This is a genomic window from Amycolatopsis sp. NPDC049688 (assembly GCF_040674975.1).
In the GTDB taxonomy this organism is placed as follows: Bacteria; Actinomycetota; Actinomycetes; order Mycobacteriales; family Pseudonocardiaceae; genus Amycolatopsis.
This window is the reverse complement of the sequence record NZ_JBFANY010000009.1, coordinates 113,954-170,860: the sequence shown is the minus strand read 5'-3', so window position 1 is coordinate 170,860 and position 56,907 is coordinate 113,954. Positions and strand designations below refer to the sequence as shown.

Below are 56,907 nucleotides of genomic sequence, written 5' to 3'. Positions count from 1 at the left end.
GGGAGTCCTACCGTGTCCTCGACCGGACCGGGGCCGTGCTGCTCGACCGGCCCGACGACGGCACCGGCGAACGGCCGGAGGTCCCGCGCGGCGCCCTGCGGCAGCTGCTGCTGGACTCGCTGCCGGCCGGCACCGTCCGGTGGGGCCACAAGGTCACCGGGGTGCGGCCCCTCGGGGACGGCGGCCACGAGGTGAGCTTCGCCGACGGCACCGCCGTCGTCGCGCACCTGCTCGTCGGCGCGGACGGCGCGTGGTCGCGGGTACGCCCGGTGCTCTCCGCCGCGGAACCCGAGTACATCGGCGTCTCGGTCGTCGAGACGTTCCTGTTCGACGGCGACACCCGGCACCCGGCCACCGCGAAGGCGGTCGGCGGTGGCTCGCTGTTCGCGCTCGCCCCGGGCAAGGGGATCGGGGCGCACCGGGAGGGCGGCGGGGTCCTGCACGCGTACACGCAGCTGCTGAAGCCGCAGGACTGGCTCGCCGGTCTCGAGCCCGCCGCGGTGACGGCGCGGGTGCTCGAGGAGTTCGACGGCTGGGCTCCCGAGCTCACCACCCTGATCGCCGCCAGTGACGTCCCGCCGGTCGTGCGCCGGCTCTGCACCCTGCCCGCCGGGCACCGCTGGGAGCGCGTGCCGGGGGTGACCCTGCTCGGCGACGCCGCCCACCTGATGCCGCCGAACGGCGAAGGCGCCAATCTGGCCATGCTGGACGGCGCCGAACTCGGCCGGGCGATCGCCGCGCACCCCGGCGACGCCGAGGCCGCGCTGGCGGAGTACGAACAGCGCCTGTTCCCGCGCGTCGCCGCCGAAATGGCGGACGACGGCCTGTACGACGTCATGTTCGGGCCGGACGCGCCCCACAGCATGGTCGCCATGCTGACGGCCTAGCCGGGCCCACCGGTTTCGTGCCGGCTGCGCGGGGGCGGCACGACGAACGCGATCACCGTCGCGGCCAGGCCGGCGAGCACGGACACGTGCACGGCGGCCGGCACGGCGCTGATCAAGAACAGCCGCAGCGTCCCCGAAATCAGCAGGCGCCACATCTTCGGGCTCATGATCAACAAGTACCCGCGGCGGGCCGTCGCCAACCGGTGCCGGGGCAACGGCCGGGCCACGTTCACCCGGCGGGGTGGCCGCCGTTTCGACGTCTTCGACAGCCGGGGTGCGCGGCCGGCGTTTCGCCGCGGAATCGGAGTTTCTCGTTTGAGCGGCAAGAGGAAAGGAAACCGCGGTATAACGATCCGTTTCGCGCCCCGTGATCGGCTGGACATCGGCGGTGACGCTGGCGAACATTGACCTCCGTGCGTGGAAGGGGAGGAAAGGTGAGCCTCAGTGCGGCGGACGTGGTCGGTGAGCTCAAGGCCCTGCGCAAAGGGAGGGCAATTTTCACGACACCGCTCGCGGACCGGGTCGGCCCCGCATTGCGCAGCACTTGTGGCATTTCGGAAGATGACGGAACGGTCGAGATGCGGCGTAAGCTGTCCGACCGATTGCGGCCGCTGGTCGAGTCACTGCCGGACGACCTGAAGATCGCCCTGCTGGCGGCGTTCGCGCTGGACGAGCGGGCGCGGAAGCCGTTCTACCAGGACCGGGTGCACTGGGCGGCGATCACGCTCGACCGCGACGACCGGACGGTCCGGCGGCGGATCGACGAGGGAATCGAGCAGATCGCCGCCCTCGCCGTCGCGCCGCCCGGGCCGGAACTGCCGCGCTATCCGAGCCGCAGCTGGCACACCGAAGAACTGCGCGTCACGCTGGCTCTCGATCAACCGGTGCCGGAGGCGTTCGAATTCCGGCGGGTGATCGCGGACGCCGACGAAATCGCCGTCCTCGACCTCGCGTTGACGTTGCCGCTGTCCGGTGAATCCGGCGAATCGGTGCACGAGTCCGATCTCGGTGTCGACGTGTTCCACGGTGGTGTGATCGCCGGCCGCGGGATGGAATCGAGCGACCGGATCGGCTTCGCGCTGCGCCTCCCCGAGCCGTTGCAGCGGGGCGCCCGGCACGAGGTCGGGCTGCGGTTCCGGGCGAACCTGCGGGAGCCGCGGTACGTCTGCGTGCCGCGGCACCCGTGCGACCGGTTCGACCTGCACGTCCGGTTCGGGAACCGGGTGCCGGAGCGGATAGTCCGGCTGGACCAGGCCGCCCCGGGTGGCCCGTCGCGCGGCGGGGTGGTGCTGGCCGCCGACGAGGCGGGGGAGGTGCACGTGCGGTTCCGGCACCTGGCGCCGGGCTTCGCGTACGGCATCAGCTGGGGCTGAACCGCCGGTTACCGGACAATACCTGGACAACCACCACCGCCCTGCAACGTTGCAGGTCAGCGCCTCGATTACTCCAGATGTCGGACCGGGGAACGTCCACCCAGCATAATGTCCACTGTGGACGAACGGCCCGGCGGCGGACGCGAGGAGGGCCAGTGGAAACCATGATCCCCCAGGTGGCGCCGGTCGACGGCTACACCGTGCTGGCGGATTCGCCGCGGCCGGACGGCGGCCTGGTGAAGGAGCGGATCGACCCGGTGGTGGCGGCGGCCCGCGGCGGCGACCCGGACGCGGTCCAGGCGCTGCTGCGGCTGATCAAGCCGATGGTCGTGCGCTACTGCCGGGCCCGGATCGGGGGCCGCGACCTCTCCTACCTCTCGGCCGACGACGTCGCGCAGGAGGTGTGCCTGGCGGTGCTGAAGGTGCTGCCGAACTACCAGGACCGCGGCGGTTCCTTCGTCTACCTGGTGCGCGCCATCGCGGCGAACAAGGTGGCCGACGCCTTCCGTTCGGTGGCCAGGGACCGCTCGAAGCCGGTCCCGGAGCTCCCGGACCGCCCGCTGGGCGGCAACGAGCCGGAGAACCACGTCCTGGAGCTGGACCTCGGCGCCCGCCTGGGCCGGCTGCTGGCGTTGCTGCCGCCCCTGCACCGGGAAATCCTGTCGCTGCGGATCATCGCCGGCCTGTCGGCGAACGAGACGGCGGAGGCTCTCGGCATTTCCCCGGGCAACGTCCGCATCACGCAGTACCGCGCCCTGACGAAGCTGCGCGGCATGATCGGCGACCGCGGCCTCTGAGGGCGGCGAACTCACCCCGCCGGGGTAGCAGCTTCTCGGTCGGTCACGGCCTTCCGCAGCTGGCCGAGGGCGCGGTGCTGAGCCACCCGCACCGCGCCCGGGGTCGAGCCGACGGCCGTCGCGGTTTCTTCGGCGGACAGGCCCACCAGCACGCGCAGCACGACGATCTCCCGTTGCTTCCGGGACAGCACCCGCAGCAGCTTCGCCATCCGCTCGCCCAGCTCGCGCCGCAGGACGTGGTGTTCGGGGTCCGGCGACGAGTCGGCCCCGTCCGGCAGCTCGGCCACCGGCTCGTCCCACTGCCGGGCGGCGGCCCGCCGCGCCGCCGCGACCTGGTGGCGGGCGATGCCGCGGACGAAGTCCCCGAACGGCCGCCCCGGCGGCCGCCGCGGCAGGGCTTCGAGCAGTTCCAGGCAGGCTTCCTGGGCGACGTCGTCGGCCGCGTCCGGATCGAGGTGGGCGCGGCAGTAGCGCACCACGAGCGGCCGGGCCGCGACCAGCAGTCTGTCGGAGGTTGGGCTCGTCATGCGGGGCAACTACCCCCGTTCCGCGCCGCCCGACCGGTTTCGCGCGGATTCCCGGCAATTTCCGGGCCGGCCAGGGGATCGGCGACGATCCCGGGCCGGAACGCGGAAATGACCTAGTCCTGCGCGGCCGGCCGGCTTCGGTTCGCCCGCCGGGCCGTTCCCGGGACTCCTGGCGAACCGGAACGCGTCGAGCGCTTCGGTCCGCCTCGCCACTGGCGAGCCGCGCCGGCTCGACCGGCGGCCCGCGTGGCCCGTTCCTAGGGCTCCTGCCGCGACCGGAACGCGTCGAGCACGCGACGCTCCCGTTTGGTCGGCCGGCCCGCGCCGCGGTCGCGGCGGGCGACCGGGATCGCCGTTTCCGGGGGAGGCTTCGGGGTCCGGTCCACGTAGCACGTCGCCGCGTCCGGGGCGCCCACGCGCTTCTGGATCACGCGGACCACGTCGAGCACCTTCGTCGTTCCGCCGACGCGCAGGCGCACTTCGTCGCCCGGGACGACCGTGGTCGCCGGTTTGGCCGGCTTGTCGTTGACGCGCACGTGGCCGCCCCGGCACGCCGCCGCGGCGTCCGGGCGGGTCTTCGTCAGCCGGACCGCCCAGAGCCAGCGGTCCACTCGGGTGGACTCCACAGTCGTCCATCATGGCCCATTCAGCGGCACCGCCGCGCGAGCCCGACAGGTTACTCGCGGGTATATGTCGACTTGTCTGCAGCACCAAGCTATAACTTGTTCTAAATACCTCAACGGTGAGGAACCAAGTATGAGCGACGAACCCCTGTGGAGAACAACTTCCAACCCTGTTTCCCGTCGCCTCTTCATTGCTGGAACCGGTTCTATCTTGGCCGGTGCCGCGCTGGCCGGCCGGGCCGCCGCCGCACCGGCGCAACCCGCCGCCATCGCCGACGGCGCCCAGGTGTCCGCGCTGGTCATCGGGACCGGGTACGGCGGCTCGGTCGCCGCGCTGCGGCTCGCCCAGGCCGGCGTCGACGTGCAGATGGTCGAAATGGGCATGGCCTGGGACACCCCGGGTCCGGACGGCAAGATCTTCTGCGCCACGCCCAATCCGGACCAGCGGTCGTTCTGGTTGCGCACCAGGACGAAGCAGCCGTTCTCCAACTTCCTCGGGTTCCCGATCGACAAGGACATCCCGCGCTACACCGGCATCCTCGACGCCGAGGAGTTCGGCGGCATCATCGTGTACCAGGGCCGCGGCGTCGGCGGCGGCTCGCTCGTCAACGGCGGCATGGCCGTGACGCCGAAGCGGGAGAACTTCGGCGCGATCCTGCCGACGGTCAACGCCGACGAGATGTACAACGTCTACTACCCGCGCGCCAACGCGGGCCTCGGCGTCGCCAGTATCCGCCCGGCCTGGTTCGACTCCACCGACTGGTACCAGTTCGCCCGCGTCGGCCGGAAACAGGCCCAGCGGTCCGGTTTCCCGTTCGTGTTCGTGCCGGACGTGTACGACTGGGACTACATGGAGCAGGAGGCGGCGGGCACCGTCCCGAAGTCCGCGCTGGCCGGGGAAATCCTGTTCGGCAACAACTACGGCAAGAAGTCGCTGCAGAAGACCTACCTGCCGAAGATCGCCGCGACCGGCCGGGTCACCATCTCGCCGCTGCACCGCGTGACGCAGGTGGTGCCGGCCGCCGGCGGCGGTTACACGGTGACGATCGAGCAGCTGACCACGGCCGGCGCGGTGTCCACGATCAAGACCGTCACGGCGGACACGGTGTTCTTCGCCGCGGGCAGTGTCGGCACGAGCAAGCTGCTGGTGAAGCTGAAGGCGACCGGCGCGCTGCCGAACCTGAACGGCGAAGTCGGCAAGGGCTGGGGCGACAACGGGAACGTGATGGTCGGGCGGGCCAACCAGATCTGGGACCCGACCGGGGCCTCCCAGTCGACCATCCCGTGCGGCGGCATCGACAACTGGAACGCGGGCGGCGCCTTCGCGGAGGTCGCGCCGCTGCCGACCGGGATCGAGACGTGGGCGTCGTTCTACCTGTCGATCACGAAGAACCCGAACCGCGCGCAGTTCACCTGGAACCCCACGACGCGCGCGGTGGAGCTGAACTGGCAGACGGCGTGGAAGCAGCCGTCGATCGACATGGCGAAGACCATCTTCGACAAGATCAACTCCACCGAGGGCACGATCTACCGGACCGACCTGTTCGGGACGTACAAGATCTGGGGCGACCATCTCACCTACCACCCGCTCGGGGGCGCGGTGCTCGGCAAGGCGACCGACAACTACGGCAGGCTCGCCGGCTACCAGGGCCTGTACGCGATCGACGGCTCGCTGATCCCGGGCAACACCAGCGTCAACCCGTTCGTCACCATCACCGCGCTGGCGGAACGCAACATCGAGAAGATCATCGCGCAGGACTTCTGATCTCCGCGTAGTGAGGGGCGCCGCCCCCGCCCCTCACTACCGGTGTGACGGCAGCACGCAGACGGTGTCGAGGCCCAGGACGTGGTTGAGCCGTCCGAAGGCGAGCCAGGCACCGAGGCTCATGGACAGCTCGACGATCTCCTGCTGGCTGTAGGAAGCGGACATCCGCTTCCAGAACTCGTCGTCGAGGTTGTGGTGGTCGGTCGCGTACCGCTCGGCGTACTCCGCCGCCAGCCGGGTGCGGTCGTCGAAGCGGTCCGTGGTGCGCCAGTCGAGGACCGCGTCCGCGAACTCCGGCTCGACCTTGACGCCGTCGCGTTCGGTGCGCCAGTCGAGGCAGAAGACACAGCCGTTGATCTGCGCGATCCGCAGCCGCGCGGCCTCGAACTCCCGCAGCCCCAGCGTCGTGTGTTCGTACACCGCCAGCGAGAACTTCGAAGCGGCGATCCCGATGCCGGGCACCATTTCGCCCCAGACGTACCCGATCGGGTCCTTGCCCGCGGGGATGTCGATGTTCACGGACGGCTCCTTCCGAGCTTGCCGGCTGCCGGGCGCAGCGGGACGTCGAGTGCGTCGTAGAGGCCGGGTTCGGCCGCGGCCAGCCAGTCGATCGCGCCGACCAGCCGTCCGACGGCGGTGGCGTTCCCGCCCGCCGACCGGTTTTCGCCTTCGTCGGTCGCCTCGACGGTGACTTCGATGCGGGGCCGGCCTTCGATGATCACGCGGTGCGCGCCGTCGCCGCTGGGCGGCGTGGGCCAGTCCGGGGCGCAAGAGGGGTGGATGCGCGTCACGTGCTCGATGACGATCCGCGGCTCGCCGCCGACGATCCCCTGCACCTCGAACCGCACCGCGCCCTGGGTGCCCTTTTCGAACTCGCCCATGGTCCGCGTGGCGACCGTTTCTTCGAGGAGACGCCGTTCGAGGGTCTCGCGCAGTTCGCTGACCTCGACGCCGAGGCCGCGGGCGATCAGCCGGACCTGCCCGCCCCACACCATCGACGGCACGCCGGTCATCAGCATCGGCGGGTCGTAGTCCATCGGCTGGCCCATCCCGACCAGGTACCGGACGGAGTCGGGCTGCTCGTAGGTCGAGTAGTCGAAGATCTCCTGGCAGCGGACGGCGTCGACGTCGGTGCCGAGCCCGCTGATCAGCAGCGGCAGCACGTCGTTGCCCCAGCCGGGGTCGACACCGGAGACGAACAGCGACCCGCCGCCGTCGGCGATCGCGGCCAGCACCGGGTCGCGCAGCTCTTTCGGCGCGTTCCGCTGGTCGTAGAGCGGGTACAGGGCCGGGGTCACGACGACCGCGCCCGCCCGGACCGCGCGCACGATGTCGGCGAGCGCGTCGTCGAACCGGACGTCACCCGAAGCGGCGTACACGACCGCGCGCGGGCTCGCCGCCAGGACGGCTTCGATGTCGTCCGTCGCGGCGACCCCCAGCTCGCCGGCGCCGGCCAGCTCGCCGGCGTCCTTGCCGACCTTGGCGCTGTCGTGGACCAGCACCGCGGTGAGCTTCAGCGCCGGATGGGCGTCGACGGCCCGGATTGCCGCACGGCCGACGTTGCCCGTGCCCCACACCACTGTGGCGATCATGGCCCGAGTTTTCGCCGGTGTTCCGCGCGCGGACAGGAAATCGTTCCGGCCAGCGGACCGCGCGTCCGTTGGTAACATGACCAGCGCCCGAACGTCGTATCGGAGGCCCGCGATGACGATCGACCCGAAGCCCCGCAGCCGCACGGTGACCGACGGCATCGAGGCCGCGCCCGCGCGCGGCATGCTCCGCGCCGTCGGGATGGGGGACGGCGACTGGCGGAAACCGATCATCGGGGTCGCCAGCTCGTGGAACGAGATCACGCCGTGCAACCTGTCGCTGGACCGGCTGGCCCAGGCGTCGAAGGAAGGCGTGCACGCGGCCGGCGGCTACCCGCTGCAGTTCGGCACCATCTCGGTGTCCGACGGCATCTCCATGGGCCACGACGGCATGCACTTCTCGCTGGTCTCCCGCGAGGTCATCGCCGACTCGGTCGAGACGGTGATGCAGGCCGAGCGGCTCGACGGCTCGATCCTCCTGGCCGGCTGCGACAAGTCGCTGCCGGGCATGCTGATGGCCGCCGCGCGCCTCGACCTGGCGTCGGTGTTCCTCTACGCGGGCACGATCGCCCCCGGCTGGGTGAAGCTCACCGACGGCACCGAGAAGGACGTCACGCTCATCGACGCCTTCGAGGCGGTCGGCGCGTGCCGGGCCGGGCGGCTCAAGACCGACGACCTCGACCGCATCGAACGCGCCATCTGCCCCGGTGAGGGCGCCTGCGGCGGGATGTACACGGCGAACACGATGGCGTCGGCGGCCGAAGCGATGGGGATGAGCATGCCGGGGTCGGCCGCGCCGCCGTCCGCGGACCGCCGCCGCGACCACTACGCGCACCTGTCCGGCGAAGCCGTGGTCGGGCTGCTCGAAAAGGGCATCACCGCGCGGGACATCCTCACGCGGGAGGCGTTCGAGAACGCCATCACCGTCGTGATGGCCCTCGGTGGTTCGACCAACGCCGTGCTGCACCTGCTGGCCATCGCGCACGAGGCGAAGGTTCCGCTGACGCTCGACGACTTCAACGCCGTCGGCGACCGCGTGCCGCACCTGGGCGACCTCAAGCCGTTCGGCCGGTACGTCATGAACGACATCGACCGGCACGGCGGCATCCCGGTGCTGATGAAGGCCCTGCTCGACGAGGGGCTCATCCACGGCGACGCGCTGACCGTCACCGGGCGCACGGTGGCCGAGAACCTCGCCGAGCTCGACCCGGACCCGATCGACGGCGACGTCCTGCGCACCCTGGACAACCCGCTGCACCCGACCGGCGGCATCACCATCCTCCGCGGCTCGCTCGCCCCCGAAGGCGCCGTCGTGAAGTCCGCGGGCTTCGACACGGCCAACTTCGAGGGCCCGGCGCGCGTGTTCGAGCGCGAGCAGGAGGCGATGACGGCGCTGAACGAGGGCCGGATCGAGGCCGGCGACGTCGTCGTCATCCGCTACGAAGGCCCCAAGGGCGGCCCGGGCATGCGGGAGATGCTCGCCATCACCGCGGCGATCAAGGGTGCCGGGCTCGGCCGCGATGTCCTGCTGCTGACCGACGGGCGGTTCTCCGGCGGCACCACCGGCCTGTGCATCGGCCACGTCGCACCGGAGGCCGTCGACGGCGGCCCGATCGCGTTCGTGCGCACCGGTGACCGGATCGCCGTCGACATCAAGGCGCGCAGCATCGACCTGCTGGTCGACGCGGCCGAGCTGGCCCGGCGCCGGGAAGGCTGGGAGCCGCTGCCGAACAAGTTCCCGGAGGGCGTGCTCGGCAAGTACGTCAAGCTGGTGCGGTCGTCGTCCTACGGTGCCGTCACGAGCTGAGCGAGGGCCCGCTTGTCGACCTTGCCGACGTCGGTGAGCGGCAGCGCGTCGGCGAAGTCCACCCTCGCCGGGACGTAGTGCTCCTGGCCGAAGGCGTCCCACGCGTGCGCCTTCAGGTCGGCTGCCGTGACTTCGCCCGTCGCGACGACGACTGCGTGCAGCCGGTCGCCGTGGCCGAACACGGCGGCGTTCCGCACCGCCGGGTGCGTCTCCAGCGCGTGTTCGACGACGGTCGTGGGGACCTTCGTGCCGTGCTCGCCGACCACGACGACGTCGTCGGCGCGGTCGAGCAGGTAGAGGTAACCCTCGTCGTCGAAGCGGCCGAGGTCGCCGGTGCGCAGCCAGCCCGCGCCGACCTCCGGTCCGCCGAGGTAACCGTCCATCATGGACAGTCCGCGCACCTCGACCTCGCCGTCGCCGGTGATGCGGGCCTCCATGCCGGGCACGATCCGGCCGACCGAGCCGAGCCGGTCCGGGCGGCCGGTCAGCTCGGCGGCCGAGATGCTCGCGATCATCGGCGCCTCGGTGAGGCCGTAGCCCTGCCCGACGACCGGGCCGAAGACCTCGAGGGCCTGGGCGAGCCGGTGCGGCGGCAGCGGTGCGGCGCCGAGGGACAGCGAGCGGACGCTGCTGAGGTCGGTGCTCTTCCTCGCCGGGTGGTCCAGGAGCGCGGCCAGCCGCGGCGGGGTCAGGGAGAGCGCGTCGATGCGGTGTTCCTCAATCGCTTCAAGGACGGCTCCTGCGTCGAATCCGTCGTGGATGACGAGGGTGTCCTGCCGCAGCAGCGTGCCGAGCGCGGTCGCGTTGCCGGTCATGTGCGTCATCGGGGCGACCAGCAGCGTGCGGCCCGGGCCGTCCTCCGACGGCGTGAAGATGTACGCCATACCGTCGTAGATGCCGCTGTGGCGGATCAGCTTCGGGGTGCCGGTGGTGCCGCCGGTGGGGAAGAGGAGGCGGACGGTCTCCGGCGGATTCAGCGGCTCGGGCTCGCCGTCGAGGTCGTCGAGGGTGCGGACGTCGCCCGCGGGCCAGGCCTCCGGACGGTCGGTGACGACGGTGGCGCCGCTCGCCGCGGCGAGCCGGTCTGCTTTCGGCGCCGAGGCCGGGACCATGAGCACGGTCGCGCCGCGGAGGAGCCCCGCCAGCTGGACGAGGACGGTTTCGGGCCGGTTGCGCAGGTCGACGGCGAGGGTTTCGACGTCGCCGAGGCCGCCGTGCAGGCGGCGCAGCCGGTCGCGGGCCTGGTGGTGGGTGGTGACGCCGTCTTGGACGAAGAGCGGCCGGTCACCACCGTCGTCGAGCGCGGCCAGGACCCTCGTCAGGAAGAAGCTCACGCTCGTGGACGGTACTCAGTCCTGGTAGGAAAGCTTTTCCATTTCCTCGTCGAAGTCGAACCAGTCGCTCTCGCTGCCGGCCGGGACGACGTCGTAGGTCCGGTCGAGGAAGGCTGCGATCTCCTTCGCGGGCGCTTCGAGCACCGCGGCGCCGTCCGGGGAGCTCAGCTCCACGACGACCAGCGCGGGGTCGCCGGCGGGGCCGATGCGCACGTCGCCGTCGCCGCAGCGGGCGAGGAGGCCGTCGGACAGGAGATCGCGGCCGAAAAGCCACCGGACCGCGCTCGGGCCGGCGTGCAGCACCACGGCGACCGCGTACGGGTCGAGGGTGTCGTACTCCAGCTCGGCCGGCACCGGTCGTGGCCCGGCACCGAAGGTGCGCAGGGCGAAGTCGATGCGGGCGCTGATCACGCTGTTCGGGTCGGTCATGGGACCGCCTTTGCTACTCGTCGGTTAACTTCGTCTGGTTCCAGGGATAACCCATAGTCAGTTCAACGCCCAGCGTTCCGAATAACTTTCACACTCTGGGGTGATCAAGAAGTGTCCGAGGTCACCGTCCGCGTGGCCGAACGGGCAACTCCCTCACGCACGGTCATTGCCGGTGACTGAACCCTGCCGCACCTGAAATTCGGAGCCGCACGCGCGCCGGATGGGTCCCGGCGCCGGATTTGCGCCGTCCGGGTGGGAAAGGCCACCGCACACCAGTCCGCTTCGCCGTCCGGTCGCGAACCCCCGGCAAGTCAGGGGTGACGTGGAGGTCAGCGAATGGGTGAGCGTGGGCGGCTACGGCTGCAGCCGGACGGGGCGCCGGCGCCCCCGCCGAGCGCGGAAGAACTGCTCGCGCGGGTGGCGGCGGGCGACGAACCGGCGTTCGCGGCGCTGTACGACGTCGTCGCCGGTCCGGTGCTCGGCCTCGCGACGCGGGTGCTGCGCAACCACGCGCAGGCCGAGGAGGTGACGCAGGAGGTGCTGGTGGAGGTGTGGCGCAAGGCCACGCGGTACGAACCGGAGCGCGGCGGCGCGCTGTCGTGGGTGCTGACCATCGCCCACCGCCGGGCCGTGGACCGCGTGCGCTCGCACCAGGCCGGTGTCGACCGCGAGGAGCGGGCCGGCCTGATGGACGTGCGGCGGCCGTTCGACGAGGTCACCGAGTCCACTTTGGCCGGTCTGGAGCAGCAGCGGGTGCGGCAGTGCCTGGCCGCGCTGACCGGCCTGCAGCGCGAGTCGATCGTGCTGGCCTACTACAACGGCTACACCTACCCCGAGGTCGCCGAGGTGCTGAAGGTCGCGCCGGGCACGGTCAAGACCCGCATCCGCGACGGCCTGATCCGGCTGCGCGACTGCCTGGGGGTGGACCGGTGACCGCCGAACTGCACATGCTGACCGGGGCATACGCCCTGGACGCGGTGTCCGATGTGGACCGCGCCGAATTCGAACGGCACCTCGGCGAATGCGACGCCTGCCGCCAGGAGGTCGCCGAGCTGCGGGCGACCGGCGCGCGGCTGGGCCTGGCCGCCGAGGTGGACCCGCCGCCGCAGCTGAAGCTGCTGGTGCTCGCCGACGTGGCCCGCACCCGCCAGCTGCCGCCGAAGCTGCCGGTCGTGCGGCGGCTGAGCCGGGCCAAGACCTGGCAGCTGCGCGTGTCGCTCTTCGGCGCGGCCGCCGCGGCACTGGTCGCGGTCCTGTTCGGCGTCACCAGGACACCCGCGCCCGTCGACTCGGTGCTGAGCGCGCCGGACGCGTCCGCGATCCAGGCGGTCGGCGAAGGGCACGCCACGCTCGTCGTCTCACGCAGCCGCCACCAGGCCGTGCTGCTCGCCTCGGACCTGCCCGCGCTCGACGCCGGGCACGTCTACCAGGTGTGGCTGATCGGCACCGGCGGTGCGCGCTCGGCCGGGCTGATGTCGACCGAGAAGTCGCAGCGGATGCTCGTGGCCGATCTGCCGCCCGACGTCGACCGGATCGGGATCACCGTCGAGCCCGCGGGTGGCTCGGCCGGCCCGACCACCCCCGCCGTCACCAGGATTTCCCTTGCGTAGCCGCGGGTGGGCCGCCCTGGCCGGGGTCTTGGCGCTCGCCGCCGCGCTGGCGGCGGGGCACCTCGTGGCCGGGTTCGTCGGCGTCAACGCGTCGCCCTACCTGGCGGTCGGCAACGGCGCCATCGACCTGACGCCGGTGTGGCTGAAGGACTTCGCCGTCCGCACCTTCGGCACCTACGACAAGCTCGTGCTGCTGTCCGGGATGGCCGTGGTGCTGGTGCTCGTCGCGGCGGTCGCGGGTTTGCTGTCGCGCCGCACGCCGGTGCCGGGGCTGGTGGTGATCACCGGGTTCGGGCTGGTCGGCCTGGTTGCGGTGTACGCGCGGCCCGACCTCGACGGGGTCGCCCTGCTCGCCCCGCTGGCGAGCCTGGTCGCCGGGGTGGCCACGTTCGCGTTCCTGCACCGGCTCGACCTCGCTCCGGATCGTTCGCGCCGGACGGTGCTGCTGGCGGGCGCCGGTGTCCTCGCCGGGGCCGGGGTCGCGGGCCTCGGCGGGCAGCTGCTCGCCGGCCGCCGGGACGCGGCGGCGTCGCGCGAAGCGGTCGGGCGGCTCGTCCCGGCCCGGACCGCGCCGATGATCCCGGCCGACGCCGACTTCGCGAAGCTGGGGACGCCGACGTTCCTGACCCGCAACGACCGCTTCTACCGCGTGGACACCGCGCTGACCGTGCCGCAGGTGCGGGCCGAGGACTGGAGCCTGCGGCTGCACGGCCTGGTCGGCCGCGAAATCCGGTACCGCTACGGCGACATCCGGAACCGGCCGCTGGTGGAACGCACGATCACGATGACCTGCGTGTCCAACGAGGTCGGCGGCACCTACGTGTCCACCGCGAACTTCGTCGGCGTCGACCTGGCCGACCTGCTCGAAGAGGCCGGGGTGCGGCCCGGCGCCGAGCAGCTCTTCTCGTCCAGTGTGGACGGCTGGACGTCGGGCAGCCCGGTCGCCGCGGCGCTGGACCGGTCGCGCGGGGCGATGCTCGCGATCGGCATGAACGGCGAGCCGCTGCCGATCGAGCACGGTTTCCCGGCCCGGCTGGTCATTCCCGGCCTGTACGGGTACGTGTCGGCCACGAAATGGGTGACCGACCTCGAAGTCACGACCTGGGACGCCCGGCAGGCGTATTGGCTGAAACGTGGGTGGAGCCGCGAGGCGCCGATCAAGACACAATCGCGCATCGATACGCCGAAGGGGTTTGAAACCGTTTCTTCCGGGAAGGTGCGGGTCGCCGGGATCGCCTGGGCGCAGCACACCGGGATCGCGAAGGTCGAGCTGCGCATGGACAACGGTCCGTGGCGGGAAGCCATGCTGTCCCACGAAGTCAACGCCGAAACCTGGCGCATGTGGTGGCTCGGGTTCGATGTCGCACCCGGCGGCCACCAGGTCGCCTGCCGGGCGACCGACAAAAGCGGGTACACGCAGACCGAAATGCGCGCCGGAACCGTGCCCGACGGCGCGACCGGGTGGCACAGCATCGCGTTCACCGCGCGGTGACCCGCATCACTCGAATGGAGCCAATCTGTTTTGGGGATGGCTCCGAATACCGATCAAGAAGAAGTTCTTCAGCCGCATATGGGAGTGATTTTCGTGACCAAGCTTCGTGTCGCCGGAATCGGCGTCGCCGCTGTCGCCGCCCTTTCGCTGACCGCGTGCAGCGGTAGCGACACCGCTTCGTCGGGCAGTTCCAGCAGCTCGATGCCGTCGTCGTCGGTGCCGGCGCCCACGTCGAGCATGGCGTCCGGGGCCGGCAACGGCGTGACCACCAACGCCGACGTGTTCGGCCCGGCCTGTTCGCAGCTGCCGCAGGGGTCCGCGCCCGGTTCGCTGGACTCGATGGGCCCGCAGCCGGTCGCCTCGGCGGCGTCGACCAACCCGCTGCTGACCAAGCTGGTGGCGGCGGTCAAGGCCACCAACCTGGTCGACACGCTGAACAGCCAGGAGGCCATCACGGTCTTCGCGCCGGCCGACCCGGCGTTCGCCGCGCTGGGCGACGCCAAGTTCAACGAGCTCGCCGGCAAGCCCGCCGAGCTGGCGCCGATCCTGCAGTACCACGTGGTCGGCAAGCGTTACGACGCCAAGGGTCTCGCCGCCGCGGGCTCGGTGGACACGCTCAACACCGCCGGCGGCCCGGTGAAGATCGAGGGCTCGGGCGAGAACATGACGATCAACGGCGCGAAGATCCTGTGCGGCAACATCCCCACGAAGAACGCGACGGTCTTCGTGATCGACAAGGTGCTGACGCCGGGCACCAACCAGTGATCTAGCGCCCGAGCAGGGGGCCGAGGCGTTCCGCGATGTCGGTGAGGATCTGCACGTAGTCTTCGTGTTCGAAGGTGAACGGCAGGGCGAAAGCCACCTCGTCGATCTCGCGGAACGCCTCGTGCGCGTGCAGCCGCTCGGCGATTTCCGCGGACGTGCCGACGAAGTCGGGGGAGAAGAGCATCCGCGCGGGGCCCTGCGGTTCCTTGGTGCGGGGCAGCCGTTTTTCGGCGTAGGCCAGGTATTTGGCCCGCTGTTCCGGCGTCGCGTTGTCGGTGGGGATCACGACCAGGCCCTGCGAGATGCGGCCGGCGGGGTGCTGCTCGCGGAACGTCCGGATGTGCGAGAGCTGGATTCCGGCGAAGTCCGTGCTCTCGCCTTCGGCCTTGACCACGCTGCTGGTCAGGAAGTTCATCCGGTGCTTGCCCGCCCATTCCGCCGAGCGCAGGCTCGCCCCGCCGTACCAGAGGCGGTCGCCGAGGCCGGGCGACTGCGGCTGGACGCGGTCCGAGAACACCTCGAAGCCCGCGGTGCCGCTGAAGCCCGTCGCCGGCTCGCCGCGCACGAAGCCGAGCAGCCGTTCCACGCGGCCGTAGGAGAAGTCCTCGACGTCCGCGGTGTCCGGGTAGAGGGCGTGCTTGACCTCGTCCCAGCGCATCGGCGGCCCGACGCTGATCCCCGGGTTGAGCCGCCCGCCGGAGAGCAGGTCGACGGTGGCGAGGTCCTCGGCGAGCCGCAGCGGGTTCTCCCAGCCGAGCGGGATCACGGCGGTGCCGAGCTCGATCCGGCTGGTCCGCTGCGACGCGGCGGCCAGCACGGCGACCGGCGAGGAGATGCCGTACTGGAGGTGCCGGTGGCGCACCCAGGCGCTGTCGAACCCGAGCTGTTCGCCCAGTTCGATGATCTCCAGGGTGGACTCGTGGCCCCGGCGCGGGTCGGCGGCGTCGAACAGGCCGATGGTCAGGAAGCCGAGCTTCCGCAGAGGACGTGACACGGTTCGATTCTGCCCCGGTGAGCGGGGGTGTCCCAATCGGTGGACTACCGCAGCCGGTCGAGCCCGTCGAGGATGACGTCGAGGCCGAATTCGAACTCCGCCTGGTCGTCGCACCAGCCCAGGGTCGAGTCCGGGTCGTCGTGCGCGATCTCGCTGAGCATCCCGGTCAGGTTCGGCAGCTGCCAGGTCACGTCCACCGGCAGGTCCGCCGACTCGCCGGCGCTCGGGTCGAACAGTTCCTGGCTGAAGCCGAGCGCGCGGCTGCCGAGGGCGTGCAGCGCGTGGTGCACCAGGTCGTAGGAGAATCCGCCGGCGCGCATCAGCCCGACCAGCGCGTCGTAGTAGCGCAGGACCTCGGTGCTGGTCGACGACCGCGTCTCGAACAGCTCCGGCGCCCAGCGGTGCCGGAGGAACACCTGCCGCGCGGTCAGGATCCGCTGCCGGACCGAGGCCTTCCAGTCCGGGGACGGCTCGACGTGGCCGACGGCCTCGTTGATCTCGCGGGCCACGACGTCGACGATGCCGTCGAGCACGTCTTCCTTCTTGGCGACGTGGTAGTAGAGCGACATCGCCTCGGCGCCGAGCTCCTCGGCGAGCCGGCGCATGGTCAGGGCCCGCAGCCCGTGCGCGTCGGCGAGGTCGACCGCAGCGCGCAGGACGCGCTCGCGGCTGAGGGGCATCCGCGCGTCGGTCGTCACCCACAAGATCGTACAAGGTAAGACGCGGTTGACGTTCTTACGTTGTACGGCGTAACTTACAGCGTACGACTTACGACGTAAGAATTCTGGGAGGCGGCATGGAGGCCCTGGTCCAGCACGTGTACGGCGCAGCTTCGAGCCTGGTCCTCGAGGACGTGCCCGACCCCGTGCCCGGCGAAGGAGAGGTGCTGGTCCGGGTCCGGGCGAGTTCGGTCAACCCGTACGACTGGCACTTCCTGAGAGGAGAGCCGTACGTGGCACGCGTGATGACCGGCGGCTTCGGCCTCCGGCGGCCACCGGTGGGCGTCCTCGGGTGCGACCTGGCGGGCCGGGTGGAGACGCCCGGTGCCCGCTTCGGCCCGGGCGACGACGTCTACGCGTTGTTACCCCGGGGCGCCCACGCCGAGTACGTCTGCGTACGCGAGGACCTGCTGGCCCCGATGCCGGTGAATCTGACGTACGAGCAAGCGGCGGCGATCCCGATGGCGGCGGTCACCGCGGTGGTCGCCTTGCGGGGTGTGGAAGCGGGGCAGCGGGTGCTGGTGAACGGCGCTTCCGGCGGGGTCGGCACGTTCGCGGTCCAGCTGGCGAAGGCCCTCGGAGCGCGGGTCGACGCGGTCTGCAGCGCGGCCAACGCCGAGCAGGCCCGTTCGCTCGGCGCGGAGTACGTCTTCGACTACCGGGCAGAGGACTTCACCCGGAGCGGCCGCACCTACGACGTCGTGTTGGACATCGCGGGCAGCCGCTCGGTGTTCGCGTGCCGCAAGGTGCTCGCGCGCAACGGCACATTCATCGCGGTCGGCGGCCCGGCCGGCCGCTGGCTGCAGCCCGCGGGCCACGTCTTCGCAGCATTGGCGTCCGCGTTCTTCGCCCGGCGGCGCGTGGTGCTTGCGGACGCGGTGGCGTGCCGGGACAAGGCTGCCGTCCTGAGGAAGCTGACCGAGTTCGTGGAGTCCGGCGCGGTGACACCGGTCATCGACCGGACGTACCCGTTCGACGACCTGCGCGCCGCGTTCGACTACCAGGAGGCGGGCCACGCCCGGGGGAAGGTGGTCGTCACGGTGGCTTCGTAGCTGTTGCGCCGCCGGTGGGTCAGCGGTTCGGTGCGGGTTGCTGCCTGGCCTGGAGTACCCGCGGTGCCCCCGGGTACCGGCGCAAATGTCGCCACGCACCCGGAGGCCCCGCCGAACCCTAACCGTTATGCGGGCAGTTACCCCGGTAGTCCGAAATGGACAGGCTGGTCGCCGGGAGCGGGCAGAGGAACTGCTCGTAGCGGGTGTCGTCGTCGATGAACCGCTTGAGCCAGGACAGCGTGTACTTCGCGATCGTCGTGTTCGGCGAGTTCGGGGCGAAGTGGCTGGCCCCGCGCAGCTCGAGGTACGCGCGGTCCAAAGTGGACGGGAGGCTGGTGTAGAACGGGATCGAGTGCGAAGCCACCGGTGCGACGGTGTCCGACTGCGCGCCGACGACCAGGGTCGGCACGCGCAGCGTCGACCAGTTCTTGGTCAGGTTCCAGCCGGTCAGCGGCACCGCGGCCTGCAGCGACGGCCGTGACCGCGCCGCCTCCAGTGTGCCGCCGCCGCCCATCGAGTGGCCGACGACGCCGAGCCTGCTGCTGTCGATGCGTGAGCGCACCGAACTCTGCTGGGTCAGGTAGTCGAGCGAGGCCAGCAGCTGCCTGCCGCGGCTGTCGGGCTGGTCGGAGGTGGTCAGGGTGTCGATGGTGAACACCACGAACCCCTGCGAGGCCAGGCGCGGGCCCAGCCAGGCGATGCTCGACTGGGTCGCCGTGAAGCCGGGCGCGATCGAGATCGCCCCGAACGTGCCCGCGGTCGTGGTCGTCGGGTAGTAGATCGTGCCGCCGCCGAAACCGGACACAGCCAGCCGCGACACCGTGACCGTGCTCGTCGCGAAGGAGCCGCGGGTGGCTTCGATGCTGGCGGTCGTCGGGTCGGGACCCCGCTCGTAGGGGTTCGCGGCGGCGGGTGCCGGCGCGGCGACGCCGGTGGTCAGGGCCAGGGCGGCCAGCACGACGCCGGCGGCCTTGGCGCGCCATGGGCGGCGGCGGGAAATTTTCTCACCCGAGCCAGACGACGTCGGCGGGCTGGTGAGTGTGGTCATGGATCGCTCTCTTTCCCCGGGCAGGTGAAAGCGCGCCCGGACACAGACGGGCGGATCGGCAGAAGTGTGGCACGGCAACGGAAATCGTGCCGCGTGCGGGTTGCGGGGTAACCGCTTCCCCGCTGCCTATGAAACACCTCGGCGAAATGTTCCACATCCTCCGGATGGGTGAGTGGTTGACGGACTGGGCGGTCGCTCAGCGAGTGGCGGCCGGCTCCAGTGCGCCGCGCACGAGGGTGTCCACCAGGGTGGTCGCGACCGTCAGGTCCACCGAGCGCGCCGCCAGGACGTCCGAATACAGGAACGACTCGCCGAGCCGGACCACCGCGAACGCCAGGTCCGGCAGCCCGACCAGCGGGGTCAGCCCGGCGGCCTCGGCGTCGGCCCGGAACAGCTCGACGTGGGCGTCGACCAGCCCCGGCTGCACCGCGCCGCGCGGGTCGGTCAGCACGCGCAGGGCGACGTTCGACTCGGCCTCGATCAGCTTGCGCATGCCTTCACTGTCGGCGACTTCGCGGCGGTACTCCTCCATGACCCACAGGCAGCGCAGGCGCCCCGCCGGCGTGCGGACCGCGTCGCCGTGCCCGGCGCGCCAGCCGTCGAGGGCGCGCTGCCAGGTCCGGTCGGACAGCAGCCGCAGGCCGGCGCCCATCAGGTCGTCGCGGTTGCCGACACGCCGGAAGAACGTCGTGCGCGAAATCCCCAGTTCGGCCGCCATCCGGCCGAGGTCGAGGCGGGTGCCGGCCATGAGCAGCCGCGCCGCGTGCTGGACGATGTCCTCGGTCGAGACGGTCACCGGCTCACCCTAGCTTCGGCGGCCGGGCGGCGGCGCCGCGCAGGTGGCCGCCGGTTACCTTGAAGTGCGCGGCGCCCCTTCGGTTAGCTTGGTCCCGTGCGCGTAGACATCTGGTCCGATCTGGTCTGTCCCTGGTGTTATCTCGGCAAACGCCGCTTCGAGCGGGCAGTGGCCGAGCTCGGCGCCGACGTCGAGGTGGTGCACCACTCGTTCCAGCTCGACCCGTCGTTCCCGCGCGGGACTTCGCGGCCGACGCGGGAGGTGCTCGCCGAAAAGTACGGCCGGACACTGGAAGAGGCCGACGCGATGGAAGCGCAGATGGAGGAGCGCGCGGCCGCCGACGGTCTCGAGTACCACCTGGACGGTGTCCACATGGGCAACACCGTCGACGGCCACCGCCTGGTCCACCTCGCGGCCGAGAGCGGGCTGGCCGACGCCGTCGTCGACCGGTTCTACCGCGCGCACTTCACCGAGCGGCGGTCCCTGTTCGACCGCGGGTCGCTGGTGGAGCTGGCGGCCGAAGCCGGGCTGGACCAAGCCGCAGCAGTCGCCGTGCTCGAGTCCGACCGGTACGAAGCCGAGGTGGCGGCGGACGGCGAGCAGGCCAGGGCCCTGGGGGCGACCGGCGTGCCGTTCTTCGTGATCGACCAGCGGTTCGGCGTCGCCGGCGCCCAGTCGCCCGAGGTGTTCGCGCAGGTGCTGCGCCGCGTCAGCGACGGCGCCGCCGCCGGGTGAACCGCGACCGGTCGGTGGCGATCCCGGCCAGGTGCAGGGCGACGCAGAGCAGCCCGGCGGTGGTGAGCGTCCCGGTGGTGATCACCGGGCCCAGCCCGAACCCCGCGAGCTCCATGAGCAGGGCGAGCCCGAAGAGAACGGCGGCGAGAATGGCGAGCATGACGGCCTCTTTCCGCACGGTGCGGCCAAATGGTCCACACCACTGCGACGTTCGCGGGACCGGGGGTTCCGGTCCGGTGGCCGGTAATGCCCCCGCCTCCCGGCGCTGAAACGGGCACCTGCGGCGACTTTTCCGGTGGACCCCGCCCCACCCGGGCGCGCCGGGGTCGCGCGTCGAAAAGGGAGCGACGTGCGCGAGTGGCTGATCATCGGGGCGACGATCACGACACTGGCCACGACCTGCGGCACCAGACCACCGCCGGCGACCCGGGCTCGATCGGCACGGCCCAGAACGAGACAGGCTTACGCGAAGCGGCAAGGCCGCTGGCAGATCCGCGGACACCCCCGCGACTTGCGCTCACCGTTTCTCGGCGGTCCGCGGCATCGCCGCCTCCCGGGATCTCCGCCAGTCCGCGGGGGCGCCCCCCGTCTTCCACTCTACCGGTAGGGACCGACAATTCCGGGTCACGCGGGCGGGGGTGCGGTGCTGGACCGGATCACCAGCTCCGTCGGCAGCAGCACCGGCTCCCCGGCCTCCGTGCCGGTCTCGATCTCGGTCAGGAGGGCCTCCACCGCGTGGCGGCCCACCGCCTCGAACGACTGGCGGATCGTCGTCAACGGCGGCCAGAAGTGGGCTGACTCCTCCATGTCGTCGAACCCCACCACGCTCACCGAAGCCGGTACCGCGCGGCCGGACTCGTGCAACGCGCGCAGCACGCCCAACGCCATCTGGTCGTTCGCCGCGAACACCGCCGTCACCGCCGGGTCCGCCGCCAGCTGGAGTCCCGCCCGGTAGCCCGACTCCGGGGACCAGTCGCCGACCAGGACCGGGGGGACCACCCGGCCGGCACGCTCCAGCGTGGCCTGCCACGACTTCCGGCGGCGCTCGGCCGAATAGGACTGCGGTGGGCCCGCGATGTGCCAGACCGTCGCGTGCCCCAAAGACAGCAGGTGGCTCGTCGCCCGGGCCGCTCCGTCCGCCTGGTCGTTGTCGACCACCGGGTAGTCGTAACGGGCGCTCGAATCGATCACCACCACCGGGAGGCCGTGTGGCAGTTCGATCTCGCTTTGGTCAAGCTGGTGTTGCTCGATGAGGATGATGACGCCGTCGACCGCCTGCTCGTTCAACGTGCTGAACGCGCCCGTCACCTCGCCCTGCGTCGGGCGCGTCACCGGCATCAGGATGATCGAAAACCCCTCCGTCACGACCGCCGCCGCGATGGCGTCTAGGGTGCGGCTGTTGCCGAATGTCGGGAGGGCGGAAATGATCACGCCGATGCTGCGGAACTGGCCGTTGCGCAGGGCGCGGGCCGCGCTGTTCGGGCGGTAGCCGACCCGGCGCATCGCGGCGAGGACCCGCTCGCGCGTCGCCTCGTCCACATTGGTCTTGCCGTTGGCGACCCGGGAGACCGTCTGGCCCGACACGCCCGCCTCGCGGGCCACATCCGCCATCGACGGGCCCCGGCGCCGGGCAGGGCCGGATGCGGATGACGTCGCTGTCTGGGGCGGCACGGTCACTCCTTAGCTTTCGGGGGTCCGGGTGGCGAAGCCCCCGGCCCGGGGCGAAGCCCCGGCTGACACAGTGTCCTGGACATGTTTACGTCAACACGTTACTCTGCGGCCGTCCATGTTGACGTAAACATCACGCCGGGTCCAGCGCCCGGCCGCATCACCACTCGGAGAGACGATGACGTCCACAGCGGCTCCGCCCGCCCCGGTGCCGGCGCGCCGGGCGCCCGCGGCCCGCCGGCCGCGGCGGAAATGGCGGGGCTGGCTCTTCGTCGCCCCCTTCATGCTGGTGTTCGCGCTGGTCTTCCTCGCGCCGGTCGTCTACGCCTTCGTGCTCAGCCTCTTCCGCGACCAGGCCTTCTTCGGCGGCACGGTCTTCGTCGGCGCCGACAACTACGTGCAGGTGTTCGGCGACCCGAAGTTCTGGGACGCCTTCCGGCGGGTGCTGGTGTTCCTCGCCGTGCAGGTGCCGATCATGCTGGTGCTCGCGTTGATCGCCGCCCTCGCGATCGACAGCGCCCGGCTGCACGCCGCCGGGTTCTTCCGGATCGTGATCTTCCTGCCGTACGCGGTCCCCGCCGTCGTCGCCGCGCTGATGTGGGGCTTCATCTACGGTGACCACTTCGGACTCGCCGCGGACCTGAACCACCTGCTGGGCACCGATTCGGTGAAGCCGCTGTCGCAGAACTGGCTGCTCACCTCGATCGGGAACATCGTCACGTGGGAGTTCGTGGGCTACAACATGCTCATCTTCTACTCCGCGCTGAAGGTGATCCCGAAGGAACTGTTCGAGGCGGCTGCGATCGACGGCGCCGGCGCGTTCCGCACCGTCGTTTCCGTCAAGCTCCCCGCCATCCGCGGCGCGATCGTGGTCGCGACGATCTTCTCGATCATCGGCAGCTTCCAGCTGTTCAACGAGCCGAACATCATGCGCAACCTGGTGCCGAACATGATCGTCACCAACTACACGCCGAACATGTACGCCTACAACCTTTCCTTCAACGGGCAGCAGTACAACTACTCCGCTGCCGTCGCGATCGTGATGGGCGTGATCACCGCGGTCATCGCCTACGTCGTGCAGCTGCGCGGCTCCCGGAAGGAGATGTGACGTGGCTGTTCTGTCGAAGACACAGTTCTCGGTGACGAAGCCCCGGAAGTCGCGTGTCCTCACCGGTTTCATGGCGCTCTACCTGCTCTACACGCTGGTGCCGCTGGTCTGGCTGATCATCAACGCCACCAAGACCCAGCCCGCGCTGTTCTCGACGTCGGGCCTGTCCTTCGGCGACTCGTTCGCGCTGTTCGACAACATCGGCCGGACGTTCACCTACAACGACGGCATCTTCTTCCGCTGGCTGGGGAACACGCTGCTGTACGTCGTGGTCGGGGCCGGTGGTGCGACGATCCTCGCCACGGCCGCCGGCTACGGGCTGGCCAAGTACCGCTTCCCCGGCCGCCGCGCGGTGTTCGCCGTCGTCCTCGGGGCGGTGGCCGTGCCGCCGACCGCGCTGGCCGTGCCGACGTTCCTGATGTTCAGCAAGCTCGGGCTGACGAACACGCCGCTGGCGGTCATCATCCCGTCCCTGATCAGCCCGTTCGGCCTGTACCTGATCTGGGTCTACGCCGCCGACGCCATCCCCGACGAGCTCCTGGAAGCAGCGCGGATCGACGGCGCGGGCGAGATCCGGATCTTCCTCACCGTGACGCTGCGCCAGCTCGTCCCCGGAATCATCACGGTCACGCTGTTCACGATGGTGCAGACGTGGAACAACTACTTCCTGCCGCTGATCATGCTCAGCGAGCCGAAGTGGTACCCGCTGACCGTCGGGCTGAACCAGTGGAGCGCCCAGGCCAACGGCGCCGGCGCCCAGCCGATCTTCAACCTGGTCCTCACCGGGTCGCTGCTCACCATCATTCCCCTCGTCGTCGCTTTCCTGCTCATGCAACGGTTCTGGCAGTCCGGGCTGAGCGCCGGAAGCGTTAAGCAGTAACACCCGCCGTCACACCGCCGTGAAGGGACACCCGATGTCAAGAATCCGCACCCGCGTGAAGGCGGCCGCCGCCATCGCGCTGGCCGCCGCCCTGGCGGTCGGCTGCTCGTCCGGGGGCACGCCCTCCGCCCCCGCCGCCGCCACCGGCAGCCAGGACGCCGTCGACGCCGCGCTCAAGGCCGGCGGCGAGATCACCTACTGGAGCTGGACGCCGTCGGCCAAGGACCAGGTGGCCGCGTTCCAGAAGGAATACCCGAACGTCAAGGTCAACTACGTCAACGCGGGCACCAACAAGGACGAGTACACCAAGCTGCAGAACGCGATCAAGGCCGGCTCGGGTGCCCCCGACGTCGCCCAGATCGAGTACTACGCCCTCCCGCAGTTCGCGCTCACCGACTCGCTGGCCGACCTCAACCAGTACGGTTTCGGCTCGTTCGAAAAGGACTACAGCGCCTCGACGTGGGCGCAGGTCAAGAACGGCAACGGGCTCTACGGCCTGCCGCAGGACTCCGGCCCGATGGCGCTGTTCTACAACAAGGAGGTCTTCGACAAGTACAGCATCGCTGTGCCGAAGACCTGGGCCGAGTACGTCGACGCGGCCAAGAAGCTGCACACTGCCGACCCGACGAAGTACATCACCGCCGACACCGGTGACGCGGGCTTCACCCTCAGCATGATCTGGCAGGCGGGCGGGCACCCGTTCACCGTCGACGGCCGGAACGTGAAGATCAACTTCGGCGACGAGGGCACCAAGAAGTGGACGTCGGTCTGGAACCAGCTGGTCCAGGGCAAGCTGCTCTCGCCGATCGCGGGCTGGTCCGACGACTGGTTCCGCGCCCTCGGTGACGGCACCATCGCGACCCTGCCCACCGGCGCCTGGATGCCCGGCAACTTCATCTCCTCCGTGGCCGCGGGCAGCGGGAAGTGGGCGGTCGCGCCGATGCCGACCTACGACGGGCAGAAGGCGGTCACCGCGGAGAACGGCGGCAGCACCCAGTCCGTGGTCAAGCAGAGCAAGAACCCGGCGCTGGCCGCGGGCTTCGTCCGCTGGCTCAACCACGGCGGCGGCGTCCAGCCGTTCATCAAGAGCGGCGGCTTCCCGTCCACCACGGCCGACCTGACCTCGCCCGCGTTCGTCGACGAGACCATGCCGTACTTCGGCGGCCAGAAGGTCAACCAGGTGCTGACCCAGGCGTCGAAGGACGTCGCGCCGGGCTGGACCTACCTGCCGTACCAGACCTACGCCAACAGCATCTACAGCGACACCGTCGGCAAGGCCTACCTGGCGGGCACGCCGCTCGACGCCGGCCTGGCGGCCTGGCAGCAGGCGCTCGTCGACTACGGCAACCAGCAGGGCTTCACGGTCAGCGCGGGATGACCGTCGACATCGAAGGCGACGCGGGCCAGGTCATCGGCCCGGTCCCGCGTCGCCTCTTCGGCTCCTTCGTCGAGCACATGGGCCGGTCCGTCTACACCGGACTGTACGAGCCCGGTCACTCCACAGCCGACGATCGCGGCTTCCGCGGCGACGTGCTGGAGCTGGTCCGCGAGCTCGGCCCGACCGTCATCCGCTACCCCGGCGGCAACTTCGTCTCCGGCTACCGCTGGGAAGACGGCGTCGGGCCGGCCGAAACCCGGCCGGTCCGGCTGGACCCTGCGTGGCACAGCGTCGAATCCAACCGCTTCGGCCTGCACGAATTCGTCGCGTGGGCCGAAGCCGCGGGTGCCGAGGTGATGTACGCGGTCAACCTCGGCACCCGCGGCATCCAGGAGGCCGCCGACGTCCTGGAGTACTGCAACCACGCCGGCGGCACGGAACTGAGCGAGCGGCGGCGTGCCAACGGCGCCGACCGCCCGTTCGGCTTCAAGCTGTGGTGCCTGGGCAACGAGATGGACGGCCCGTGGCAGATCGGCCACAAGACGGCCGAGGAGTACGGCCGCCTGGCCGCGGAAACCGCCCGGCTGATGCGGATGATCGACCCGGACGTCGAGCTGGTCGTCGCCGGCAGCTCGCACGCCGACATGCCGACGTTCGGCTCGTGGGAGCGCACGGTGCTGCGGCACACCGCCGAGCTCGTCGACCACATCTCGCTGCACGCCTACTACCAGGAGCTGCACGGCGACACCGACAGCTACCTGGCCAGCGCGGCCGCCCTGGACCGCTACATCGCCACCACGGCCGGGGTCATCGACGAGACCCTCGCCGAGCTGGGCCTGGACAAGAAGATCGGGATCAGCGTCGACGAGTGGAACGTCTGGGACCTGCGCCGCTGGAACGAGGTCGACCAGGCGAAGCTGGCCGAGGGCGGCTGGCGGCAGCACCCGCGGATCATCGAGGACACCTACACCGTCACCGACGCGGTCGTCGTCGGGTCGCTGCTGGGTTCCCTGCTGCGCAACGTCGACCGCGTCACCATGGCGAACCAGGCGCAGCTGGTGAACGTCATCGCGCCGATCCGCTCCGAGCCCGGCGGCCCGGCGTGGCGGCAGACGACGTTCCACCCGTTCCAGCGGGTCGCCGCGCTGGCCGGCGGGGCGAGCCTGCGGCTGGGCGTCGAAGGGGACCGGCTCCGCACCGCGCAGCACGGGGAGGTCGGTCTCGTCGACGTCGCGGCGACGGTCGAGGAGTCCGGGCGGGGCGCGGTGTTCCTCACCAACCGCGCGACGGCGTCGCCGACCGAAGTCCGGATCCGCCTGCGCGGCGCCCGGTTCGGCGTGTACGCCGCCGAAACCCTGACCACACCGGACGGCGAGACCCGCCACGCCGTGAACACCGCCGACGCACAACCGGTCCGGCCGGTGCCGCTACCCGGCGCCGCCGCGACGTCCGATCCCGGGGGGACCACCATCACCGTGACACTGCCACCCTTGTCCTGGACCGTGCTCCAGCTGACCCCGCAGGCGGGCCCGCATGCCTGAGTTCGCCATCGGGGAGCACGACTTCCTGCTCGACGGCCGCCCGTTCCGCATCCTGTCCGGGGCCCTGCACTACTTCCGCGTCCACCCGGACCTGTGGGCCGACCGGATCGACAAGGCCCGGCGGATGGGCCTCAACACCATCGAGACGTACGTGGCGTGGAACGCGCACGCCCCCGAGCCGGGCACGTTCGACCTGTCCGGCGGCCTCGACCTGGACCGCTTCCTGCGGCTGGTCGCCGACGCCGGGATGTACGCGATCGTGCGGCCCGGCCCGTACATCTGCGCCGAGTGGGACAACGGCGGGCTGCCGGCGTGGCTGTTCCGCGACCCCACGGTCGGGGTGCGCCGGTACGAGCCGAAGTACCTGGACGCCGTCCGCGAGTACCTGACGAAGGTGTACGAGGTCGTCGTCCCGCACCAGGTCGACCGCGGCGGGCCGGTGCTGCTGGTCCAGGTGGAGAACGAGTACGGCGCCTTCGGCGACGACAAGCGCTACCTGAAAGCGCTCGCCGAGCACACCCGCGAATCCGGGGTCACCGTGCCACTGACCACAGTGGACCAGCCGACGCCGGAGATGCTGGCGGCGGGCAGCCTGGACGGGCTGCACCGGACGGCGTCGTTCGGGTCCGGTGCCGAGGCGCGGCTGGCCATCCTGCGGGAGCACCAGCCGACCGGGCCGCTGATGTGCAGCGAGTTCTGGAACGGCTGGTTCGACCACTGGGGCGCCCACCACCACACGACGCCGGCCGCGGACTCGGCGGCGGAGCTCGACGCGCTGCTCGCCGCGGGCGCGTCGGTCAACCTCTACATGTTCCACGGCGGCACCAACTTCGGCCTCACCAACGGCGCCAACGACAAGGGCGTCTACCAGCCGCTGATCACGTCCTACGACTACGACGCGCCGCTCGACGAAGCCGGGGACCCGACGCCGAAGTACCACGCCTTCCGGGACGTGATCGCCCGCTACCACAAGGTGCCCGACACCGTCCCGCCGCCGGCCCGGCCCGCGCCGACACTGTCCGCGACGCTGCGCGACCCCGTCCGGCTGCTCGACGCCCCGGACCGCTGGGGCACCTGGGAGTTCCACGAGGAACTGCCCGCGTTCGACGACCTCACGCCGATGCCGCAGCTCGCGCTGCTGCGCACGAGGATCGAGGGTGACCGGCCGGGGGTGCTGGCGTTCGGCGAAGTCCGCGACCGCGCCACCGTGTTCTTCGACGGCGCCCTGGTGGGCACGCTCAGCCGGGACCACCACGAGCGGGCGCTCCCGCTGCCGCGCGCGGCCGGCGAGCTGCTGGTGCTGGTCGAGGACCAGGGCCGCGTCGACTACGGCCCGCGCATCGGCGAGGCGAAGGGCATCATCGGCGGGGCGGCCCTGCACGGCGAGCCGCTGACCGGCTGGGACGTGCTGCCGTTCGACCTTGCCACGCTGCCTTCGCTGCGGCCGTCGGCGCCGGAGCCCGTGGCGGGCGCGGTGGCCGGGCCGGTGCTGCTGCGCGCCGACATCGATGTCGACGAGCCCGCCGACCTCTTCCTCGACACCGGGGAGTGGGGCAAGGGCGTCGTCTGGCTCAACGGGTTCGCGCTCGGCCGGTACTGGCGGCGCGGGCCGCAACGGACGCTTTACGTGCCGCGCCCGGTGGTCCGGGCCGGTGCCAACGAACTGGTCGTGCTCGAACTCGGCACGATGCTCGACCCCGTGGCCCGGTTCGTGCCGCGGCCGCTGCTGGGCCACACCGAGGCCTGAGAGAAGTCCCCACCGAAGCGAAGGGCAGTTCGACGATGAACTTGCGGCGTTTGCTCACCGTCCTTTGTGTACCCCTGATAGGCGGCGCGGTCGTGGCCGCCCCGGCGGAAGCGGCCACCGCCGTCACCGTGAAGCCGGACCCGACGTACCGGCAGCAGCCCTTCGACGGCTGGGGCGCCAGCCTGGCGTGGATGGCCGAGGCGACCGGCGGCTACCCCGACGCCGTCCGGAACAAGCTGGCGGACCTGGTCTTCGGCCCGGACGGGCTGAACCTGAACATCGCCCGGTTCAACGTCGGCGGCGGCAACGCCCCGGACGTCCCGGCGTACCTGCGCGCGGGGGCCGCGGTGCCGGGCTGGTGGAAGGCACCGGCCGGCACCACCCGCGCCGACAAGGACTGGTGGACGCCCGGCAACCCGGCCGAGTTCGACCCGAAGGCCGACCCGAACCAGCGGTGGTGGGTCGACAGGATCAAGAACCGGGTCACGAAGTGGGAGGCGTTCAGCAACTCGCCGCCGTACTTCCAGACCGTGTCCGGGTACGTCTCGGGCGGCTTCAACGCCACCGACGAGCAGCTGCGCGCCGACAAGATCGGCGACTTCACCGCGTACCTGACGCAGGTCGTGCGGACGCTCGAAAAGGCGCACGGTATCAAGTTCGCGTCGGTGAACCCGATGAACGAGCCGAACACGAACTACTGGAAGACCACGCTCGGCGCCGACGGCAATCCGACGGGCGGCCGTCAGGAAGGCGCGCACCTCGGGCCGTCGGTCCAGTCGCAGCTGATCCCGGCGATGGCCTCGGCGCTGAAGGCGGCCGGCTCGCGGGCGATCGTCTCCGCGCCCGACGAGACCAACCCGGACATCTTCGCCGCGGACTGGAGCGGCTGGTCGGCCGACGCCCGCGCCGCGGCGGGCCGGCTCAACGTGCACACCTACGGCACCGGCAACCGGCCGGTCCCGCGCGACCTGGCCAAGGGCGCGGGCAAGCCGCTGTGGATGAGCGAGGTCGGCGGCAGCTGGCTGGACCGCCAGGACTTCACCGACATGGACCCCGGCCTCGGCATGGCCAAGCAGATCACCGACGACCTGCGGCTGCTCGAACCGAGCGCGTGGGTCAGCTGGCAGCCGATCGAGGACTACAACAACATGAAGCCGGGCGGCGAGTCCGCGGCCGGGATGAACTGGGGCGAGATCCAGGTCCCGTTCGACTGCCCGAAGAACGCCACCCTGGCCACCTGCCAGGTCCGGACGAACACGAAGTTCAACACGATGCGGAACTTCACCCACTACATCCGGCCGGGTGACCGGCTGATCGGGGTGGACGACACCGCGTCGACGGTCGCGATGCGCGGCGAAGACCTGGCGACGGTCGTGCACACCAACCCGGGCACCGACGCCCAGGACGTCACGCTGGACCTGTCCGGGTTCCGGAACGTCCGGCCGGGTGCTTCGGTGACGCCGGTCGTCACCGACGTCACCGGGGCGCTGAAGCGGGGCAAGCCGGTGAAGGTGACGTCTTCGCACGCCACGCTGCGGGTGCCGGCGCGGTCGGTGACCAGCTTCCTCGTCGACGGCGTCTCCGCGACGGCGGCCGGCACGGGCCTCGGCTCGGGCAAGCCGGTCACCTTCACCGGCGTGCAGAGCGGCAAGTCGCTGTCGGCCGAGAACGGCTCGCTGGTCCAGCGCACGACGGACGCCTCGGCGCCGGCGCAGCGCTGGACGCTCACCGACCGCACGGGCCGCTACGGCAACCGCGACCGGTTCACCATCACCAACGCGGGCACGGGCCAGGTGCTCGGCACCGCCGGCGGCGCGGTGACGCTGGCTGCGGCGGGCACGTGCGACCCCGCAGCCGAGTGGACGCTGTCCACCACCGGCGACGGCACCTGGACGTTCGTCAACGCGGCGAGCGGCCAGCTGCTCGACGTCACGAGCGAGTCCCGTGACGACGGCGCCCGGATCGGCCTGTACCAGCCGACCAACGGGCCCAACCAGCGCTGGCAGGCCATCGCCGGCTGACCGGGGAACCACCGAAGGCCACCACCAGCCCGCTGGTGGTGGCCTTCGGTGTCGTCACGCGGGTTTGAGCGGGTCGTGGCCGAGCGACATCAGGCGGTGTCGCCAGTGGGCTTCGCCCGCGGTGGGTTCCAGGTCGTCGCGGCGCTCGGAGTGCACCCGGTCGACCACTTTCCGCATCACGTCCGCGTCGCGGCCGTCCACGTCGGACCGCCGCTTGCGCAGGATGGTCAGGACCTGGTGGCCCGTCGGCGGGCCCGCCTCGTCGGGGAGCGGTTCGGCCTCCGGGCCCGCGTCGCGCGTGCGCAGCCAATCCTCCAGCTCGCGCGAGGTCATGTTCACCACCCGGTGGAACTCCGTCCACAGCTCGTCGTCAACAGCCGGATTGTCCATGTTCGGCGGCTACCCGGCGCGGCCGACGTCAAACCGTGGCTGGTGGCCGGTAGAATTCCCGCGGACCCGTTGAAACGCCAGCGGTGGTCTCTGTTGACGCTGCTGGCGAGCTCATCCCGTGCTCGCCGCTTGACGCATGGGAGGGGTGGGCGTTGCCGACCACTGGCGACGGCATGGCAGAGCGGGTCGACGAGCTGAACGCCGTCCTGGCCGATCTCGTCGGGGTGCTCGAATCGATGTCCGACACACCGGGGCTGCTCGACGCGGTCTGCGGCGAGGCGGTCCGGGTGGTCCCGGACGCCGACCTCGCCAGCATCATGGTGGTCCGCGACGGCGTGACGCAGACGGCGGCCTTCACCGACGAGCGCGCCCAGCGCATCGACGACGTCCAGTACGCGGCGGGCGACGGTCCGGGCCTGCTCGCGGCGCTGACGGGCGAGGTCGTCCGGGTGGCGGTCGCCGAGACGGGCGACCAGTGGCCCGAATTCGTGGCCGCGGCGAAGGAACTCGGCGTGGGCAGCTACCTGGCGGTGCCGCTGCGGGTGGACGACACCCTGGTCGGCGCGATCACGTTGTTCGCGTTCGAGAGCCATGGTTACCACGAGTTCGACACGAAGGTGCTGCGCCTGTTCACGCTGTGCGTGGAGACGGTGCTGCGGCTGACGCGCCGCTACCGCGAGGCCCGCCGGCTGGCGGACGAGCTGCACAACGCGATGGAGACCCGGGCGGTGATCGAGCAGGCCAAGGGCATGCTGATGCTGATCCACCGGGTCACCGAGGATGCGGCGATGCAGCGTCTGATCGTGGAGTCCCAGCACACGAACATCAAGCTGCGAGACGTGGCGGCCCGCTTCACCAAGCGGATGAGCTCGGCCGACGGAGGTCAGGCCCGGTCCTGAGCAGCGTCCCCGGGCCGCCCTGCGCCGGCGTGTGTGCAGGGGCGGCCCCGGGGACGAGCACGGCTCCACCACGGTCAGTGACGATTCTGCAGGCTTTCCTCGATGACGTGCGGTGTTTCCGAAGGCGGGAGGGCGGCGGCCTCGAGGCGGGCGAAGATCTTACCGAATTCCACCGCTTTTTCGGCGCCCAGCACATCGTCGAAGTATTGGTCGCCGTCGGGGCGTTCTATGCTGAGGTGCAGGTCGTTCACTTGCTCGGTCACCGTGAGGATGGTGAACGAACTCTGCATTCCTTCGATCCACCCCGCGGAATAAGGGAGGATCTGGACCGTTACGTTGGGCTGCCGGGAAACCTGCATGATGCGCTGGAGCTGCTCCCGCCAGTCGTGCAGATCCGTGACCTGCCGGTGGAGGACGGATTCGTCCAGGATGAAGTTGTGCTCGAGTTCCGGGTCGTCGAGTCTGGCCTGCCTGCTGCGCCGGATCCGGACCTGCCGGTCGGCGAGTTCCCGGTCTTCGCTGTTCCCGAGGATCAGCGACCGGGTGTACGCGATGGTCTGCAGCAAGCCGGGCACGAGGTGCAACTGGTACTGCCGGACCGAGATCGCCGCCGACTCGAGGCCGATGTACTTGACGAAGTCGGGGCTGAGCAGGCGGCGGTATTCATCCCACCACGCCGGCTGCCTGCCGGCTTTCGCCAGTTTGACGTAGGTTTCCACTCGGTCGCGATCGGTGATGCCGTAGTGGAGGAGAAGGGCCTTCAAGTCCGTGATCGACAGCCCGACCGATCCGTTTTCTATTCTGATGATCTTGGAAACGGACCAATCCAGAGCCTCGGCGACTTCCCGTTGCGTAAGGGAAAGAGCTTCGCGAGCTTCGCGGATCGTGGCCAGTACGCGGCGTTGACTGACGAGCGGTGATGATCGGGTCATGGCTCGCACCCCCGTTCGTCAGGGTGATAGCTGTCTGCCAGCTGGCAGAATGATAGCAGCACGAACGGGGTGTGGCCGGATTCTGCGGGCCGGATTCGGCCGGCCCCGGAAAGGTGCCGTTCCCTGTGTCAGCCGCGTGGGTCGGCGGAAGAATGGACAAATGCCGACCATGACGTCCCGGAAAAGACGATCATCGGGCCGGGGTCCTTCGAGTCGCGCACGGCGACGAACGCCTCGGCGGCCGCGACCTCGACGCAGTTCGCGTCGGTGCCGCTCGAGCTGGCGGAGCTCTTGACCCAGGCGAGGCGGCTGCGGTCGACCACCGCGGGGGTCTCATTGCCGCGGGGCACGGCCACCTCGTTTCTGGCGGGCGTGGGCCAGCCGGTATCGGCGACGCGGCCGGTTCGCATCCGGGTCGCGTCAGGGGATGCTTGCGTTGCGGAGTGTACGGGACACTAGGCCAATCGGTCCCTCTAGGACATGGGTCCGCCCCTCGGACGGGCGACTGCCCTAGTCGCGAGGTGATCGGCCGCAGCGGCAATGTGAGTGGGTCCGGGATGCTTGTCGCGGAGAAAAGGTTTCCCGAGATGAGCGTGAAGAATGGGGGCCCGAACTTGGCAGGCAATGCCGGCTGTTGTCGATCTTCGCCGTCGATTCACGGCGAGCTCGGTATAGTTTTTCGGATTCTCGTTCGGGCACTTTGCCGGCTCCTCGTTCGGGTTGTCCGACCTGAGCATATGCCGAGAAAGCGCTGACCTCGCGAAGTGTTCGCCGGAGCGCAATGGTGTCTTGCTGTTCGATGGATTGCGTCTTGCACTGCGTCGTATCGGTATTTGGCCAATCGCCTGTTGGCTGCTCGTGGCCAGGCGTTGGTGGTGGCGCCCTTGTGCGCACTGGCATCGAGGTCGGGGGCGGATTGATGGTCGGCAGTCAGCCAGGTGGCGCGATGTCTCTTTTCGGTGGCGACATGGGTCCGGTGGTTCACGTGCTGGTGATGGACCCCGCGGCGTCGATTCGACGGTGCGGTGAATTCCGGCTGGCCAAGGGACGAATGATGATCGTTTCGCCGGTGGGCGGGAAAAGGGGGATGATCCTTTGCCGGGGATTCCTCCCGTGCGTCCGCAGGTGTGGTTTCCTGGTCGTCTGCAAGTGCGGCTGGGGTGTCACCGGCCGCGGGGTTCCGGCCGAATGCCCGGTGGCCGGCGATGGCCAGGCAGTCGGCTTGGTGGCCCACCGGGTGACGGCAAAATGCCTGGTTGCTGCACCTCGCCTGATGGGAGAGCGAGGCTGCCGCGGGCTCCGGCGGCGCCCGCCCGCGAAAAATTCACCCGGATGCCGTAGTGGCTGCGGAGATCAGCGCGGCCCTGCCGACGGGCGCCGGTGCAGCAGGTCGAAGCGGGACCACATCGCTTCGGCCGCCTCGATCGACGCGCTCGTGCGGACCGGGTCGGCTGCGGCCAGCTGGGCCACGATCGCCTGGACCAGGGCCATGCCCGCGGTCAGCGACGGGAAGAACGTCACGCCCTCCGCCGGCACCATCAGCACCTGCTCCGCCGCTCCGGCCAGGGCCGGGCTCGCCGCGTCCGTGATCGCGAACACCCGTGCGCCGCGAGTGCGGGCCTCGTTCGCCGCCAGGACCGTGCTCTCGTACAGGCGCCAGAAGCTGATCGCCACCAGGACGTCGTCGGACGTCAGTTTCGCCGTCTGGTTCGCCAGCTCCGCGTCGCCGGCTGTCACCGCGTGGACGTCGTAGCCCGCCAGCCGCGCGTTGTGCGCCATGGCGATGCCGACCGCCGCGTAGCTGCCGTCGGCGATCACCAGCGTCCGGCGGGCCGCCGCGATCGCGCCGGCGACCACGCGCAGCACCTTCTCGTCGAACCGGCGGTTCAGCAGGGCGAGGCTGTCGAGGTCGCGGCGCAGGGACGCCGACCCGGGCGAGTCGACACCGCGGTGTTCCTCGGCGACCTGCGGTGCGCTCAACGACGACATGTACCGGGCCCGCAGCTCCTGCTGCAGCGCCGGCCAGCCGGCGAAGCCCAGGGCCTGGGCCGTGCGGGTCACCGTTGCGACGTTGACGCCGGCGAGCTGCGCCAGCTCGGCCGTCGAACCGAACGACGCCCGCCGCGGCTGGGACACCAGCACCTCCAGCACCGCGGCCGACTTCGGCCGCAGGCCCCGCTCGGGCAGCCGGTCCCGCAGCCACGCCTCGAAACCGTCGTCGGTCTCCGCCACCAGTGGTCTCCCTCCAGGTCGCGTGCACCGTAACCCACCGAGTTTTGCAACAGACGTTGCAGTTTTGTCGAACTGCAGTTTATGTTGTCGGCACTCCCCGACGGAAGGCGTTCCCCATGACGCTGCTGGCTCGACTGGACCGGCTCCCGCTGAGCCGGCCCCACCACAAACTGCTGCTCATCGGCGGTCTCGGCTACACCTTCGACGGCATGGACTCGGCGGTCGTCGCCTTCCTGCTGCCCAGCGCCAAGGCCGCGTGGCACCTCGACAACGGCCAGCTGGGCCTGATCGGCTCGGCGACTCCGTTCGGCTTCCTCTTCGGCGCGATCGCGGCCGGCCTGCTCGGCGACCGCATCGGCCGCAAGAAGGTGATGATGTACGCGCTGGCCTTCTACGCGCTGTTCTCGGTCGTCGCGTCCTTCTCGCCGAACTACGAGGTCTTCCTCGGCGCCCGCGTGCTGGCCGGGGCGGGCGCCGGCGCCGAGAGCGCGATCATCGCGCCCTTCCTGTCCGAGTTCGTCCCGGCCAAGCGGCGCGGCTGGTTCGTCGGCGCGCTCGCCGGGTTCTTCTCCTTCGGCTTCGTCGCGGCCGCGCTGATCGGGCGGTTCGTCGTCCCGTCGTTCGACCAGGGCTGGCGGGTCGCGCAGCTGGTCACCGCGCTGCCGATCGTCATGCTGCTGTGGTGGCGCCGGTCCCTGCCCGAATCACCGCGGTTCCTGCTCGCCCACGGACGGGCCGCCGAGGCCGAGAACGTCGTCGCGAAGCTGGAGCGTGACGTCGAGAAGGCCACCGGCACCGCGCTGCCGCCGGTGCCGCCCGCGGCCGCGCAGCCCGTGACCGAGACGCCGAAGGTCAACCTGTTCAGCGCGCTGAAGTTCCTGTGGAGCCCGGCGATGCGGCGCCGGACGGCGGTGATCTGGACCGTCTGGTTCGTGATCACGTTCTCCTACTACGGCTTCTTCTCGTGGATCCCGACGCTGCTCGTCGAACGCGGCATCACGGTGACGAAGAGCTTCGAGTTCTCGATCATCATCTACCTGGCCCAGGTGCCCGGATACTTCTCGGCCGCGTGGCTGTCCGAACGGCTCGACCGCAAGCACACCATCGCCCTCTACCTGGCCGGCTCGGCCGTGAGCGCGTTCTGGCTGAGCCAGACGAGCACGCCGTGGTCGATCACGCTCGCCGGGGCGGTGCTGTCGTTCTTCCTGAACGGCACCTACGCCGGGGTGTACTCCTACACGCCCGAGGTGTTCCCGACCTGGATCCGCGCCAGCGGCACCGGCCTGTCCAGCGCGTTCGGCCGGGTCGGCAGCATCCTCGCGCCGACGATCATCGGCCTGTCCGCGGCGAGCCTCGGCTTCGCCGGCGTCTTCGGCCTGACGACGGCGGTGCTGGCGGCCGGGGTGCTCTGCGTGCTCGTCTTCGGCCTGTCGACCGCGGGCCGTTCGCTGGAGGAACTGACCGAACACGGGGCGCCGAAGGCCGCCGCGAAGGAGATGACGAAGTGAGTTTGTCCACTGTGGAGGAACGCGTGCGGGCGGAGCTCGGCGTCCGGCTGTTCACCGTGCTCGCCTGGATCCCGGAACGCCGGGCGCTGCGGCGGGTGCACAGCAGTCATCCGGCGGAATACCCGGTGGGCGGGGAGAAGACCGTCGAGGTCGCAGCGGGCTGGCTCGACCGCTGCATCACCGCGCAGGAGCCCTACTTCGGGCCGGACCGGGCCGCGGTGCGGGAGATCTTCGCCGACCACGAGCTGATCGAGTCCCTCGGCTGCGGTTCGATCATCAACGTGCCCGTCGTCGACGGCGGGCGGACCCTGGGCGTGCTCAACATCCTCGACGCCGAAGGCGCGTACGACGAGGCTTCCGTCAAGGCGGCCGAATCGCTCGCGCCGCTGGCCGTGCCCGCGCTCAAGGAGGAACGGTGAACTTGCTGCTGCGCAACGCCCGCCTGCTCGACCCGCTTTCGGGTGAATACACCGAGGGCGACCTCCGGTGTGCCGACGGCCGCATCGCCGAGGTGGGACCGCGCTTGGCCGCGGCCGAGGTGCCCACGCTGGACGTGCGGGGCGCGGTCGTGCTGCCCGGCCTGGTCGACGCGCACGTCCACGTCACGGCGTCGACGGCGGACCTGGGTTCCCTCCCGTCGTCGTCACCGTCCTACGTGGCCGCGCACGCCGCCCGCACGATGAGCCGGATGCTCGACCGCGGGTTCACCACGGTCCGCGACGCCTCCGGGGCCGACTACGGCCTGGCCGACGCCCAGGCCGAAGGGCTGTTCCGCGGCCCGCGGCTGCTGTTCTGCGGGCGGGCGCTGAGCCAGACCGGCGGGCACGGCGACAGCCGCACCCGCGGGACGAACGCGCGCGACGACCACCCGTGCTGCGCCGGGCTCGGCCGGGTGGCCGACGGCGTCGACGCCGTCCGCGCCGCGGCCCGCGACGAACTGCGCAAGGGCGCCCACCACATCAAGGTGATGGCCTCGGGCGGCGTGGCGTCCCCGACCGACCGCATCGACTCGACGCAGTACTCGGCCGGGGAACTGCGGGCGATCGTCGAGGAAGCCGAGGCGGCCAACCGGTACGTCGCCGCGCACGCCTACACCGCCCGCGCCGTGAACCGCGCCCTGGAGGTGGGGGTCCGGTCGATCGAGCACGGCAACCTCCTCGACGACCGCAGTGTCGAGCTGTTCGGCGAACACGACGCCTTCCTCGTGCCGACGCTGGTGACGTACTGGGCCCTCAAGGAAGAGGGCCGCGAGCACGGGCTGCCGGAATCGAGCTGGCGCAAGGTGGACGAGGTCCTCGGCGCCGGCTTGGCGGCCCTGGACCGCGCGGCCCGCGGCGGCGTCAAGCTGGTCTACGGCACGGACCTGCTCGGCGGCATGCACCGCCACCAGAACCACGAGTTCCGCCTGCGCGGCGAGGTCCAGTCCCCGCTGGAGGTGCTCCGCTCGGCGACGTCGACGGCGGCGGAGCTGCTGAACCTCACCGGCGAGGTCGGCACCCTGGCGGTGGGCGCGCACGCGGACCTGCTGGTGGTACCCGGCGATCCGCTGGCCGACATCGGGGTCCTGGCCGAGCCGGAAAAGTTCCACCACGTCATCCAGGGCGGCGCGGTGGTGTCGGGCTGACTACCAGTTCCGCACCGCGGGCGCGTATCCCGCCGGCTTGTCGCCGATCTTCAGGCCCGGGCTCACGATCCAGTTCTGGTAGCCCGGGGTGAACATCCGGTACACCGACGCCGGCGGGACCGCGCTCGCCTCGTCGAGCAGGGTGCGCAGCTCGGCCGGGATTTCGAAGTCCAGGGCGGCCATGCTCTTGCCGAGCTGGTCCGCGCTGCTCGCGCCGACGATCGCCGCCGCGAGGCCCGGCTGGGTGGCCACCCAGTTGATCGCCACCTGGGCCATCGTGACGCCCAGCTTGGCCGCGACCTCTTCGAGGGGTTCGAGGATCTGCGGGGTGCGCTCCGTCCACGAAGGACCGTCGCTGAGCCGTCCCGTGCCGCCGTCGCGGTACTTGCCGGTGAGGATGCCGCCGGCCAGCGGGCTCCACGCCGTGACGCCGAGGCCGAGCTGCCGGGCCATCGGCACGTGCTCGGTCTCGATTTCCCGCTCGGCCAGTGAATACGGCAGCTGCAGGTTGACCATCGGCGCCAGCGAGTGGGCCTCCGTCAGCGACTGGGCCCGCGCGGCGTACCAGCTCGGGACGTCGGACAGGCCCGGGTGGCGGATCTTGCCCGCGCGGACGAGGTCGTCGAGCGTGCGCACGACCTCCTCGACCGGGGTGATCCGGTCCCAGGTGTGCAGCAGGAAGAGGTCGACGTAGTCCGTGCCCAGGCGGCGCAGCGACGCCTCCAGCGCGCGGATCATGTGCTTGCGCCCGTTGCCGCCGGCGTTGGGGTCGGCCGGGTCGACGGTGTTGGTGAACTTGGTGGTGAGGACGAGCCGGTCGCGGGAGTGCGTCTCGGCGATGAGCTTGCCGAGGATCGTCTCGCTCTCGCCCGCGGTGTAGAAGTCCGCGGTGTCGACGAAGTTGCCGCCCTCGTCGAGGTACTTCCGGAAGATCGGGCGGGCTTCGGCCTCGGTCCTGCCGTAGGCGGCGTGGAAACCGCCGGTGCCGAAGTTCATGGTGCCGAGGGCGAGCCGGCTGACGCGGAGGCCGGACCGGCCGAGGAGGTAGTACTGGTCGAGTGCCATGGCTTCAGCGTGCCGAGCGGATTTTGGACCCGCAAGTCCAGTCCGCGAGCGCCGGGGGAAGCGCTCGCGGACCGGAGATCAGCGGCAGCGGTAGCTCGACGCCGTGGCCGGGTCACCGCCGGTGTAGCGGGAAACCCGCGGGAGCGGGCACAGGTCGCGCGTCTTGCCGTCCGCGGACGCCGCCGCCAGGGTCGCCGGCGCCTTGCCGTGCTCGACCCAGTCGACCAGCGCGCCCAGCGCGTTCGTCGGCTCCGGGCCGCCACCGCCGAAGCAGTGTTCGACCCCCGGCGCCAGGAACAGCCGGTAGAAGTCGTTCACCCGGTGCGCGCCGCCCATCGTGCGTTCGACCTGGGCGCGGTAGGACAGCGTGCCGCCCGGCGGGATCAGCTGGTCGTTCGCGCCGATGAACGTGATCAGCTTGCCGCCGGCCCACCGGAACGCCGACAGGTCCGGGTCGGACGTGCCGATGACGGCGTCGTACTCCCGCACCGACTGGCGGAACAGGTCCGTGTACTGCGCGTACGTCAGCTTCGAGGTGTCGAAGGCGGGCTGCTTCTCGAGGAACGACTGCACCCACTTGACGGCCACCGGGAAGCCCGGCGCGGTGAGCGTGCCGTCGGGGCCCGGCTGGGTGCCGGCCAGCCAGGTGAAGTCCGCGCCCTTCGGCAGGCCCGCCCACAGCCGGCGGCCGTGCTCGTCGGTCGGGCCGGCCCAGATCTTGCGCATGACCTCGGCGTCCGCCGCGGTGACGGTGAACTCGTGGCCGTCGCAGACCACCTTCGTCCCGACGAGGCTGCGGGGGTCGTAGCTGCACTCGTCCGGCCGGTCGACGATGCCGTTCGTCACGCCGTCTTTCGCGTCGCACGCCTGGACCGCGGCCGTGCGGAACGCCGAAAGGACGCAGGTGCTGGGGAAGTCGTGGCTCTGGTTCATCACGATCTGCGGCCAGAGGGTCGCGACCGCGAACTGCGTCCAGTCGACGGCGGGGGCGTTGGCCAGGATGCCGTCGAAGTCCTCGGGGTACTTCTGGGCTTCGGAGTAGCCCTGGCGGCCGCCGGTCGAGCAGCCCGTCCAGTAGGAGTACGAGATCGGGCGCTGGTAGTACCGCTGCGTGACGGCCTTGCCGATGACGGCCTCTTCGTGCACCGATCGGGTGGCGAAGTTGGTCAGCAGGGTCCGGTCGACCTGGCCGTCCTTCACCGCCCAGGACGTGTCGAGGCCGTCCAGGGACACGCCGGCGTCGGTCGTCACGGCGGCGTAGCCGTCCTTGACCGCCGGCGCGAGGGCGTCGAAGTTGCCGGCGGCGTAGGCGCTGCCGCCGAGGGCCTGGAGCCGGCCGGTCCACCCGGTGTCCGGCAGGGCCACGGCGACCTTGACGTGGTCACTGCCGGTGTGGGTGAGGGTGACGGTGATCAGGCAGTACGACGGCTGGTGCTCGGCCTGCACCGATTCGATCTTTGCGCCGGACGGCGCGGGCACCGCGACGGCGGCGCACGGGGCCGGGGTTGCTGCCGAGGCGGCCGGCTGCGTGACGGTGGTCAGCAGGAACGGCACGGCGGCAGCGAAAAGGAGGCGTTTCATCTGTCTCTCCGGTCGCTGGTCATTGCGGGGGAACGGTAGGGGTCCGGCCGCCGGGCCCGCGCCCGTCGGATGACGCTGCTGCCGTACGTCACTCGGCTCTGAGCTGGGGAAACGGCCGTTGGGTAAGGTCGTTTCCATGGCGCTGAGCGGACGGGACACCGAGCTGAAGGAGCTGGGCGAGCTCGTCGACGGCCCGGAGGACCGCAGCGGCGTCGTCATCCGCGGCGAGCCGGGCATCGGCAAGTCGGCGCTGGTGACGGCGACGGCGGCCGCGGCGTCGGTCGCGGGGCTGCGGGTGCTGCGGACGACCGGCGCGGAAGCCGAGCGGAACCTGGCGTACGCCGGGCTCCACCAGCTGTTGCACCCGGTCCGCGCCGGGATCGCCGAGCTGCCCGAGCCGCAGCGGGACGCCCTGCGGACGGCGCTCGGGCTGGCGCCGGGAGCCGGGCCGAGTGCGTACCTGGTCGGGCTGGCGGCGCTGACCCTGCTGGCCGAGGCGGCCGCGGCCAAGCCGTTGCTGCTGGTCGCCGAGGACGTGCACTGGCTGGACCGGGCGAGCGCGGACGTCCTGGCGTTCGTGGCCCGGCGGATCGAGACCGAGCCGATCGTCCTGGTCGCCACGCTGCGGGACGGCGAGGAGTCCCCGCTGCTCGAAGCGGGACTGGCGTCGATGGTGCTGGACCGCCTCCCGGCCGACGCGGCGGCGGAGCTGCTGGACTCGGTGGCGCCCCGGCTGGCCCCGGCGGTCCGCACGCGGCTGCTGGCGGAGGCGGCGGGGCTGCCGCTGGCGTTGACGGAGCTGCCGTCGGCGATCGCGGATTCCGACGGGCTCGACCCGCGGCTGCCGTTGACGGAACGGCTGGAGCGGACGTTCTGCGACCGGGTGGCGGTGCTGCCGGCCGAGACCCGGACGGCGCTGCTGGTGGCGGCGCTGAACGAGACGACATCGTTGGCGGAGACCCTGGACGCGACGGGCGCCCTGCTGGGGACGTCCGCCGAAACCGACCTTCTCGCCCCCGCCGCCGAGGCCCGGCTGATCGAGCTCTCCGCCGGAGCCGTCACCTTCCGCCACCCGCTCATGCGGTCCGCCATTCCCGCCTCCGCCACCCCGCTCGACCGCCGGAACGCGCACCTCGCCCTGGTCGAAGCCCTCCACGACCAGCCCGACCGGCGTGCCTGGCACCAGGCCGCCGCCACCGCCGGGCCCGACGAGGCCGTCGCCGCCGAGCTCGAACGCACCGCCGGACGGGCCCGCTTCCGCGGCGGTGCCGCGGCCGCCATCGCGGCCCTGGAACAGGCCGCCCGGCTCAGTGACCGGCCGGAACGCCGGGCGGAGCGGCTGCTGCTGGCCGCCGAGCTGGCCGTCGAGTCCGGGCGGCGCGAAACCGCCGAACGCCTGGTCCACGCCGCCGGCCCCGCCGACCCCCGCGGCCGGGCCACCGCGAGCCGGCTGCTCAGCGAGTTCGAAGACGGCGTCCGGGAGGACCCGGCGCGCGTCGCGGAACTCGCCCGGACCGCCGCCTCCGTCGCCGACGGCGGGCACCCGGACGCCGCCCTGCGGATCCTCTGGAGCGCCGCCATGCGCTGCTTCTGGACCGAGCCGGGGCCGGCCGCGAGAAAAGCCCTGCTGGACGTCGCCGACCGGCTGCCCGTCCCGGACGGCGACCCGCGGATCGTCGCCGTCACCGCGTACGTCGCGCCCTTCGAACGCGGCGAAGCCGTCCTGGGCCACCTGCGGGAGCTGGTCGCCAAGACCGGCGCCGACCCCGAGGTCGACCGGTACCTGGGCAGCGCCGCGCTGCAGGTCGGCGCCTTCGACCTCGCCGCCCGCTTCTCCGCCGCCGCCGCGCCCGGGCTGCGGGCCCAGGGGCGGCTCGGGGTGCTGCCGCGAGCGCTGGCCGTCCTCGCGTGGAGCCGGGTGCGGCTCGGCGACCTCGCCGGCGCGGTGCCGGCCGCGGCGGAAGCCGTCCGGCTCGCCCGGGAGACCGGCCAGCCGTTCATGGCCGGGCTGGCCACCGCGGTCCAGGCCGAGATCGCCGCCCTGCGCGGCGACCACAAGCAGGCGAAGACCCTGGCCGAGGAGGCCGAACGCGGCGGGCTCGCGGCCGGCGCCCGGCCCGTGCTGGCGACCGTGCAGCTCACGCGCGGCCTGGCGCACCTCGGCGAGGGCCGGTTCGACGACGCGTTCGCCGACCTGCGCCGGCTGCTCGACCCGGCCGATCCCGCGTACCAGCTCGCGTTGCGCGCCTACTGCGTCGCGGAACTCACCGAGGCCGCGGTGCGGGCCGGGCGGACCGGCGAGCTGCGCGAGGTCCTGGCCGGATTCGAAAGCCTGGACACGCCGTCGCCCGCCCTGCAGATCGGCCTCCGGTACGCGCGGGCCGTGCTCGACCCGTGCGACGAGCGGTTCGCCGAAGCCCTGCAAGCCGACCTCGCGGGCTGGCCCGCCGAACGCGGCCGCGTCCACCTCGCGTTCGGCGAGTGGCTGCGGCGGCAGCGGCGGGTCGTCGAATCGCGGACGCACCTGCGCACCGCCCGCCGGACCTTCGACGCGCTGGGCATGACGGCCTGGGCCGAGCGGGCCCGCCGCGAGCTGCGCAGCGCGGGCGAATCGAGCCCGAACCGCGGCCCGGACGCCCGGGACAAGCTGACCCCGCACGAGCTGAGCATCGCGGAGCTGGCCGCCGAAGGGCTGACGAACCGCGAGATCGGGCAGCGGCTGTACCTTTCGCACCGGACCGTCGGCACCCACCTGCACCGGATCTTCCCCAAGCTGGGCGTGAGCTCGCGCGCCGACCTCGCCGGGGCGCTGAAGACCCTCGGCGGGTGACGTACACCGGCTGCGTCACCCGACGGGCGCGAAGGTCACCAAACCGCTCCTAACGTGGTGAAAGTCCCACGGTCTTTCGCACAGGAGCAGCAGATGATCAGCAGGAGAAGGTTCGGGCAGGCGTTCGCGGCCGGGCTCGCGGCGTCGTCCCTGGCGGCCTGCTCGGCGGGCACCCCCGCGGCCGCCCCCGCCCCCGCGCCGGCCCCGGACCTGCGGGCGGGTTCGGGGGAGCACACGTCGATGGGGCCGGTCAAGCACGCCGACGCCGGGGTGCTCTCCATGGCCTACCACGAGTTCGGCCCGGCGACCGGGCAGCCGGTGGTCCTGCTGCACGGCTGGCCGTACGACCCGTACAGCTACGTCGACGTCGCCCCGATCCTGGCGGCCGCCGGTCACCGCGTGATCGTCCCGTACCTGCGCGGCTACGGCCCGACGGTGTTCAAGTCCGCGGACACCGTCCGCAACGGCCAGCAGACGGCCGTGGCGCTCGACGTCGTCGCCCTGCTCGACGCGCTCAAGATCGACAAAGCCGTCTTCGGCGGCTACGACTGGGGCGGCCGGACCGTCGACATCATCGCCGCGCTGTGGCCGGAACGCTGCACGGCGATCGTGGCGGTGAGCGGGTACATCGTCACGAACCTCAAGGCGAACCAGCAGCCGCTGGCCCCGGCCGCCGAGCTCGGCTGGTGGTACCAGTACTACTTCGCGACCGAGCGCGGCCGCGCGGGCTACTCGGCAAACCGCCACGACTTCAACAAGCTGATCTGGAAGAACGCGTCCCCGGCCTGGCCCTTCGACGACAGTACGTACGACCGCAGCGCGGCGGCGTTCGACAACCCCGACCACGTGGCGATCGTGATCCACAACTACCGCTGGCGCCTCAGCCTCGCCCCGGGCGAGCCGCAGTACGAGGCGTACGAACAGAAACTGGCCGCGGGCGCGACGATCGGCGTCCCGTCGATCACGATCGGCAGCGACTTCGACGGCGCGGCCAAGGACGGGAAGGCCTACCGCGCGAAGTTCACCGGCAAGTACGAGCACCGCATCTTCGACGGCATCGGCCACAACGTGCCGCAGGAAGCACCGCGCCCGTTCGCCCAGGCGATCCTGGACGCCGCCCGGATGTGAGGAAAGGGGCCCGGAAACCGGGCCCCTTTCCTCAGCGGGTGGCGCGGTGGATGACGTCGACGACGGCGCCGGGGGCCGCCGAGGCGATCGCGTGCGGCGAGTCGACCTCGGTGATCGACGCGTGCGCCCGCCGGGCCTCGAACCGTTCCGCCGCCGGGGGAATCGCCCGGTCGCGGGACGCGACGAGGGCGTACTTCCGGATGCCCGCCGGTGCCGTCGCGGTGATCTTCTCGTCGAAGGCCGCCGCCAGGATCGGGCGCTGGCCCGCCGCCGCGACCGCCGCGTCGAGCGCCGGCAGGCCCGCGGCGAACAGCGAGGGGTAGCTCGCCGCGTTCACGAACAGCTCCGGGCCCACCGCGTGCGTGGTGGCCGGGCCGATGAGCGACCCCGGGAACTGCGCGTTCAGCTGCCCGGCCGTCTCGCCCGCCTCCGGGATGAACGCCGCCGCGTAGACCAGGGCCCGCACGTCGGCCGTCCGGCCCGCGAGCTCGCTGATCAGCAGGCCGCCGTACGAGTGCCCGACGAGGATCTTCGGGCCCGGCACCGCGTCCAGGATCCCTTGCAGCGACGCGACATCCGCCGCGATCCCGCGCAGCGGCACGGCGGGTGCGATGACCGGATAGTGCTCGGCCAGCAGCTGCCGCGTCACCGGCGCCCACGCGGACGCGTCCTCGAACGCGCCGTGGACGAGGACGACCGTCGGCTTCGGGCGCGAAGGCGCGGCGGCGACCCCGGGGGAGGCGGCGGTGAGCACGCCCGCCCCGGCGATCGCCACGGCCGCCAGCGCGGTGACGGCGCGCCGCATCACGCGACCGTCGCGTCGAGGGTGACCTCGATGTTGCCGCGCGTGGCCTTCGAGTACGGGCACACCTGGTGCGCGCTGCGGACCAGGTCGTCCGCCGTGGCCTGGTCGATGCCCGAGGCCTCCAGGTGCAGCACCGCGCTGAGCCGGAACTCGCCCGCTTCCGTGTCGTGGTGCAGGGTCACCTCCGCGACCACGGCGAGGTCGTTCAGCGGCACCTTCTTCGCGCCCGCGACCCGACGCACCGCGCCGACGAAGCACGACGCCCAGCCCGCCGCGAACAGCTGCTCCGGGTTGGTGCCGTCGCCCGCGCCGCCGAACGCCTCGGGCACGGCCAGGGTGACGTCGAGCGCGCCGTCGTCGGAGGTCGCGCGGCCGCCGTTGCGGCCCTCCGCGGTGGAGGTGGCGACAGCGGTGTAGGTCACTTCGGACATGGCTTTCCTTTCAGCGGGTGACTTCACCACGCTAGGAATCGCGGCACACCCGCGGCGACCGTCGCCCGACGTCACCCTTGTACGTCACCGCAGCTCGCCGTCCTCGAGCCGGAGCCACCGGGTGATCCCGATCCCGGCCAGGAAGCGCTCGTCGTGGCTGACGACGACGAACGCGCCGCGGAACGCCGTCAGCGCGCTCTCCAGCTGCGCCGTGCTGACCAGGTCCAGGTTGTTCGTCGGCTCGTCCAGCAACAGCAGCTGCGGGGCCGGTTCGGCGAACAGGACGCAGGCGAGCGTGGCGCGCAGCCGTTCCCCGCCGGACAGCACGCCGGCCGGCCGGTGCACCCGGGAGCCGCGGAACAGGAAGCGGGCCAGCAGGTTCATCCGCTCGGCGGCCGGGAGCGCCGGGGCGGCCGCCGCCAGGTTCTCCGCGACGCTGCGGTCGTCGTCCAGCAGGTCCAGGCGCTGGGACAGGTACGCGATCCGGCCCTCGGCGCGGGTGACGGTGCCGGCGTCGGGTTCGAGGTCGCCCTGCACCAGCCGCAGCAGCGTCGACTTCCCCACGCCGTTCGGGCCGGTGAGGGCGATCCGCTCGGGGCCGCGGATCGCCAGCTCGGCGCCGTCGCCGAAGAGGTTCCGCACCCGCAGGCCCTCGCCGAGAAAGAGCGTCCGGCCCGCCGGGACCTCCGTCCGCGGCAGCTGCAGGCTGATCTTCTGCTCGCTGCGCAGTTCCCGCTCGGCCCGGTCGAGCTTGGCCTTGGCCGCGCCGACGCGCGCCGCGTGGGTGCCGTCCGCCTTGGCCGCCGACTCCTGCGCGTTGCGCTTCATCGTGCCGGCGAAGATCTTGGGCAGCCCGGCGTTGCCGAGGTTGCGCGACGCGGTGCTCGCCCGCCGCGCGGCACGCTCGCGGGCCTGCTGCAGCTCCCGTTTTTCGCGCTTGACCTCCTGTTCGGCGCTGCGAATGTTCTTCTCGGCAACCTCCCGCGCGGCGCGGACGGCTTCTTCGTAGGCGGTGAAATTGCCGCCGTGGAACCGGATGCCGTCGCGGTCGAGCTCGGCGATCCGGTCCATCCGGTCGAGCAGCGCGCGGTCGTGGCTGACCACGAGCAGGCAGCCGGACCAGTCGTCGAGCACGGCGTAGAGCTTGCGGCGCGCGTCGAGGTCCAGGTTGTTGGTGGGCTCGTCCAGCAGCAGCACGTCCGGGCGCTTCAGCAGCTGCGCAGCCAGGCCCAGGGACACGATCTGCCCGCCGCTGAGCGTGCCCAGCGTGCGGTCGAGGGCCACGTCGGCGAGGCCGAGCCGGTCGAGCTGGGCGCGGGTGCGTTCCTCGATGTCCCAGTCGGTGCCGATGGTGGTGAAGTGCTCCTCGGCGACGTCCCCGGATTCGACGGCGGCGAGTGCGCGGAGCACCGGGGCGACCCCGAGAACTTCGGCGACGGACGGCTCCCCGCTCAGCGGCAGGTCCTGCGGGAGGTAGCCGAGCAGGCCGTCTGCGACGACGCTGCCGCCGGAGGGCTTCAGGACGCCGGCGACGAGCTTCAGCAGGGTCGTCTTGCCGGCGCCGTTCGGGGCGACGAGGCCGGTGCGGCCCTCCGGGAAGGTGGCGGACAGGTGGTCGAAGACGGGGGTGTCGTCCGGCCAGGAGAAGGACAGGCCGGACAGCACGATTTCGGACACGGCGAAGACCTCGATGGGGTGAAGGGCGAAAAGGGGACGTCGACAGCGGCCCGCACCGGCTCGGCCGGGGGCCTGCGGACTCCGGGGCTACCCGGAGATGTCGACGTCACCTGCCACGACTGCACTCCTTGCGCAAGGGATCTTCCTCCCGAACATAGCAGGATTGGCGGGCCGCGCCCCGGGTAACCGCCCCGGATGCGCATCGTGGTGACCGGAGCAACGGGCAACATCGGGACCGGGGTCGTGCGCGCGTTGCACGCCGACCCGCAGGTCGAGGCCGTCGTCGGGCTCGCGCGGCGGCCGGCCGACGGCATCGTCACGGCCGACGTCGAACGCGACGACCTCGTGCCGCACTTGCGCGGTGCCGACGCCGTCGTGCACCTGGCGTGGCTGTTCCAGCCCACCCGCCGTCCCGAACGCACCTGGCGCGCGAACGTCCTCGGCTCGATGCGGGTGTTCGAAGCGGCGGCGATGGCGGGCGTGCCGAAGCTGGTCTACACCTCGTCGATCGGGGCGTATTCGCCGCGCGAGGACGACGAGCCGGTCACCGAGGACTGGCCGACGCACGGCTGGCCGGGAGCGGCCTACACCCGGGAAAAGGCTTACCTGGAGCGCTATCTCGACGCGTTCGAGGCCCGGCACCCGAAGCTGGAGGTCGTCCGGATGCGGCCGGGTTTCGTGTTCCAGCGCAGCGCCGCGACCGAACAGCGGCGGCTGTTCGGCGGGCCGTTCGTCCCGGGTTCACTGGTGCGGCCGGGCCTGGTCCCGGTGGTGCCGGACGTCCGCGGTCTGCGCTTCCAGATCGTGCACACCGACGACCTCGCCGACGCCGTCCGCCGGGCGGTGACGCGGCCGGTGCGCGGCGCGTTCAACATCGCGACGGGCCCGGTCGTCGACCCGAAGTTCGCGGCGGACCTGCTGGGCGCGCGCACGATCCCGGTGCCGGCGGGCGTGGTCCGGGCGGCGGTGGACGCGGCCTGGCGCCTGCACGCGATCCCGGCCACCCCGGGCCTCTTCGACGCCGTCATGCGGCTGCCGATCATGGACGCGAGCCGGGCGGAGTCCGAACTGGACTGGCAGCCCCGCCACGACGCCGCGTTCACGCTGCAGGAGTTCCTCGCCGGGCTGCGGGAGGGTGCGGGGGCGGAGACGGCACCGCTGGCCCCGGACCGCCACCGGTTGCACGAGATCGCCACCGGAGTGGGCCGGCACCCCTGACGGCCGCCGTCACAGGGCCGCCGCGCGCACCTCGTCCAGCACCCGGCGCAGCGGCTGACCGCTCGCCTCCGCGGCCGCCTTCACCTCCTCGTACTCCGGCTGGGTCGTGACCACCTCGCCGTTCAGGTACCCCCGCTTCACGCTGACCGGCGTGCCCCGGTAATCGACCGTGACGCTGTCCCGCGGCAGCGCCCGCCGCTCGACCGGGGACAGGCGGACCCCCAACGTCGACGTGTGGGCGAAAACCGCCGCGCACACGCCGTCGACGCGGTCTTCGGCCGCCAAAGCCGTGAGGACCACGCCCGGCCGTCCCTTCGGGGCCGTCACCGGGGCGCACCAGGCGTCCGCCGCGCCCGCACCGCGCAGCGCGGCCAGGATTTCCGGCCACAGCCGGGGATCGAGGTCGTCCACCGTGGTCTCGACGACCGTCATCGCCGCCGACACCCACGCCGGCGCCGGGGCCGGGCCCGCGCCGACGACCACGCGGACGACGTTCGCGTGGCCGGGCGGGTCGGCGGTGCCCGCGCCGACGCCGACCCGCTGCGGCACGCACGCCGGCATCGGGCCGTAGGCGCCGGCCAGCGTCACGAGCAGCGCGGCGCCGGTCGGCGTGCACAGCTCGCGCGCGGCCGGGTGCGCGGCCACCGGGGCGGCCGCGGCGGTGAGCAGCGCCAGCACCGCGGGCGGGGGCACGGTCAGCCGGCCGTGCGCCGCGGACACCGTGCCGCCGCCGACGGCGATCGGCGACACCGTGACGGTCGCGGCCAGCAGGCCCAGCGCGTCCAGCCCGAGCGCGCAGCCCACGATGTCGACGATGGCGTCGAGCGCGCCCACCTCGTGGAAGTGCACCCGCTCCGGCTCGATGCCGTGCACCGCGGCCTCCGCCTCGGCCAGCCGGCCGAACACGTCGGTGGCGAACCGCTCCGCCGCCGCGGGCAGCGCGGCCGCCCCGATCAGCTCGAGGATTTCCGGCAGGTGCCGGGCGTGCCGCGTCTCCGGCGCCTCGACGACGACCTGCCGCGCGCGCAGCCCGTGCCGCCGCACCACCTGTTCGGTGAGCCGGACGTCGTCGATGCGCAGCCGCGCCAGTCCGGTGAGGACGGCGTCGAAGTCCGCGCCCGCGTCGACCAGCGCGGCCAGCAGCATGTCGCCGGCGCACCCGTTGCCGGCGTCGATCCACCCGATCGTCACGACGCCACCGACTGCCGGGCGATGCGTGCCGCGGCGACGCCCGCGCCGAAGCCGTTGTCGATGTTGACCGTCACCACGCCGGGCGCGCAGCTGTTGAGCATGGTGAGGAACGCGGTCAGCCCGTCGAGGTGCCACCCGTAGCCGACGCTCGTCGGCACCGCGACCAGCGGCGTGCCGCACAGTCCACCGAGGACGGTCGGCAGGGCCGCCTCCATCCCGGCGATCGCCACGACGGCGTCGGCGGCGGCGATCCGGTCGCGTTCGGCCAGCAGCCGGTGCAGCCCGGCGACCCCGACGTCGACGACGAGGTCCGGCTCCGCGCCGAAGACCGCGACCGTCGTGGCGCACTCCCGGGCGACGGGCAGGTCCGAGGTGCCCGCGCACACCACGGCCACCCGGCCGCGCGGTGCGGGCAGCGGCCCGAGCGTCACCGTGCGGCCCGCGTCGTCGATGTCCGCGCCGGGCAGGGTTTCCCGGCACCGCACCCGCGCCTCTTCGCCGACGCGGGTGGCCAGCACGGCCCGGCCGGGATGGGCCTGGTGCAGCCGCGCGAGCGCCGCGCCGATCTGCGCCGGTGTCTTCCCCGCGCCGAACACGACCTCCGGATCGCCGGTACGGGCGGCGCGGTCGAGGTCCAGCCGGGCGAATCCGAGATCCGCCGTGGCGGCGGTCGTCGTTGCCTCTGTCGATACCACGGCCGACACGGTAGTGAGCCGCCGCGCGCGGTGTAAACGTCGTGCCGGGGATGCCGCACGAATACGGCAATGGCTTGACTCGGGACAACCACCACGATCGACTTACCGCACGCGCAGTTTCCTCTGATCGGAGTACCCGTGCTTTTTCCCCGGCCGAACCGGCTCAGTGTGACCACGCGACCAGCGGAAATGCCGTAATGCGCGCCGGAATCGAAGATCGGTTGCTGACCGGGGTCCGCGCGCTGGGCAGTGCGGCGGTCGCGTTCTCCGGCGGCGTCGACTCGGCGCTCGTGCTGGCCGCGGCCGTGCGGGCGCTGCCGGCCGGCCGCGTGCTGGCCGCGATCGCCGACTCGCCGAGCCTCGCGCGCGCGGAACTGGTTGCCGCGCGGGAGATCGCGGCCGGTCTCGGCGTCGAGCTGGCCGAGGTGCCGGTCGCCGAGCTGGCGGTTCCCGGCTACCGGGACAACGCCGGCGACCGCTGCTACTTCTGCAAGCAGACGGTGCTGACCGCGATCGGCGGGCTCGCGCACCGGCGCGGCTTCGCGCACGTGGCCACCGGAACGCACGCCGACGACCACCGGGCGCTGCACCGCCCCGGCCTGCGCGCCGCCCGTGAGCTGCAGGTCGTCGAGCCGCTGGCCGCGGCCGGGCTGGGGAAGGCGGACGTCCGGGCGCTGGCCGCCGCCTGGTCGCTGCCCGTGGCGGACAAGCCGTCGGCACCGTGCCTGGCCTCGCGCATCTCGGCCGGGGTGCCCGTCTCGGTCGGCCGGCTGGGCCTGGTGGAACGCGCCGAGATCGCGGTGCGCGCCCGCCTGGCCGAGGCCGGGATCCAGCCGCGTGACCTGCGGGTCCGCCTGCTGGGCGAGGGGTTCCGGGTGGAGCTCGACGCCCCGGCGCACGCGGCCGTCGGAGCGGGGCTCGCCACGGCACTGGTCACCGAACTGGGCGGGCTCGGGTTGTCCGGTCCGGGCGCGATTTCGGTCTACCGCGCGCCCGCGCTCACTCCGCCACGGTAGTCGCCTGCTCATTTTCCGTGACTTCTGTGGTCATTTTTACCGTCGTCTCGCGGGATGGGGAGAAATGCCGGGTTCGCGGGCCGGTATCGGCTGATCGGTATTCGCCGCCGAATGGCCGCCGTCAAATCGCCATCGTGCTTTCTTCGTTTTGCGGGGTTTGTTTTTCGGCTATGTTCCTACAGTCCGCGCCAAGGTGCTGCGAACGGTAGCCGTGCGCGTACGGTGGGGAGGATCGGAAAGTGTACTTCCAGTTGCTCGGCACCCTGCGGGTCCAGCACGACGGCCGCCGGGTGGACCTCGGCGGCCTGCGCCAGCAGCGGCTCCTGGTGATGCTGCTGCTCGACGCCGACCGGGTGGTCAGCGCCGACCGGCTGCTCGAGGCCATGTGGGACGACGAGCCGCCGGTGACGGCCCGCCGGCAGCTGCACAACGCCGTCGCCGCGCTGCGCCGCAGTTTCGGGGCGGCCAAGCACATCGTCGTCAAGGACGGTCCCGGGTACCGCATCACCGTGACCGCGCAGGACGTCGACGCCCACCGGTTCACCACGATGGTCGCGGCGGCTTCGGCGGCGGCCGCGACCGGGCGCACCGAGGTGGCCGTGGAACTGCTGGAGGCGGCGCTCGCCCTGTGGGACGGGCCGGCCCTGTCGGGGCTGAACAGCCCGGTGTTCGAGATCGTCGCCGCGCGGTTCGAGGAGAACCGGTTGTCCGCGGCCGAACGGCTCTTCGGGTTGCGGCTGGACGGCGGTGACGCGGCGGCGGTGGTGCCGCAGCTGGGGGAGCTCGTGTCGCGGCACCCGCTGCGCGAGGAGACCCGCAAGCTGCTGATGCTCGCCCTGCACCGGTGCGGCCGCACGGCCGACGCGCTCAACACCTACGAACAGGGCCGCCGGCTGCTCCGTGACGAGCTGGGCGTCGACCCGGGCGCGAGCCTGCGCGGGCTGTACGAACGGATCCTGCGCGACGACCTGCCCCGCCGGGCACCGGCGACGGCGGCGGAAACCGCGCCCGGCGGCCGGTCCTTCCTGCCCTACGACACCGCCCACTTCACCGGCCGCGCCGACGAACTGCGCTTCCTGACCGGCTGCCGCCCGGCCGGGACCGCGCTGAGCATCCTGGCCATCGACGGCATGGCCGGCGTCGGCAAGACGACCCTGGCCGTGCGGCTGGCCCACCAGCTGGCGCACGGGTTCCCGGAGGCGCACCTGTTCGTCGACCTGCACGGGCACACCGCCGGTCAGGAGCCGCTGGAGCCCGGAGCGGCGCTGGAGCGGCTGCTGCTGGACTTCGGGCTCGCGCCGGCGCAGATCCCCCGTGACACCGGGCAGCGCGCCGCGCGCTGGCGGGCGGAGGTCGCCGAGCGGCGGGTGCTCGTGGTGCTGGACAACGCCCTCGACGCCGGCCAGGTCCGCCCGCTGCTGCCGGGCACCGGCAAGGCCCAGGTGATCATCACGAGCCGGCGGCGGCTCGCCGGCCTCGACGGGGTGACGTCCCGTTCGCTCGACGTCTTCCCGGCGCGGGACGCGGCGGCGCTGTTCACCCGGGTCGCGGGCGCCGACCGCACCGCGCACCGCCCGGACGCGGTCGCCGAGGTGGCCGCGCTGTGCGGGCACCTGCCGCTGGCGGTGGGGATCGCGGCGTGGCGGTTCCACAACCGGCCGGCGTGGTCGCTGGAGGACCTGGTGTTCCGGCTGCGCGACCCGGCAGGCCGGCTCGCGGAGCTCCGCCTGGGCGACCGCAGCGTGGCTTCGCAGTTCGAGGTGTCCTACCGGAACCTGTCGCCCGGGCAGCGCCGGCTGCTGCGCGTCCTGGGCTGCACCGCGCACCCCGGCGAGGAGTTCGACGCGGGCACCGCGGCGCTGCTGCTGGACCAGCCGGTGCCGGAGGCGGAGCGGCTGCTGGAGGAGCTGTTCGACGCGCACCTGCTCCGCCAGCGGGCCGCGGGCCGGTACCACTTCCACGACCTGGTCCAGGAACACGCGCGCACGAAGGCCGACGATCCGGACCGCGAGGACGGCCTGCTGACGAAGATCGGCCGCACCACGCTGCCCGCGGTGACCAAAGTGGAGTGCCGCCTGAGCTGAACGCGGGCAGGGCCGACCGGCTTCCGGGGCGGAGGCCGGTTTTTTCGTGCTCGAGCGGCTATCTTTTCGAGTTGGTCAGGTCTGCTCCGGTGAGGTCGGCGCCGTCCATCTCGGCTCCGCGCAGGTCTGCGCCCCGCAGGTCTGCGCCCGACAGTTTGGCCCCTCGCAGGTCTGCATTTCTCAGATCGGCGCCGCGCAGATTTGCATACTGGAAATCTGCGTTCGACAGGTCTGCATATCTGAGCGACGCTGCCGTGAAGTCGGCGCCATTGACGTTGACGCCACTGAAAATTGCGAAATCCAGCTTGCTTCCCGTGAAATCTGCGCCTGCAAGTTCTCGTACTGCGGCAAAGGATGCGTATCGGAGATCCGACTCGCGGAGAATGGCTTGGAGTATGACCGCGTTGGCGAACTGGGCCAGAACGAGTTTGGCGCCTGAAAGGTTGGTGGCTTGCAGGAACGCGCCGTCAAACCGTGTTCCTAAATCCTTGCCTCCCAAGCTGTCGAAGAAGTGCCGATCAGCGCTGGGTGGGTGCGCATTGATGATTTCCACAATACCTTTTGCCGAAAGATCCGCCTTCTGCAGGCTGACCTTGCTGAGGTCTGCGAGGCGGAAATCCGTGTTGAGCAGTACTTGGCGATCCAGGTTGCTTCTCTCGAGGTCAAGATTGCTGAGGCGTAGAGCGGAAAGGTCGGTGACAGCGGTAAGGCAGATCCCGGTGAGGTCGGCTCTGGATCCACGTGGCTCGAGCGCATCGGCTCGGCGACCCAGAACGGTGAGCGCGGAGCGGACGTCGGTGGGGAGCGGTGCGGGTGTTCCCGTATCGGTGGAACCCTCGGGTGCCGGGCATGCATTTGAGTCGGATGACGAACTGACGTGGACGCGAACAAAGGCGGACAACACCTCGAAAACGGTGAGTCGATCCCTGGTAGAGTCGCGGGAGAGTAGTTCGAGTGCGTAGATCCCGCCCAAGCGGATGTCGAGTTTGTCCGAGCCGAGTTGTTCAACGGCGCGGCCGAATCGATCGGTGTACTGACCTTGCTCGGTGACTGCGTTTTGCCGGCGGGTGGCGTCGAGGGTCTGGTTGGTGATGTAGACGGCCGCAATCGCGGCGGCGCCGGTACCAATGGTGGCAAGAGTGGTGAGTGCCTTCGCGGCTTTGCCCCAGCCAGTCCAACTACCGACACGTCGAAGCCCGATTGGCTGATGCGGCGGTACTGCGGGCTCCGGATCGACGGGTTGGGGACGATTGAGCCGGCTCGCGCGCAAACCGCGGGAGGGGATCGGGCTGATTGACGTCACACGTAGTCGACGATCGGTCACGAGCACAAGTCTCCCAGACCTTTCCTCGCCCGCCCTCGCGAGTGCTGTCGACGCGGTAGGAGCCGATGAGCGGCCGCCGATGCAGCGCCGATGCGCCGGGGAGGCCGCGCCGATGGCCGCGCCGGGCAGGCTCGGTGGCGGATCCGAACCCCCGGTCCCGGCGCCGTCGCGGGCCCGCACCAGAAAGTGACGACATGGAGTTCACGCACCGCACCGTCCTGAGCCCCGAGCTGCGGGCCCAGGTGCTCGAGGACCCGGCGATCGGGGGCGGGAACCTGCTGCCCGCCATGCTCGAGCTCAACCCCTGCCCGGACGAGCCGTTCATCCACTCCCTCACGCCGATCCCGTACCCCGGCGGGGAAACCCGGCACTGGTTCAGCCTCCGCGACCTCGACCACCTCGTGCAGAGCTGGTCGGTCTGGTACCTGGAGCGGGGGGTGCGGCCGCGCGACCGGGTCGCGGTCTTCCCGCCCGACTCCATCCAGTACTTCATCCACCTCTCCGCGCTGGCCCAGATCGGCGCGATCTCGATGCTGATCAACAGCAACGCCAACCGCGACAGCGCGGTCGCCCTGATCGAGCGCAGCGGGGCGATCGGCCTCTACACCGACGACGAGCGGCTCGCCCGGATCACCGGCGACCTCGACCGGCTGAACCTGAAGTGGGTCGAAACCCGCCAGGACGGCCCGCCGCCGGCCGTGCTGCCCGACGCCGACCGGTTCCGGCACCACCCGGACGACCCCGTCGGCCTGATGCACTCCTCGGGCACGACCGGGCTGCCGAAGCCGGTCATCCACACCCACAAGACCATTTTGGACGGTCCGAAGTGGCGGGCGGTCAACTACAAAGAAGAGCCACGGGCCGTCATCCTCAACGCGCTCCCGCAGTCGCACCAGGGGTGTGTCTCGTTCAACGCCTACACCGTGCTCGGCGGGCAGCCGATGGTCGTCTGGCGGGACGTCTCCGGGGCGGAGCTCGCCCACGCCGTCGAGGCGCACCAGCCGACCATGGTGATGGCGTTCGGGCACGCCTACCCGGAACTCGCCGCCATCGAGACGCCCGAGGGTGCGCTGGACTCGGTGAACATCTGGGTGTCCATGGCGGACGCCATCCACGAGCGGCACCTGAAGGAGATCCTGGGCCGCCGGTCGCCGGACCGGCCGCCCGCCGCCTTCCTGGACCGGCTCGGCACCACCGAGCTGGGCTGGGGCGTGCTGATGCAGCCCCGCACCCTGGCGACCGAGCGCAACGACCGCTGCGTCGGCAAGTCGGTGGGCTTCGCCGAGGTCGCGATCGTGCGGGAGAACGGCACGCTCGCCGAACCGTACGAATTCGGCCTGCTCGGCGCCAAGCCGCCGTCCATGACCGTCGGCTACTGGGGCAACCAGGACACCTACTACCGCAGCAAGCTGGCCGGCTACTGGCTGACCGGCGACGTCGCCTACCGCGACGAAGAGGGCAACTTCTACCAGGTCGACCGCGCGGTGGACGTGGTGCACACCGCCGCCGGGCCCGGCTATTCGGTGCAGATGGAGGAACTCATCCTCAACGAGGTCGCCGGGGTCGAGGACTGCACGGTGGTGGCCGGGCGC

At 71.5% G+C, this 56,907-nt stretch carries 52 protein-coding genes (2 of these 52 only partly in view); 27 read left to right on the top strand and 25 right to left on the bottom strand.

What is annotated here, in order from left to right; genetic code table 11:
* Window positions 1-887, top strand: partial view of an NAD(P)/FAD-dependent oxidoreductase gene (locus AB0J55_RS27410; protein ID WP_364254270.1) — the 3' portion only. The gene continues 220 nt to the left of window position 1, outside the view; only the last 887 of its 1,107 coding nucleotides appear in the window; its start codon lies beyond the left edge, outside the window; its stop codon occupies window positions 885-887.
* On the opposite strand, the gene AB0J55_RS27405 is transcribed toward AB0J55_RS27410, so the two are convergent.
* Entirely contained in the window at window positions 884-1,054 is a 171-nt protein-coding gene (locus AB0J55_RS27405) for a hypothetical protein (RefSeq protein WP_364254267.1), read from the bottom strand. The genes AB0J55_RS27410 and AB0J55_RS27405 overlap by 4 nt on opposite strands.
* Before the next feature lie 411 nt (window positions 1,055-1,465).
* Between AB0J55_RS27405 and AB0J55_RS27400 the strand changes: the two genes are divergently transcribed.
* Window positions 1,466-2,260, top strand: coding sequence for a hypothetical protein (locus tag AB0J55_RS27400; RefSeq protein ID WP_364254264.1), 795 nt, complete (start codon window positions 1,466-1,468; stop codon window positions 2,258-2,260).
* 164 nt (window positions 2,261-2,424) lie between these two features.
* Complete coding sequence (gene shbA, locus AB0J55_RS27395) at window positions 2,425-3,057, top strand: RNA polymerase sigma factor ShbA (protein WP_364254781.1); 633 nt, start codon at window positions 2,425-2,427, stop codon at window positions 3,055-3,057.
* Between the two features lie 11 nt (window positions 3,058-3,068).
* On the opposite strand, the gene AB0J55_RS27390 is transcribed toward shbA, so the two are convergent.
* Together AB0J55_RS27390 and AB0J55_RS27385 are read right to left on the bottom strand one after the other, a co-directional pair.
* Window positions 3,069-3,584, bottom strand: coding sequence for a sigma-70 family RNA polymerase sigma factor (locus AB0J55_RS27390; RefSeq protein WP_364254262.1), 516 nt, complete (start codon window positions 3,582-3,584; stop codon window positions 3,069-3,071).
* 257 nt (window positions 3,585-3,841) lie between these two features.
* Complete coding sequence (locus AB0J55_RS27385) at window positions 3,842-4,210, bottom strand: RNA-binding S4 domain-containing protein (RefSeq protein WP_364254259.1); 369 nt, start codon at window positions 4,208-4,210, stop codon at window positions 3,842-3,844.
* Between the two features lie 208 nt (window positions 4,211-4,418).
* On the opposite strand from AB0J55_RS27385, the gene AB0J55_RS27380 reads away from it, so the two are divergent.
* A complete protein-coding gene (locus AB0J55_RS27380) occupies window positions 4,419-5,972 on the top strand; it encodes a GMC oxidoreductase (protein WP_364254256.1) in 1,554 nt (517 codons plus the stop codon).
* A gap of 36 nt (window positions 5,973-6,008) precedes the next feature.
* Here the strand turns inward: AB0J55_RS27380 and AB0J55_RS27375 are convergent, their stop codons facing one another.
* Together AB0J55_RS27375 and AB0J55_RS27370 are read right to left on the bottom strand one after the other, a co-directional pair.
* Window positions 6,009-6,491 carry a carboxymuconolactone decarboxylase family protein gene (locus AB0J55_RS27375; RefSeq protein WP_364254253.1) on the bottom strand — a complete coding sequence of 161 codons (483 nt, stop codon included), beginning with the start codon at window positions 6,489-6,491 and terminating at the stop codon, window positions 6,009-6,011.
* Window positions 6,488-7,564, bottom strand: a complete 1,077-nt coding sequence (locus AB0J55_RS27370; RefSeq protein WP_364254250.1) for a dihydrodipicolinate reductase — start codon at window positions 7,562-7,564, stop codon at window positions 6,488-6,490. Before AB0J55_RS27370 ends, AB0J55_RS27375 begins: the two co-directional genes overlap by 4 nt.
* A 112-nt stretch (window positions 7,565-7,676) precedes the next feature.
* On the opposite strand from AB0J55_RS27370, the gene ilvD reads away from it, so the two are divergent.
* Window positions 7,677-9,368 (top strand): dihydroxy-acid dehydratase, encoded by a 1,692-nt coding sequence (ilvD, locus tag AB0J55_RS27365; protein ID WP_364254247.1) that lies wholly within the window; start codon window positions 7,677-7,679, stop codon window positions 9,366-9,368.
* On the opposite strand, the gene AB0J55_RS27360 is transcribed toward ilvD, so the two are convergent.
* A complete protein-coding gene (locus AB0J55_RS27360) occupies window positions 9,347-10,702 on the bottom strand; it encodes a fatty acid--CoA ligase family protein (protein ID WP_364254244.1) in 1,356 nt (451 codons plus the stop codon). The genes ilvD and AB0J55_RS27360 overlap by 22 nt on opposite strands.
* A 15-nt stretch (window positions 10,703-10,717) precedes the next feature.
* The gene (locus AB0J55_RS27355) at window positions 10,718-11,131 is read right to left on the bottom strand and encodes an SsgA family sporulation/cell division regulator (RefSeq protein WP_364254242.1); all 414 of its coding nucleotides are present in this window, start codon (window positions 11,129-11,131) and stop codon (window positions 10,718-10,720) included.
* A 336-nt stretch (window positions 11,132-11,467) separates the two neighbouring features.
* On the opposite strand from AB0J55_RS27355, the gene sigK reads away from it, so the two are divergent.
* From sigK to AB0J55_RS27335, 4 genes are all read left to right on the top strand, one after another.
* On the top strand, window positions 11,468-12,064 hold the full coding sequence (gene sigK / locus AB0J55_RS27350) for an ECF RNA polymerase sigma factor SigK (RefSeq protein ID WP_364254239.1): 597 nt from the start codon (window positions 11,468-11,470) through the stop codon (window positions 12,062-12,064).
* Window positions 12,061-12,741 (top strand): anti-sigma factor, encoded by a 681-nt coding sequence (locus tag AB0J55_RS27345; protein WP_364254236.1) that lies wholly within the window; start codon window positions 12,061-12,063, stop codon window positions 12,739-12,741. Before sigK ends, AB0J55_RS27345 begins: the two co-directional genes overlap by 4 nt.
* Window positions 12,734-14,233, top strand: a complete 1,500-nt coding sequence (locus AB0J55_RS27340) for a molybdopterin-dependent oxidoreductase (RefSeq protein WP_364254233.1) — start codon at window positions 12,734-12,736, stop codon at window positions 14,231-14,233. Before AB0J55_RS27345 ends, AB0J55_RS27340 begins: the two co-directional genes overlap by 8 nt.
* Before the next feature lie 93 nt (window positions 14,234-14,326).
* Window positions 14,327-14,998, top strand: a complete 672-nt coding sequence (locus tag AB0J55_RS27335) for a fasciclin domain-containing protein (protein WP_364254230.1) — start codon at window positions 14,327-14,329, stop codon at window positions 14,996-14,998.
* Window position 14,999: 1 nt separating this feature from the next.
* Here AB0J55_RS27335 and AB0J55_RS27330 read toward each other — a convergent pair whose 3' ends face one another.
* The gene (locus AB0J55_RS27330) at window positions 15,000-15,992 is read right to left on the bottom strand and encodes an LLM class flavin-dependent oxidoreductase (RefSeq protein WP_364254227.1); all 993 of its coding nucleotides are present in this window, start codon (window positions 15,990-15,992) and stop codon (window positions 15,000-15,002) included.
* A 44-nt stretch (window positions 15,993-16,036) separates the two neighbouring features.
* The gene (locus AB0J55_RS27325; protein WP_364254225.1) at window positions 16,037-16,690 is read right to left on the bottom strand and encodes a TetR/AcrR family transcriptional regulator C-terminal domain-containing protein; all 654 of its coding nucleotides are present in this window, start codon (window positions 16,688-16,690) and stop codon (window positions 16,037-16,039) included.
* 98 nt (window positions 16,691-16,788) lie between these two features.
* Between AB0J55_RS27325 and AB0J55_RS27320 the strand changes: the two genes are divergently transcribed.
* On the top strand, window positions 16,789-17,763 hold the full coding sequence (locus AB0J55_RS27320) for an NAD(P)-dependent alcohol dehydrogenase (RefSeq protein ID WP_364254222.1): 975 nt from the start codon (window positions 16,789-16,791) through the stop codon (window positions 17,761-17,763).
* A gap of 118 nt (window positions 17,764-17,881) precedes the next feature.
* Here AB0J55_RS27320 and AB0J55_RS27315 read toward each other — a convergent pair whose 3' ends face one another.
* Both AB0J55_RS27315 and AB0J55_RS27310 read right to left on the bottom strand, forming a co-directional pair.
* A complete protein-coding gene (locus AB0J55_RS27315; RefSeq protein ID WP_364254219.1) occupies window positions 17,882-18,811 on the bottom strand; it encodes an alpha/beta hydrolase in 930 nt (309 codons plus the stop codon).
* Between the two features lie 196 nt (window positions 18,812-19,007).
* Complete coding sequence (locus AB0J55_RS27310) at window positions 19,008-19,607, bottom strand: QsdR family transcriptional regulator (protein ID WP_364254216.1); 600 nt, start codon at window positions 19,605-19,607, stop codon at window positions 19,008-19,010.
* Between the two features lie 96 nt (window positions 19,608-19,703).
* Between AB0J55_RS27310 and AB0J55_RS27305 the strand changes: the two genes are divergently transcribed.
* Entirely contained in the window at window positions 19,704-20,342 is a 639-nt protein-coding gene (locus tag AB0J55_RS27305) for a DsbA family oxidoreductase (protein ID WP_364254213.1), read from the top strand.
* On the opposite strand, the gene AB0J55_RS27300 is transcribed toward AB0J55_RS27305, so the two are convergent.
* Complete coding sequence (locus tag AB0J55_RS27300) at window positions 20,317-20,502, bottom strand: hypothetical protein (protein WP_364254210.1); 186 nt, start codon at window positions 20,500-20,502, stop codon at window positions 20,317-20,319. The two genes, AB0J55_RS27305 and AB0J55_RS27300, sit on opposite strands and share 26 nt — an antisense overlap.
* 464 nt (window positions 20,503-20,966) lie before the next feature.
* Entirely contained in the window at window positions 20,967-21,953 is a 987-nt protein-coding gene (locus AB0J55_RS27295) for a LacI family DNA-binding transcriptional regulator (protein ID WP_364254207.1), read from the bottom strand.
* 235 nt (window positions 21,954-22,188) lie between these two features.
* On the opposite strand from AB0J55_RS27295, the gene AB0J55_RS27290 reads away from it, so the two are divergent.
* The 6 genes from AB0J55_RS27290 (at window position 22,189) to AB0J55_RS27265 (ending at window position 30,685) form a co-directional block, all read left to right on the top strand.
* A complete protein-coding gene (locus AB0J55_RS27290; protein WP_364254204.1) occupies window positions 22,189-23,118 on the top strand; it encodes a sugar ABC transporter permease in 930 nt (309 codons plus the stop codon).
* Between the two features lie 70 nt (window positions 23,119-23,188).
* Window positions 23,189-23,998, top strand: coding sequence for a carbohydrate ABC transporter permease (locus AB0J55_RS27285; protein ID WP_364254778.1), 810 nt, complete (start codon window positions 23,189-23,191; stop codon window positions 23,996-23,998).
* Between the two features lie 34 nt (window positions 23,999-24,032).
* Window positions 24,033-25,376, top strand: coding sequence for a sugar ABC transporter substrate-binding protein (locus AB0J55_RS27280; protein WP_364254201.1), 1,344 nt, complete (start codon window positions 24,033-24,035; stop codon window positions 25,374-25,376).
* The gene (locus tag AB0J55_RS27275) at window positions 25,373-26,917 is read left to right on the top strand and encodes an alpha-L-arabinofuranosidase C-terminal domain-containing protein (protein WP_364254198.1); all 1,545 of its coding nucleotides are present in this window, start codon (window positions 25,373-25,375) and stop codon (window positions 26,915-26,917) included. Before AB0J55_RS27280 ends, AB0J55_RS27275 begins: the two co-directional genes overlap by 4 nt.
* Window positions 26,910-28,664: a beta-galactosidase family protein gene (locus tag AB0J55_RS27270; protein ID WP_364254195.1), complete on the top strand. Its 1,755-nt coding sequence runs from the start codon at window positions 26,910-26,912 to the stop codon at window positions 28,662-28,664. Before AB0J55_RS27275 ends, AB0J55_RS27270 begins: the two co-directional genes overlap by 8 nt.
* A 92-nt stretch (window positions 28,665-28,756) precedes the next feature.
* Window positions 28,757-30,685: an RICIN domain-containing protein gene (locus tag AB0J55_RS27265; RefSeq protein WP_364254192.1), complete on the top strand. Its 1,929-nt coding sequence runs from the start codon at window positions 28,757-28,759 to the stop codon at window positions 30,683-30,685.
* A gap of 54 nt (window positions 30,686-30,739) precedes the next feature.
* On the opposite strand, the gene AB0J55_RS27260 is transcribed toward AB0J55_RS27265, so the two are convergent.
* The gene (locus AB0J55_RS27260; protein WP_364254189.1) at window positions 30,740-31,075 is read right to left on the bottom strand and encodes a DUF3140 domain-containing protein; all 336 of its coding nucleotides are present in this window, start codon (window positions 31,073-31,075) and stop codon (window positions 30,740-30,742) included.
* Window positions 31,076-31,248: 173 nt separating this feature from the next.
* Here AB0J55_RS27260 and AB0J55_RS27255 point away from each other — a divergent pair, with 173 nt between their 5' ends.
* On the top strand, window positions 31,249-31,974 hold the full coding sequence (locus AB0J55_RS27255; RefSeq protein WP_364254186.1) for a GAF and ANTAR domain-containing protein: 726 nt from the start codon (window positions 31,249-31,251) through the stop codon (window positions 31,972-31,974).
* 74 nt (window positions 31,975-32,048) lie between these two features.
* Here AB0J55_RS27255 and AB0J55_RS27250 read toward each other — a convergent pair whose 3' ends face one another.
* From AB0J55_RS27250 to AB0J55_RS27240, 3 genes are all read right to left on the bottom strand, one after another.
* Window positions 32,049-32,906: a helix-turn-helix transcriptional regulator gene (locus AB0J55_RS27250; RefSeq protein ID WP_364254183.1), complete on the bottom strand. Its 858-nt coding sequence runs from the start codon at window positions 32,904-32,906 to the stop codon at window positions 32,049-32,051.
* Window positions 32,907-33,034: 128 nt separating this feature from the next.
* Window positions 33,035-33,256, bottom strand: coding sequence for a DUF397 domain-containing protein (locus AB0J55_RS27245; protein WP_364254180.1), 222 nt, complete (start codon window positions 33,254-33,256; stop codon window positions 33,035-33,037).
* Between the two features lie 1,003 nt (window positions 33,257-34,259).
* Entirely contained in the window at window positions 34,260-35,138 is an 879-nt protein-coding gene (locus AB0J55_RS27240; RefSeq protein WP_364254177.1) for a MurR/RpiR family transcriptional regulator, read from the bottom strand.
* Between the two features lie 116 nt (window positions 35,139-35,254).
* Between AB0J55_RS27240 and AB0J55_RS27235 the strand changes: the two genes are divergently transcribed.
* From AB0J55_RS27235 to AB0J55_RS27225, 3 genes are read left to right on the top strand one after another with little or no spacing between them, the layout of a single operon-like run.
* On the top strand, window positions 35,255-36,646 hold the full coding sequence (locus AB0J55_RS27235) for an MFS transporter (protein WP_364254174.1): 1,392 nt from the start codon (window positions 35,255-35,257) through the stop codon (window positions 36,644-36,646).
* A complete protein-coding gene (locus AB0J55_RS27230; RefSeq protein ID WP_364254171.1) occupies window positions 36,643-37,065 on the top strand; it encodes a GAF domain-containing protein in 423 nt (140 codons plus the stop codon). Before AB0J55_RS27235 ends, AB0J55_RS27230 begins: the two co-directional genes overlap by 4 nt.
* Entirely contained in the window at window positions 37,062-38,270 is a 1,209-nt protein-coding gene (locus tag AB0J55_RS27225) for an amidohydrolase family protein (protein ID WP_364254168.1), read from the top strand. Before AB0J55_RS27230 ends, AB0J55_RS27225 begins: the two co-directional genes overlap by 4 nt.
* On the opposite strand, the gene AB0J55_RS27220 is transcribed toward AB0J55_RS27225, so the two are convergent.
* Window positions 38,271-39,335, bottom strand: a complete 1,065-nt coding sequence (locus AB0J55_RS27220; RefSeq protein ID WP_364254165.1) for an aldo/keto reductase — start codon at window positions 39,333-39,335, stop codon at window positions 38,271-38,273.
* A 78-nt stretch (window positions 39,336-39,413) separates the two neighbouring features.
* On the bottom strand, window positions 39,414-40,916 hold the full coding sequence (locus tag AB0J55_RS27215; protein WP_364254163.1) for a tannase/feruloyl esterase family alpha/beta hydrolase: 1,503 nt from the start codon (window positions 40,914-40,916) through the stop codon (window positions 39,414-39,416).
* A 136-nt stretch (window positions 40,917-41,052) separates the two neighbouring features.
* On the opposite strand from AB0J55_RS27215, the gene AB0J55_RS27210 reads away from it, so the two are divergent.
* Complete coding sequence (locus tag AB0J55_RS27210; RefSeq protein WP_364254160.1) at window positions 41,053-43,746, top strand: AAA family ATPase; 2,694 nt, start codon at window positions 41,053-41,055, stop codon at window positions 43,744-43,746.
* Between the two features lie 93 nt (window positions 43,747-43,839).
* On the top strand, window positions 43,840-44,874 hold the full coding sequence (locus AB0J55_RS27205) for an alpha/beta hydrolase (RefSeq protein WP_364254157.1): 1,035 nt from the start codon (window positions 43,840-43,842) through the stop codon (window positions 44,872-44,874).
* Between the two features lie 31 nt (window positions 44,875-44,905).
* Here the strand turns inward: AB0J55_RS27205 and AB0J55_RS27200 are convergent, their stop codons facing one another.
* From AB0J55_RS27200 to AB0J55_RS27190, 3 genes are all read right to left on the bottom strand, one after another.
* Window positions 44,906-45,679: an alpha/beta hydrolase gene (locus AB0J55_RS27200; RefSeq protein WP_364254154.1), complete on the bottom strand. Its 774-nt coding sequence runs from the start codon at window positions 45,677-45,679 to the stop codon at window positions 44,906-44,908.
* Window positions 45,679-46,110: an organic hydroperoxide resistance protein gene (locus tag AB0J55_RS27195; protein ID WP_364254151.1), complete on the bottom strand. Its 432-nt coding sequence runs from the start codon at window positions 46,108-46,110 to the stop codon at window positions 45,679-45,681. The genes AB0J55_RS27200 and AB0J55_RS27195 overlap by 1 nt, the downstream gene beginning before the upstream one ends.
* A gap of 84 nt (window positions 46,111-46,194) precedes the next feature.
* Window positions 46,195-47,787 carry an ABC-F family ATP-binding cassette domain-containing protein gene (locus tag AB0J55_RS27190; protein ID WP_364254148.1) on the bottom strand — a complete coding sequence of 531 codons (1,593 nt, stop codon included), beginning with the start codon at window positions 47,785-47,787 and terminating at the stop codon, window positions 46,195-46,197.
* 195 nt (window positions 47,788-47,982) lie between these two features.
* Between AB0J55_RS27190 and AB0J55_RS27185 the strand changes: the two genes are divergently transcribed.
* A complete protein-coding gene (locus AB0J55_RS27185) occupies window positions 47,983-49,005 on the top strand; it encodes an NAD-dependent epimerase/dehydratase family protein (RefSeq protein WP_364254145.1) in 1,023 nt (340 codons plus the stop codon).
* Window positions 49,006-49,014: 9 nt separating this feature from the next.
* On the opposite strand, the gene larC is transcribed toward AB0J55_RS27185, so the two are convergent.
* Both larC and larB read right to left on the bottom strand, forming a co-directional pair.
* Window positions 49,015-50,196: a nickel pincer cofactor biosynthesis protein LarC gene (gene larC, locus AB0J55_RS27180; RefSeq protein WP_364254142.1), complete on the bottom strand. Its 1,182-nt coding sequence runs from the start codon at window positions 50,194-50,196 to the stop codon at window positions 49,015-49,017.
* Window positions 50,193-50,891 (bottom strand): nickel pincer cofactor biosynthesis protein LarB, encoded by a 699-nt coding sequence (gene larB / locus AB0J55_RS27175; protein ID WP_364254139.1) that lies wholly within the window; start codon window positions 50,889-50,891, stop codon window positions 50,193-50,195. The genes larC and larB overlap by 4 nt, the downstream gene beginning before the upstream one ends.
* Before the next feature lie 197 nt (window positions 50,892-51,088).
* On the opposite strand from larB, the gene AB0J55_RS27170 reads away from it, so the two are divergent.
* On the top strand, window positions 51,089-51,907 hold the full coding sequence (locus AB0J55_RS27170; RefSeq protein ID WP_364254136.1) for an ExsB family transcriptional regulator: 819 nt from the start codon (window positions 51,089-51,091) through the stop codon (window positions 51,905-51,907).
* A 239-nt stretch (window positions 51,908-52,146) separates the two neighbouring features.
* Window positions 52,147-53,991: a BTAD domain-containing putative transcriptional regulator gene (locus AB0J55_RS27165; RefSeq protein WP_364254133.1), complete on the top strand. Its 1,845-nt coding sequence runs from the start codon at window positions 52,147-52,149 to the stop codon at window positions 53,989-53,991.
* 58 nt (window positions 53,992-54,049) lie between these two features.
* On the opposite strand, the gene AB0J55_RS27160 is transcribed toward AB0J55_RS27165, so the two are convergent.
* Window positions 54,050-55,315, bottom strand: coding sequence for a pentapeptide repeat-containing protein (locus AB0J55_RS27160; RefSeq protein WP_364254130.1), 1,266 nt, complete (start codon window positions 55,313-55,315; stop codon window positions 54,050-54,052).
* A gap of 194 nt (window positions 55,316-55,509) precedes the next feature.
* Between AB0J55_RS27160 and AB0J55_RS27155 the strand changes: the two genes are divergently transcribed.
* On the top strand, window positions 55,510-56,907 hold the 5' portion of the coding sequence (locus tag AB0J55_RS27155) for a class I adenylate-forming enzyme family protein (protein ID WP_364254127.1). It continues 267 nt past the right edge of the window; the window shows 1,398 of its 1,665 coding nt (coding positions 1-1,398); the start codon lies at window positions 55,510-55,512; its stop codon lies off the right edge, out of view.

Coding starts and splice junctions, on each gene's coding strand:
- AB0J55_RS27405 (WP_364254267.1), bottom strand. CDS start 1,054: ATGAGCCCGAAGATGTGGCGCCTGCTGATTTCGGGGACGCTGCGGCTG.
- AB0J55_RS27400 (WP_364254264.1), top strand. CDS start 1,466: ATGCGGCGTAAGCTGTCCGACCGATTGCGGCCGCTGGTCGAGTCACTG.
- shbA (WP_364254781.1), top strand. CDS start 2,425: ATGATCCCCCAGGTGGCGCCGGTCGACGGCTACACCGTGCTGGCGGAT.
- AB0J55_RS27390 (WP_364254262.1), bottom strand. CDS start 3,584: ATGACGAGCCCAACCTCCGACAGACTGCTGGTCGCGGCCCGGCCGCTC.
- AB0J55_RS27370 (WP_364254250.1), bottom strand. CDS start 7,564: ATGATCGCCACAGTGGTGTGGGGCACGGGCAACGTCGGCCGTGCGGCA.
- ilvD (WP_364254247.1), top strand. CDS start 7,677: ATGACGATCGACCCGAAGCCCCGCAGCCGCACGGTGACCGACGGCATC.
- AB0J55_RS27355 (WP_364254242.1), bottom strand. CDS start 11,131: ATGACCGACCCGAACAGCGTGATCAGCGCCCGCATCGACTTCGCCCTG.
- sigK (WP_364254239.1), top strand. CDS start 11,468: ATGGGTGAGCGTGGGCGGCTACGGCTGCAGCCGGACGGGGCGCCGGCG.
- AB0J55_RS27320 (WP_364254222.1), top strand. CDS start 16,789: ATGGAGGCCCTGGTCCAGCACGTGTACGGCGCAGCTTCGAGCCTGGTC.
- AB0J55_RS27315 (WP_364254219.1), bottom strand. CDS start 18,811: ATGACCACACTCACCAGCCCGCCGACGTCGTCTGGCTCGGGTGAGAAA.
- AB0J55_RS27300 (WP_364254210.1), bottom strand. CDS start 20,502: ATGCTCGCCATTCTCGCCGCCGTTCTCTTCGGGCTCGCCCTGCTCATG.
- AB0J55_RS27295 (WP_364254207.1), bottom strand. CDS start 21,953: ATGGCGGATGTGGCCCGCGAGGCGGGCGTGTCGGGCCAGACGGTCTCC.
- AB0J55_RS27290 (WP_364254204.1), top strand. CDS start 22,189: ATGACGTCCACAGCGGCTCCGCCCGCCCCGGTGCCGGCGCGCCGGGCG.
- AB0J55_RS27285 (WP_364254778.1), top strand. CDS start 23,189: ATGGCGCTCTACCTGCTCTACACGCTGGTGCCGCTGGTCTGGCTGATC.
- AB0J55_RS27280 (WP_364254201.1), top strand. CDS start 24,033: ATGTCAAGAATCCGCACCCGCGTGAAGGCGGCCGCCGCCATCGCGCTG.
- AB0J55_RS27275 (WP_364254198.1), top strand. CDS start 25,373: ATGACCGTCGACATCGAAGGCGACGCGGGCCAGGTCATCGGCCCGGTC.
- AB0J55_RS27270 (WP_364254195.1), top strand. CDS start 26,910: ATGCCTGAGTTCGCCATCGGGGAGCACGACTTCCTGCTCGACGGCCGC.
- AB0J55_RS27260 (WP_364254189.1), bottom strand. CDS start 31,075: ATGGACAATCCGGCTGTTGACGACGAGCTGTGGACGGAGTTCCACCGG.
- AB0J55_RS27255 (WP_364254186.1), top strand. CDS start 31,249: ATGGCAGAGCGGGTCGACGAGCTGAACGCCGTCCTGGCCGATCTCGTC.
- AB0J55_RS27250 (WP_364254183.1), bottom strand. CDS start 32,906: ATGACCCGATCATCACCGCTCGTCAGTCAACGCCGCGTACTGGCCACG.
- AB0J55_RS27235 (WP_364254174.1), top strand. CDS start 35,255: ATGACGCTGCTGGCTCGACTGGACCGGCTCCCGCTGAGCCGGCCCCAC.
- AB0J55_RS27220 (WP_364254165.1), bottom strand. CDS start 39,335: ATGGCACTCGACCAGTACTACCTCCTCGGCCGGTCCGGCCTCCGCGTC.
- AB0J55_RS27215 (WP_364254163.1), bottom strand. CDS start 40,916: ATGAAACGCCTCCTTTTCGCTGCCGCCGTGCCGTTCCTGCTGACCACC.
- AB0J55_RS27210 (WP_364254160.1), top strand. CDS start 41,053: ATGGCGCTGAGCGGACGGGACACCGAGCTGAAGGAGCTGGGCGAGCTC.
- AB0J55_RS27205 (WP_364254157.1), top strand. CDS start 43,840: ATGATCAGCAGGAGAAGGTTCGGGCAGGCGTTCGCGGCCGGGCTCGCG.
- AB0J55_RS27200 (WP_364254154.1), bottom strand. CDS start 45,679: ATGCGGCGCGCCGTCACCGCGCTGGCGGCCGTGGCGATCGCCGGGGCG.
- AB0J55_RS27195 (WP_364254151.1), bottom strand. CDS start 46,110: ATGTCCGAAGTGACCTACACCGCTGTCGCCACCTCCACCGCGGAGGGC.
- AB0J55_RS27185 (WP_364254145.1), top strand. CDS start 47,983: ATGCGCATCGTGGTGACCGGAGCAACGGGCAACATCGGGACCGGGGTC.
- AB0J55_RS27170 (WP_364254136.1), top strand. CDS start 51,089: ATGCGCGCCGGAATCGAAGATCGGTTGCTGACCGGGGTCCGCGCGCTG.